The sequence below is a fragment of the Bacillus sp. IS1 genome, from assembly GCF_032461585.1.
Lineage (GTDB): Bacteria > Bacillota > Bacilli > Bacillales > Bacillaceae > Bacillus > Bacillus velezensis.
This window is the reverse complement of sequence record NZ_JAWCWR010000002.1, coordinates 517,537-575,207: the sequence shown is the minus strand read 5'-3', so window position 1 is coordinate 575,207 and position 57,671 is coordinate 517,537. Positions and strand designations below refer to the sequence as shown.

General features: G+C 43.9%; 52 protein-coding genes (2 of these 52 only partly in view). 9 read left to right on the top strand and 43 right to left on the bottom strand.

The window, feature by feature from the left end:
- The 21 genes from secA to degS all read right to left on the bottom strand — a co-directional run.
- Nucleotides 1-2,200: the 5' portion of a preprotein translocase subunit SecA gene (gene secA, locus RUW00_RS10985; protein WP_007407469.1), read on the bottom strand. The gene continues 326 nt to the left of window position 1, outside the view; only the first 2,200 of its 2,526 coding nucleotides appear in the window; it begins with the start codon at nt 2,198-2,200; its stop codon lies off the left edge, out of view.
- 166 nt (nt 2,201-2,366) lie between these two features.
- Nucleotides 2,367-2,933, bottom strand: coding sequence for a ribosome hibernation-promoting factor, HPF/YfiA family (hpf, locus tag RUW00_RS10980; protein ID WP_003151413.1), 567 nt, complete (start codon nt 2,931-2,933; stop codon nt 2,367-2,369).
- Between the two features lie 194 nt (nt 2,934-3,127).
- Entirely contained in the window at nt 3,128-3,505 is a 378-nt protein-coding gene (locus RUW00_RS10975) for a DUF8042 domain-containing protein (protein ID WP_280144667.1), read from the bottom strand.
- A 9-nt stretch (nt 3,506-3,514) separates the two neighbouring features.
- Complete coding sequence (fliT, locus tag RUW00_RS10970; RefSeq protein WP_014419003.1) at nt 3,515-3,859, bottom strand: flagella biosynthesis regulatory protein FliT; 345 nt, start codon at nt 3,857-3,859, stop codon at nt 3,515-3,517.
- Entirely contained in the window at nt 3,859-4,260 is a 402-nt protein-coding gene (gene fliS, locus RUW00_RS10965; protein WP_003151407.1) for a flagellar export chaperone FliS, read from the bottom strand. The genes fliT and fliS overlap by 1 nt, the downstream gene beginning before the upstream one ends.
- A 19-nt stretch (nt 4,261-4,279) precedes the next feature.
- On the bottom strand, nt 4,280-5,800 hold the full coding sequence (locus tag RUW00_RS10960; protein WP_022553863.1) for a flagellar hook-associated protein 2: 1,521 nt from the start codon (nt 5,798-5,800) through the stop codon (nt 4,280-4,282).
- Between the two features lie 249 nt (nt 5,801-6,049).
- Entirely contained in the window at nt 6,050-7,045 is a 996-nt protein-coding gene (locus tag RUW00_RS10955) for a flagellin N-terminal helical domain-containing protein (RefSeq protein WP_022553864.1), read from the bottom strand.
- 143 nt (nt 7,046-7,188) lie between these two features.
- Nucleotides 7,189-7,413 carry a carbon storage regulator CsrA gene (gene csrA / locus RUW00_RS10950; protein WP_003151402.1) on the bottom strand — a complete coding sequence of 75 codons (225 nt, stop codon included), beginning with the start codon at nt 7,411-7,413 and terminating at the stop codon, nt 7,189-7,191.
- The gene (gene fliW, locus RUW00_RS10945; protein ID WP_007407475.1) at nt 7,407-7,838 is read right to left on the bottom strand and encodes a flagellar assembly protein FliW; all 432 of its coding nucleotides are present in this window, start codon (nt 7,836-7,838) and stop codon (nt 7,407-7,409) included. The genes csrA and fliW overlap by 7 nt, the downstream gene beginning before the upstream one ends.
- A 29-nt stretch (nt 7,839-7,867) precedes the next feature.
- On the bottom strand, nt 7,868-8,437 hold the full coding sequence (locus tag RUW00_RS10940) for a DUF6470 family protein (RefSeq protein ID WP_017418818.1): 570 nt from the start codon (nt 8,435-8,437) through the stop codon (nt 7,868-7,870).
- Between the two features lie 90 nt (nt 8,438-8,527).
- The gene (gene flgL / locus RUW00_RS10935) at nt 8,528-9,445 is read right to left on the bottom strand and encodes a flagellar hook-associated protein FlgL (RefSeq protein ID WP_007407477.1); all 918 of its coding nucleotides are present in this window, start codon (nt 9,443-9,445) and stop codon (nt 8,528-8,530) included.
- Nucleotides 9,446-9,456: 11 nt separating this feature from the next.
- Nucleotides 9,457-10,974 carry a flagellar hook-associated protein FlgK gene (gene flgK / locus RUW00_RS10930; protein ID WP_014419008.1) on the bottom strand — a complete coding sequence of 506 codons (1,518 nt, stop codon included), beginning with the start codon at nt 10,972-10,974 and terminating at the stop codon, nt 9,457-9,459.
- A 15-nt stretch (nt 10,975-10,989) separates the two neighbouring features.
- Nucleotides 10,990-11,472 carry a flagellar protein FlgN gene (locus tag RUW00_RS10925; RefSeq protein WP_022553865.1) on the bottom strand — a complete coding sequence of 161 codons (483 nt, stop codon included), beginning with the start codon at nt 11,470-11,472 and terminating at the stop codon, nt 10,990-10,992.
- A gap of 14 nt (nt 11,473-11,486) precedes the next feature.
- Entirely contained in the window at nt 11,487-11,753 is a 267-nt protein-coding gene (flgM, locus tag RUW00_RS10920) for a flagellar biosynthesis anti-sigma factor FlgM (RefSeq protein ID WP_003151393.1), read from the bottom strand.
- 69 nt (nt 11,754-11,822) lie between these two features.
- Nucleotides 11,823-12,242 (bottom strand): TIGR03826 family flagellar region protein, encoded by a 420-nt coding sequence (locus RUW00_RS10915; protein WP_014419009.1) that lies wholly within the window; start codon nt 12,240-12,242, stop codon nt 11,823-11,825.
- A gap of 73 nt (nt 12,243-12,315) precedes the next feature.
- A complete protein-coding gene (locus tag RUW00_RS10910; protein WP_280145415.1) occupies nt 12,316-13,005 on the bottom strand; it encodes a phosphoribosyltransferase family protein in 690 nt (229 codons plus the stop codon).
- Nucleotides 13,002-13,295: a late competence protein ComFB gene (gene comFB, locus RUW00_RS10905; RefSeq protein ID WP_280144668.1), complete on the bottom strand. Its 294-nt coding sequence runs from the start codon at nt 13,293-13,295 to the stop codon at nt 13,002-13,004. The genes RUW00_RS10910 and comFB overlap by 4 nt, the downstream gene beginning before the upstream one ends.
- Before the next feature lie 57 nt (nt 13,296-13,352).
- Nucleotides 13,353-14,738: an ATP-dependent helicase ComFA gene (locus RUW00_RS10900; RefSeq protein WP_095060187.1), complete on the bottom strand. Its 1,386-nt coding sequence runs from the start codon at nt 14,736-14,738 to the stop codon at nt 13,353-13,355.
- A gap of 107 nt (nt 14,739-14,845) precedes the next feature.
- The gene (locus RUW00_RS10895; protein ID WP_003151387.1) at nt 14,846-15,694 is read right to left on the bottom strand and encodes a DegV family protein; all 849 of its coding nucleotides are present in this window, start codon (nt 15,692-15,694) and stop codon (nt 14,846-14,848) included.
- Between the two features lie 97 nt (nt 15,695-15,791).
- Nucleotides 15,792-16,481 (bottom strand): two-component system response regulator DegU, encoded by a 690-nt coding sequence (degU, locus tag RUW00_RS10890; protein WP_003219701.1) that lies wholly within the window; start codon nt 16,479-16,481, stop codon nt 15,792-15,794.
- A gap of 76 nt (nt 16,482-16,557) precedes the next feature.
- Complete coding sequence (degS, locus tag RUW00_RS10885; protein WP_315956616.1) at nt 16,558-17,721, bottom strand: two-component sensor histidine kinase DegS; 1,164 nt, start codon at nt 17,719-17,721, stop codon at nt 16,558-16,560.
- Nucleotides 17,722-17,943: 222 nt separating this feature from the next.
- On the opposite strand from degS, the gene RUW00_RS10880 reads away from it, so the two are divergent.
- Together RUW00_RS10880 and RUW00_RS10875 are read left to right on the top strand one after the other, a co-directional pair.
- The gene (locus tag RUW00_RS10880; protein WP_007614107.1) at nt 17,944-18,591 is read left to right on the top strand and encodes a YigZ family protein; all 648 of its coding nucleotides are present in this window, start codon (nt 17,944-17,946) and stop codon (nt 18,589-18,591) included.
- A 4-nt stretch (nt 18,592-18,595) separates the two neighbouring features.
- Nucleotides 18,596-19,789 (top strand): LCP family protein, encoded by a 1,194-nt coding sequence (locus RUW00_RS10875; protein WP_095270830.1) that lies wholly within the window; start codon nt 18,596-18,598, stop codon nt 19,787-19,789.
- 98 nt (nt 19,790-19,887) lie between these two features.
- On the opposite strand, the gene RUW00_RS10870 is transcribed toward RUW00_RS10875, so the two are convergent.
- From RUW00_RS10870 to RUW00_RS10815, 12 genes are all read right to left on the bottom strand, one after another.
- Nucleotides 19,888-20,964, bottom strand: a complete 1,077-nt coding sequence (locus RUW00_RS10870) for a glycosyltransferase family 4 protein (RefSeq protein WP_003151382.1) — start codon at nt 20,962-20,964, stop codon at nt 19,888-19,890.
- Between the two features lie 132 nt (nt 20,965-21,096).
- Entirely contained in the window at nt 21,097-22,293 is a 1,197-nt protein-coding gene (gene tuaH / locus RUW00_RS10865; RefSeq protein ID WP_280144669.1) for a teichuronic acid biosynthesis protein TuaH, read from the bottom strand.
- A gap of 19 nt (nt 22,294-22,312) precedes the next feature.
- Nucleotides 22,313-23,071 (bottom strand): teichuronic acid biosynthesis protein TuaG, encoded by a 759-nt coding sequence (gene tuaG, locus RUW00_RS10860; protein ID WP_280144670.1) that lies wholly within the window; start codon nt 23,069-23,071, stop codon nt 22,313-22,315.
- A gap of 23 nt (nt 23,072-23,094) precedes the next feature.
- Complete coding sequence (gene tuaF / locus RUW00_RS10855; RefSeq protein WP_017418812.1) at nt 23,095-23,775, bottom strand: teichuronic acid biosynthesis protein TuaF; 681 nt, start codon at nt 23,773-23,775, stop codon at nt 23,095-23,097.
- The gene (gene tuaE, locus RUW00_RS10850; RefSeq protein WP_280144671.1) at nt 23,772-25,259 is read right to left on the bottom strand and encodes a teichuronic acid biosynthesis protein TuaE; all 1,488 of its coding nucleotides are present in this window, start codon (nt 25,257-25,259) and stop codon (nt 23,772-23,774) included. Before tuaE ends, tuaF begins: the two co-directional genes overlap by 4 nt.
- Nucleotides 25,260-25,326: 67 nt before the next feature.
- A complete protein-coding gene (tuaD, locus tag RUW00_RS10845) occupies nt 25,327-26,667 on the bottom strand; it encodes a UDP-glucose 6-dehydrogenase TuaD (RefSeq protein ID WP_215797177.1) in 1,341 nt (446 codons plus the stop codon).
- Between the two features lie 4 nt (nt 26,668-26,671).
- Nucleotides 26,672-27,868, bottom strand: a complete 1,197-nt coding sequence (gene tuaC / locus RUW00_RS10840) for a teichuronic acid biosynthesis protein TuaC (RefSeq protein ID WP_061861594.1) — start codon at nt 27,866-27,868, stop codon at nt 26,672-26,674.
- On the bottom strand, nt 27,865-29,313 hold the full coding sequence (gene tuaB, locus RUW00_RS10835) for a teichuronic acid biosynthesis protein TuaB (RefSeq protein ID WP_017418808.1): 1,449 nt from the start codon (nt 29,311-29,313) through the stop codon (nt 27,865-27,867). The genes tuaC and tuaB overlap by 4 nt, the downstream gene beginning before the upstream one ends.
- A gap of 36 nt (nt 29,314-29,349) precedes the next feature.
- On the bottom strand, nt 29,350-30,009 hold the full coding sequence (locus RUW00_RS10830; protein WP_003151373.1) for an exopolysaccharide biosynthesis polyprenyl glycosylphosphotransferase: 660 nt from the start codon (nt 30,007-30,009) through the stop codon (nt 29,350-29,352).
- 253 nt (nt 30,010-30,262) lie between these two features.
- Complete coding sequence (locus tag RUW00_RS10825) at nt 30,263-31,753, bottom strand: N-acetylmuramoyl-L-alanine amidase (protein WP_095270848.1); 1,491 nt, start codon at nt 31,751-31,753, stop codon at nt 30,263-30,265.
- A gap of 25 nt (nt 31,754-31,778) precedes the next feature.
- The gene (locus RUW00_RS10820) at nt 31,779-33,896 is read right to left on the bottom strand and encodes a SpoIID/LytB domain-containing protein (protein ID WP_021494105.1); all 2,118 of its coding nucleotides are present in this window, start codon (nt 33,894-33,896) and stop codon (nt 31,779-31,781) included.
- 22 nt (nt 33,897-33,918) lie between these two features.
- Nucleotides 33,919-34,221 carry a membrane protein gene (locus RUW00_RS10815; RefSeq protein ID WP_017418804.1) on the bottom strand — a complete coding sequence of 101 codons (303 nt, stop codon included), beginning with the start codon at nt 34,219-34,221 and terminating at the stop codon, nt 33,919-33,921.
- A 178-nt stretch (nt 34,222-34,399) separates the two neighbouring features.
- Between RUW00_RS10815 and tagU the strand changes: the two genes are divergently transcribed.
- Nucleotides 34,400-35,320, top strand: coding sequence for a polyisoprenyl-teichoic acid--peptidoglycan teichoic acid transferase TagU (gene tagU, locus RUW00_RS10810; RefSeq protein WP_017418803.1), 921 nt, complete (start codon nt 34,400-34,402; stop codon nt 35,318-35,320).
- A gap of 51 nt (nt 35,321-35,371) precedes the next feature.
- Here the strand turns inward: tagU and wecB are convergent, their stop codons facing one another.
- Nucleotides 35,372-36,511, bottom strand: a complete 1,140-nt coding sequence (gene wecB / locus RUW00_RS10805) for a non-hydrolyzing UDP-N-acetylglucosamine 2-epimerase (protein WP_095270853.1) — start codon at nt 36,509-36,511, stop codon at nt 35,372-35,374.
- Between the two features lie 277 nt (nt 36,512-36,788).
- On the opposite strand from wecB, the gene galU reads away from it, so the two are divergent.
- Entirely contained in the window at nt 36,789-37,667 is an 879-nt protein-coding gene (galU, locus tag RUW00_RS10800; protein WP_015240700.1) for a UTP--glucose-1-phosphate uridylyltransferase GalU, read from the top strand.
- A 34-nt stretch (nt 37,668-37,701) separates the two neighbouring features.
- On the opposite strand, the gene tagH is transcribed toward galU, so the two are convergent.
- From tagH to tagD, 5 genes are all read right to left on the bottom strand, one after another.
- Complete coding sequence (gene tagH / locus RUW00_RS10795) at nt 37,702-39,255, bottom strand: teichoic acids export ABC transporter ATP-binding subunit TagH (protein ID WP_029972833.1); 1,554 nt, start codon at nt 39,253-39,255, stop codon at nt 37,702-37,704.
- 19 nt (nt 39,256-39,274) lie between these two features.
- A complete protein-coding gene (gene tagG, locus RUW00_RS10790) occupies nt 39,275-40,102 on the bottom strand; it encodes a teichoic acids export ABC transporter permease subunit TagG (RefSeq protein WP_017418800.1) in 828 nt (275 codons plus the stop codon).
- A gap of 154 nt (nt 40,103-40,256) precedes the next feature.
- A complete protein-coding gene (tagF, locus tag RUW00_RS10785) occupies nt 40,257-42,419 on the bottom strand; it encodes a teichoic acid poly(glycerol phosphate) polymerase (RefSeq protein WP_021494864.1) in 2,163 nt (720 codons plus the stop codon).
- 50 nt (nt 42,420-42,469) lie between these two features.
- Nucleotides 42,470-44,488 carry an alpha-glucosyltransferase N-terminal domain-containing protein gene (locus RUW00_RS10780; protein ID WP_267543515.1) on the bottom strand — a complete coding sequence of 673 codons (2,019 nt, stop codon included), beginning with the start codon at nt 44,486-44,488 and terminating at the stop codon, nt 42,470-42,472.
- 157 nt (nt 44,489-44,645) lie between these two features.
- On the bottom strand, nt 44,646-45,035 hold the full coding sequence (tagD, locus tag RUW00_RS10775; protein ID WP_003151361.1) for a glycerol-3-phosphate cytidylyltransferase: 390 nt from the start codon (nt 45,033-45,035) through the stop codon (nt 44,646-44,648).
- A gap of 355 nt (nt 45,036-45,390) precedes the next feature.
- Here tagD and RUW00_RS10770 point away from each other — a divergent pair, with 355 nt between their 5' ends.
- Entirely contained in the window at nt 45,391-46,161 is a 771-nt protein-coding gene (locus tag RUW00_RS10770; protein ID WP_061861597.1) for a WecB/TagA/CpsF family glycosyltransferase, read from the top strand.
- Between the two features lie 32 nt (nt 46,162-46,193).
- On the top strand, nt 46,194-47,363 hold the full coding sequence (locus RUW00_RS10765) for a CDP-glycerol glycerophosphotransferase family protein (RefSeq protein WP_160216609.1): 1,170 nt from the start codon (nt 46,194-46,196) through the stop codon (nt 47,361-47,363).
- A 125-nt stretch (nt 47,364-47,488) separates the two neighbouring features.
- Here RUW00_RS10765 and RUW00_RS10760 read toward each other — a convergent pair whose 3' ends face one another.
- Together RUW00_RS10760 and manA are read right to left on the bottom strand one after the other, a co-directional pair.
- Entirely contained in the window at nt 47,489-50,128 is a 2,640-nt protein-coding gene (locus RUW00_RS10760) for an N-acetylglucosaminidase (protein ID WP_095270864.1), read from the bottom strand.
- Nucleotides 50,129-50,249: 121 nt separating this feature from the next.
- Complete coding sequence (gene manA, locus RUW00_RS10755; protein WP_280144672.1) at nt 50,250-51,200, bottom strand: mannose-6-phosphate isomerase, class I; 951 nt, start codon at nt 51,198-51,200, stop codon at nt 50,250-50,252.
- 219 nt (nt 51,201-51,419) lie between these two features.
- On the opposite strand from manA, the gene gerBA reads away from it, so the two are divergent.
- The 3 genes from gerBA to RUW00_RS10740 are packed head-to-tail and all read left to right on the top strand — an operon-like array spanning nt 51,420 to nt 55,110.
- Nucleotides 51,420-52,871, top strand: coding sequence for a spore germination protein GerBA (gene gerBA, locus RUW00_RS10750; RefSeq protein ID WP_029972839.1), 1,452 nt, complete (start codon nt 51,420-51,422; stop codon nt 52,869-52,871).
- 5 nt (nt 52,872-52,876) lie between these two features.
- Nucleotides 52,877-53,983, top strand: a complete 1,107-nt coding sequence (locus RUW00_RS10745) for a GerAB/ArcD/ProY family transporter (RefSeq protein ID WP_014419033.1) — start codon at nt 52,877-52,879, stop codon at nt 53,981-53,983.
- On the top strand, nt 53,980-55,110 hold the full coding sequence (locus tag RUW00_RS10740) for a Ger(x)C family spore germination protein (RefSeq protein WP_014419034.1): 1,131 nt from the start codon (nt 53,980-53,982) through the stop codon (nt 55,108-55,110). Before RUW00_RS10745 ends, RUW00_RS10740 begins: the two co-directional genes overlap by 4 nt.
- Nucleotides 55,111-55,113: 3 nt before the next feature.
- On the opposite strand, the gene RUW00_RS10735 is transcribed toward RUW00_RS10740, so the two are convergent.
- Nucleotides 55,114-56,526, bottom strand: coding sequence for a bifunctional glycosyltransferase family 2 protein/class I SAM-dependent methyltransferase (locus RUW00_RS10735; protein ID WP_280144673.1), 1,413 nt, complete (start codon nt 56,524-56,526; stop codon nt 55,114-55,116).
- A gap of 92 nt (nt 56,527-56,618) precedes the next feature.
- A protein-coding gene (locus RUW00_RS10730) for a sugar porter family MFS transporter (RefSeq protein ID WP_007407509.1) crosses the window boundary here: on the bottom strand, nt 56,619-57,671 show its 3' portion. It continues 324 nt past the right edge of the window; the window shows 1,053 of its 1,377 coding nt (coding positions 325-1,377); the start codon falls outside the window, past its right edge — the gene reads right to left on this strand; the stop codon is at nt 56,619-56,621.

Sequence of the window (57,671 nt, the reverse complement as noted above, 5' to 3'; positions counted from 1 at the left end):
GCTGATCCATCGCATCAATATGATCCATCCATTTTGAATCAACGGCACGCAATACGATGACTTTTTCAAATTCACGCATCTGCTCTGTGCCGAAATTCTCTTCTTTTTCATTATATTTTGTCATGATGCGGTCCATGATCATCTCATGCATTTCATCCGGTTCTTTTCCGAAGATATCGCTCTTTTCAAGCGCGCCTTCATCAAGATACGTTGAATTCACCAGCTCCACGAGGCCGTCAAGATTCCATTCTTCCGGAAGCTCCTCTTTCGGCGTATAAGCGGCAATCGCACGCTCCAGAGAAGACTTGATCATGCCTTCCACAATGTCACGCAGGTTTTCAGAGTCAATGACTTCAAAACGCTGCTTGTAAATGACTTCGCGCTGCTGACGGAGTACGTCGTCATATTGAAGAAGCTGTTTACGTGAATCAAAGTTGTTTCCTTCGACACGTTTTTGAGATGATTCCACGGCGCGTGACACCATTTTGCTCTGAATCGGCGTGGAGTCATCCATACCGAACCGGTCAAGCATCGCCATCGTCCGTTCAGCTCCGAAACGGCGCATCAATTCATCTTCCATTGAAAGATAAAATTGTGTGATGCCCGGGTCCCCCTGACGTCCTGAACGTCCGCGAAGCTGATTGTCAATCCGGCGGGATTCGTGGCGTTCCGTACCGACGACTGCGAGGCCGCCAAGCTCTTTTACGCCTTCGCCGAGTTTAATGTCGGTTCCGCGTCCCGCCATGTTGGTCGCAATCGTGACAGCGCCTTTTTGTCCCGCTTCTTCAATAATCTGAGCTTCACGCTCATGGTTTTTGGCATTCAGCACCTGATGCGGAATCCCTTTGTTTTTCAGAAGTTTAGAAATCAATTCAGACGTTTCAACGGCAACCGTACCGACAAGAACCGGCTGTCCGGTCATGTAGCGTTGGGCGACATCCTCCGCCACCGCCTTGAATTTCCCTTCCATTGAGCGGTAGATCAAGTCCGGACGGTCGTCACGGATGACCGGCTGGTTGGTCGGGATGGATACAACCTGCATGTTATAAATATTACGGAATTCTTCCTCTTCCGTTTTTGCGGTACCGGTCATACCGGCCAGCTTTTCGTACATACGGAAATAGTTTTGGAACGTAATCGTCGCCAATGTCATGCTTTCATTTTGAATCTCCAGGCCTTCTTTCGCCTCAATCGCCTGGTGAAGACCTTCGCTGTAGCGGCGTCCTTTCATCAGACGGCCGGTGAAGGAATCAACGATGACGACCTGGCCGTCCTCAACAACATAATCCACGTCTTTCTGCATCGCCGCATGGGCTTTTAAAGCCTGGTTGATATGGTGGTTCAAGGCCACGTTTTTGACATCAAACAGGTTGTCGATGCCGAACGTTTTTTCGGCCTTCGTCATTCCTTCTTCCGTCAGCTGAACGCCCTTCGTTTTGACGTCATACGTATAATCCTGATCTTTCTTGAGTGTGCGGACAAACGCATTTGCCTGCACGTATAGTTTTGTGGACTTCTGAGCTTGTCCGGAAATAATCAATGGCGTTCTCGCTTCATCGACTAAAATTGAATCGACTTCATCAATAACGGCAAAATGAAGCGGGCGCTGCACCATTTGTTCTTTATAGAGCACCATGTTGTCACGCAAATAATCAAAGCCGAGTTCATTGTTCGTTGAATACGTGATATCGGCTGCGTAAGCTTCGCGTTTTTCGTCTTTTGACATCGAATTCAGGTTCAGGCCGACTGTAAGCCCGAGAAACGCAAAGATTTCTCCCATTTGCTGGGCATCACGACTCGCCAGATATTCGTTGACCGTTACGACGTGAACGCCTTTTCCCGTCAAGGCATTTAAATACACGGGAAGCGTGGACGTCAGCGTTTTCCCTTCCCCTGTTTTCATTTCGGAAATGTTCCCCTCATGAAGGGCGATGCCCCCCATCAGCTGCACTTTAAACGGAAACATGCCGGTTACGCGGCGGGAAGCTTCACGAACGACGGCAAACGCTTCGACAAGAAGATCATCCGTCGTTTCTCCTTTTTCAAGCCGCTCTTTAAATTCTGCCGTTTTATGTTTAAGCGCCTCGTCAGAGAGATTTTCATAATCTCCTCTTACGGCATCAATGTCATTTGCTATTTTTTCGTATTTGTTCAGCGCACGTTTGGTCGGATCAAACATTTTATTTAAAATCCCAAGCATCTATAACGCTCCTCTATGTTCACATGCAGATTTTGCATGGAATAAATGATAATTTTCTGTCCATGTATACCTCTCATTATCATAACATACCTTTTGCTATTTCCAAAGAATTTGCAGATAAAGATAGAGAAAAACCTTCCGCGCGTTCACGGAAGGCTGGTTGGGTTTATTCAGTCGGTTCAATTAATCCGTATTTGCCGTCATTTCTGCGGTAAACGACATTTGTGAGATTCGTCTCCGCGTTGGTGAATACGAAGAAATTATGTCCGAGCATATTCATTTGGAGAATCGCTTCTTCATTATCCATCGGTTTTAAATTAAAACGCTTTTGACGGACAATTTCCGGGCTGTCATCTTCAATTTCGTCCTGAACCGCTACGCCCGTATCAGCAGCGCTGCCGTTCTCGAAATAATGTTTCGGAAGACCCTGCTCGCGGAATTTTCGGTTGACTTTTGTTTTGTGCTTTCGGATTTGACGTTCCAGCTTGTTTGTTGCGAGATCAATTGCATTGTACATATCCTCGTTATGCACTTCAGAACGAAGCGCCAGATCAGTCATCGGAATGGTGACTTCAACTTTGGATTCCTTATCATTATAGAATTTTAAGTTGACGTTCACATCGGCATTGACGCTCTGCTCGAAATATCGCTCCAGCTTGCCGATTTTTCTCTCCACATGATCCTTTAACGCAGGTGTAACCTCAATGTTTTCTCCTCTGATATTGTAGTTCATCAAAGAACGCCTCCCTTTATCTAAGGATATGTAACTATTTCTCTTTTACCCCTTCTGATCCCTGCTGAAACGTTAAAATAATGTGTAAATTCGGTGAACGATGACGAATGGTGTCGGTTATATCCGGCAGCTTCCGGCAGGATTATAAGTATATGCGGAAGACGCAGGCAAAAGACCTGCCGCTTGCAGCAGGTCTAGTGAAGAACATACGGTTTGATGCAGTCGTGCGTCTGCTCCATCCACAGCTTATAATGCGGCAGAAAGATGGTTTTTAAAAACTCCTGAAAAGGGGCGGACGGGAAATCATAATCATTTAACATGCTGAAATCCTGAAAGATCTCGTCAAATGAGCGGATCGCCGTCTCCACGCATCGGCACTCAATGACAGACAGCAGAAGCGCATGAGAGGAATCGAGATGAAAAAAAGCCTGAATCAAATCGTTGTAAATCCGCTCGCCCTCCGTTTTAAAAAAATCATCCTGCGTGTCCAACAGGTAGCAAAGCCCCTCATCAATCGTAAAAAGAAGTTGGTAATAGGCTGACACCAAATGGTAATCGTTCAAACTTCTCAAAACACTCACCTATTTGCGTTTGTCGTAATAACGGCCGTCACTTGTCGTTTGATGATACGGATTGAAATACGTATTATGGTAGATTCGTTTTTTCTTAAGCGTTTTTATTTCATTTCGGATACCATCCTGAATCCGTTTCACTTCGCCGGTAATCAGGCGGTCCATCGCGGCCACCTGCTGAAGCAGCGTTTTTTCTTCTTCGGAAAAAGGCGGCTTTATGCCCGCAAGCATCTCCTCCCTTTTCTCCGTAAATGCCGTAACGCTGCTGATAAGACTGTCGCTTTCCGGGGCGTCCTTCAGCGCGGCGTACATGTTCTTCGTTTCGTTATACAAAGCAAAGACATTGCTGTTCATCAGGCAAGGCCGCCCGCGCCATGGCTGTTTTTCCGTTCACTCTGCATGGCCTGCTTCCACGTGTCGCGAAATTCAGTAACGAGTTTTTCCGCTTCATCTAAAAACTCTCCGTTATTCTGCACGTTCGCGTCGATCAGCCGGCGGCGGATGTAATCATAAATGGATGACATCTGTTCAGAAATCTCAATCTCCCGGTTTAACGTGATGCTGAGCTCTTGAATGATGTTTTGCGCCTTTACGATATTTTCATTTTTGGCTTCAAGGTTGTTTTGCTTCATCGCCTGCCTTGCCAGCTTAATGAATCGCAGGCAGCCGTTATAAAGCATAAGGGTCAGCTCTTCCGGAGCGGCTGTAAAGACGGATGTCTGCTGATAAGCAGCAAAAGGATTATTTATTGCCATTTTTATAAAACCTCCAAGGTTATGATGTTGAAGATCCTAACATTGACGTGAGATATGAAGATTGGCTGTTCAATTTCTCCAATGCCGTATCCAGTGCGCTGAACTTTTTATAATATCTCGTTTCGATGTCATCCAGCTTCGTTTTCATATTGGAAATATTTGTTTCTATTTCATTCAGGCTTTTTCCGATGGCAAAGCTGGTTGATACCGAGCTTTCCGTACCCGCCTGTTTTGAAATTTGGGTCTGCATTTTGTTTAATGTGTCTTTTAATCTCCGGGCAATCCCCTGTTCCTCCGGGTTTTTGGTTTTCGCTGTATCAGGGCTGTCTGCATTAAACAGTTTAGCCACGAGAGAAGGGTTCTCGGTAATTTTCTGTTTCAGTTTCGCTTCGTCTTTAATAACAAGTTTTCCTTGATCCGTATAACTATCAGACGTCTCAATTCCGAAATCGGCAAGCTGATATTTTTTCCCGTCAATCGTAACCGTTGAGTACAGATCAAGCCGCATCTCCGCCAAACCGTTCTGCAGCGTGCTGTCGCTCCGTAATAAACCGCTTTTGGCTTTTGCCTCCCACTGCTCAATCTGCTTATCGGTCATCGCTTCTCTTTGTTCATCGGTTAGCGGCTTATAATCGCGGTATTTTGATTCTGTCACCTTCGCGTTTGCGCTTTTAATTAACGTATTGTATTTATCAACGAAATCTTTAATGTTGTCAAAAATGCCGTCCGTATCAGTCGTGCTGTTAATCGTAACCGTTTTATTGCTGTCCGTCACGCTGTTCAGCGTGTATTTGATGCCGTTGATCGTAAAGTTATTGGACGTTTTTGTCATTTCAAGCCCGTTGAACGTAAACTTCGCATTTTTCCCTTCGGCATTGGCCGTCAGTTCATTTGTCGCATCATCAACGGCAAAACCGAGCTGATCTTTCAGAAAGCTTTTGGTTGCGTCATCACCTGCGGCAAGGGTAAATCCTTCCCCCGTTTTATTGGAAGTGAACGCGATCGTATCCACATAATCCGTGCCATTAGAGATTTTCTCTTTTAAAGCCGTCACCCCAAGGCCTGAGCTGTTCAGTTTAGAAATGACATCGTCAATCGTATCGGTTGCGGCGATCGTGACGTTTACCTCAGTCGGCTTCGTTTCACCCGGATTTGTGACATTGAATTTCAATGTTTGGCTCTGACCTGAAGTGAAATTGATGGCGCCCGATGATTTATATGTCGTCGGCGTGGCCAGCTGCTGTACAGACATACTCGTTGAAATATTTTGCTCAGCACTGACGGCCGCCGCGCTGACACTGGAATCCGAACTTGTTACTGTTTTTTTATTCCAGTTTGTGGACATCAGCATATTATTAAATGTAGTAGAATACATGTCGGCAATCTGGGTATTCATTTCCCGATAAGCATCGCGCTTCCATTCAAGCGTCTGTTTTTGCTGATTTAATTTATTAAGCGGCTGCTTTTCGGCATCCATTAGTTTTTTCACCAGAGAATCTACATCAAGACCGGAATTAAGGCCTGTGATTCTTGTGACCATATGTACCCTCTCCTTTTCGGCGTTTAGTCGTAGACGGCTCTATGACAACAGTGAGTTTCCGACTGTTTATCATATCACAGCTCCATAAATGTATGATCTTATTCTTATATCGGTCATATTAAAAGGTTTTCAATAATTTAACTGCAAAATATAATGTTTCATTTTGTCAATAGGGTTCTTTGGCTTGCTGAAGGGGGAGATAGCTGAAGAAATAAAAAAAGACCCTGGAGAACCAGGATCTTTCCGTCATTAACCTTTCAGCAATTGAAGAACTTGCTGAGGCTGTTGGTTAGCTTGCGCAAGCATAGCTTGAGAAGCCTGAGTAAGGATGTTGTTTTTCGTGTACTCCATCATCTCAGAAGCCATGTCTACGTCACGGATACGTGATTCAGCAGAAGTCAGGTTCTCAGAAGAAGTACCAAGGTTGTTGATTGTGTGCTCTAAACGGTTTTGAACCGCACCAAGTTTAGCGCGCTCGCTAGATACTGTGTCGATAGCTGTTTTGATTGTTGTAAGAGCTGAAGACGCAGCTTTAGCTGAAGAAGAGATGTCGATACCTTTAGATAACTTTTCGCCTTCTTCTAGTTTTTCACTTCCTACTAGAGCACCTTTATCATCATAATAACCAGCTTCTTTTGTAACTTTACCGTCTGTTACTTCTTCATCTGCCCAAGTAGCAGTGCTATTTCCATCACCTGATTTAAGTGTTCCATCAGCTTGAGCTGTATAAGTCGTACCAACTTTCAGGCTTTCAGAGTCCATTTTATTGATAGACAAAGTCATGGTTTGACCTTCGTTAGCTCCGATTTGGAACGTAAGATCTTTTGCAGTTCCGTCAAGAAGTTTCTTCGTGTTGAACTCAGTGTCAGTAGAGATTCTTGTTACTTCAGATGATAATTGGTCCATCTCTTTTTGAAGCTCAGAACGGTCAGAATCTGTGTTTGTATCGTTTGCCGCTTGTGTAGCAAGCTCGCTCATACGCTGAAGAATGCTGTGAGTTTCGTTCAATGCACCCTCAGATGTTTGGATAAGAGAGATTCCGTCTTGAGCGTTTTTAGACGCCATGTCTAAACCGCGAATTTGAGAACGCATTTTTTCAGAGATCGCAAGACCCGCAGCGTCATCACCAGCGCGGTTGATGCGAAGACCTGAAGATAATTTTTCCATGTTTTTTGCAGCAGAGTTTGAACCTGCATTCAGCTGACGGCTAGTGTTAAGAGCCGCGATATTGTGGTTGATTCTCATTTTGTATTTCCTCCCTGAATTGTTTTTCGCACGTCCTTGTGCATTTGCGCAGCGTCATTCTGAAGAAAATTTTTCCTCTCATTGGCTACACTATATATATCGGATGGCCGCTTCTATTGTTTATATTGAAAATAAAAAAATCCTCACTTTTTTTGTGAGGATAGGTTAAGTAATAAATCAGTATTAAAAGATACGGCTCTGTTGTTCTCTTCCAGGATCGACAAGTAGATTTCTTTCCGATGAATATCTACGTGCTGAGGCGCTTCAATTCCCAGCTTCACTTGCTCTCCTTCGATTGCGATCACCTTTATTTCAATATCCGGCCCGATCTGAATGGACTCATTCACTTTTCTTGAGAGAACTAGCATGATCCTCCTCCTATCAGATGTTTTGTTTCATAGGAAGCATCATGTAAAATGATTTGTTTCGCCTTCATTTCCTTTTTATTGACGATAATCGGCGCTTTTAAATTGGCGGTCGTGTTTTCAAAAGGCTCTTCCAGCGTTAAAATCGCCATCACTTCGACGTCCTCTATATCTTCAATATGCAAAAGCTCAAGCGTCGCATGGTCAATGTCAAATTCGTACCCTTTAAAGAAAATAAACGGACTGGCGACAATAAAGGCGATGTGCTCCTGTTTGACAGACTGCAGCGCCAAAAACGGTGAATCTTCCGACAAAGGAAGAACAACAAATTGAGTCTCGTCATTAAATCCCGGCAGGCCGTTTTCAAATGAGATAATCTGCCCTTCGTCTATTCTGATTTCTCCGTGATATTTTGTTTTAATTATCATGCTTCACAATCCTTTACCACTTTCATCTTTTATTCTGCGTTGCCATCGTCAACCGAAATCGTCACCTTAGGGTCTTGCATCATATCAATCTGAACTTTCCCCGGCGTATAATTCCATACAGGTTTATTGACGGCTGCTTCAATTGAAGGTTTGCGGGCTTCAATATCAATCGTAAGCTTTGAAGGAATGCAGTCAATGTCGACGAGAAACTGCGCAGGCAGAAAGTCGCTGAATTCGCCGAATGGATCGGGCGGACTGACATCTGCTGCCTGCCGGGCCATCACATTGCCTGTTTTCTTTTCGATAGCCGCCATTTCCTTCCCTTCCCTGACTGTTTTGGCAATAAACTCGCTGCAGGCTTCCGCACCTTTTTGGGCGGCTTCAGCGTTTAGCTTTTCAAATGATTTGAGATTCAAGTTCTCCCACGCCCTCGTCTGGTCAATCGTCAGTTTGGCCGGCGTGCTTTCAATGTTCAGCTCTGCCGGCGGCTGCTCGATTTCCAAGTCAGCGGGCGGCTGTTCCATCTCGATTTCTTCCTTTTGAAAGGTTATACCGATTTTAGCAGGCACACTGTCAATAATCAATCTCGGTATCTGCACAGAGATCCCCCCTGTTTATAGTATTTTAGTAAAAAAAGCGATCTCCCTGGTGTGAGTCGCTTTTTTATATATTGAAGACGGTCAGTTATATTATTTCAGAAAGTCAATCAGTGACGGCTGAATGATATTCGCATTCACTGACAGCGCTGCTCTATGAACCGTCTGTTGAGATAAATAATCAACAATTACATCTTCCATTTCTACATCTTCATTATCGGACAATACTTTTTCAGCGGTTGCCGCTTGTGATTCCAATCTTGTCTGAATGAGTTCCAATCGGTTTGTGCGTGCGCCGATATTGGATTTTTCAGCATTCATTTTATCAGTAAAACCGTCAATATCTGACAGAATTTGATCTGAATCCGCTTCGGACAGCGTGCCTTTGCTTAAAGAAGCTTCTAAGGAGTTGAGAAATTCAAATACATTATCTCCATTTTGTGCGACGCCTCCGAAAGCTGAGTTTGGATCAGAATTCACTTTAAGCACTGCTCCGTTTGAGATGTTGATGTTAACATCCGAAGCACCGGTATAATTCTCATAGTTGTACGTATATGTGCCGTCGGCATTTTCAGTGATCGGCGGGACGTCAGAATTTGTTCCGTTAAACAGATAACGTCCGTTTACCTGAGTATTCGCGACAGAAACGAGCTGCTTTTTCAGCTGGCCGATTTCTGTACCGATTGCTTTCAATTCTGTTTCACCGTTCGAATCACTTTTCGCCTGAACCATCAAGTCCCGGATTTTCCCCATAATATCCGTTTCCGAGTTTACGCTTGATTCCGAGTTTTCCAGCCATGTAAAACCTTGCGAAACATTCCGCTGATACTGGTTTACCTGCGCAAGCTGAGTACGGTACTGCATTCCCTTCATTGCAACGACCGGATCATCAGAAGCTTTCGTGATTTTTTTCCCCGTAGATACTTGCTGCTGAAGCCGATCGAGCTTGTCATAACTTGAGCCGATAAATCGAAGAGAATTTTTTGCGATCATCCCTTGAGTTACTCTCATTTACTTATCTCCTATCTTCCTCCGGTGCCCATACCGTTAATAATTTTATCGAATATTTCATCCTGCATCGTTATGATCCGCGCAGCCGCATTATAAGCGTGCTGAAACTGAATCATATTTGTCATTTCTTCATCTAAAGAAACTGCACTGACTGATTGTCTCCGTTCATCGGCTGAAAGGGTGTTGCTTTCAGAGTTGTTCATAAGATTGGCCGCTTTTTGTGAATTAACGCCCAGCTTTCCGATAAGGGATTCATAAAAGTCATTAATTGTAGTGGTTTCACCGTTAATAGTCAGCTTGCTGTTCTGTACGGCTGCAAGATTTGTCGCGTTGGTGCCGTCACTTTTTTCTCCGTTTAACGACGCTGCGATATTATCAGTAGACGCAAGAATTTTGTCACTGACTTTTATTTTCGCTGCCGCACCTTTTGCCGGCACCGCTTCATCACCGCTGAAATCAAAAAATGCTGCACCCTGTTCGCCTGTATAGGTCTTCCCTTTTTCATGAACTGCATTAAACGCGTCAGCAAAGGATAGTGCCATATTGTCAAGAGCCGTCAGCATTTCAGGATAAAGACCTTTTTCTTCTCCATTTGACATATAGCCGTATGATTCAATAAGACCTAAAAGTGAGCCTTTACCGGTAAATGCATCCGCATTGACCGTACTGCTGCCGACTGACACACTCGACACGAGGCCGCTGTCCTTGTCGTAGTTGATTTTCATTTCTGAAACTGTTTTTGTGTTACCGTCGAGCAGTGTACCGAGAGAATTGTTGTTCCCGTTCAGCAATTCGACGTTAACCGTGCCCTCAGCAGTCGCCAAGGCATGTCCGCCCGACTTATTATATGAAACTTTTATATTTGCCATAGAAGATAATTGATCAATTAATCTGTCTCTTTGGTCATACAAATCATTAGGGAGCATACCGCTCGGCTCAACTGCCGCTATTTGATTGTTAAGGTCATTCAGCTGATTGAGAATGGAATTGACCTGATCCGCTGTGTTATCCAGGTTCTTTTTAATATCACCCTGAATGTTAGTCAAAGAGGTAGATATATAGTTAAAACTTTCGGCAAGAGATTTCCCCTGCTCCTGCAAAACTGAGCGCGCTCCCGTATTTTCCGGATTCGTCGCCAGATCCTGAAGGGCATTCCAAAACGAACTGAGCGATCCGTTTAATCCGTTATCGTCAAGCTCTTTCATGACGCCTTCCATTTGCGACAATGAATTGGAACGGGCAGTATAGTACCCTAATTTTGTATTTTCAGTTCTGTACTGATAGTCTAAAAAACTGTCTCTGACGCGCTCAACTGAACCGGCTTTTACTCCTGTTCCGATTTGGCCGGCCGTCAGATCACTGTTTTTTGATACTGCGGGATAAGGGCTCGTCGATTGTAATGTGACGCGCTGCCTCGTATATCCTTCTGTATTTGCATTTGCAACGTTATTTGAAACTGTGCTTAATGCAGTCTGCTGCGCACTCAATGCACGCCTTGCTGTTTCGAGCCCCATAAAAGTCGATGGCATTGAAAATCCTCCGTTCTAAGCTTTTGAATCGAATAATGTCAAACGGCTGACAGGCTTGCGCGCCGCTTGCGGCTCTTTATAATTCATATTCTCTTTTTCACCCGGCATGATCATATCGAATGCCCCGGAGATGAATTGTAAAGCCTGAATCGTGAGCTGTTTGTTCATCTCATTCACTTCTTTCAGACGGTCAAGAAGCGCAGACAAAGAGTGAAATAACCCTTCAAGCTCCTGTTTTTCACTGCCTGAAGTTCTGGAGATGCATGCAGCAATTGTATTGTCCTCACCGCGGCTGAGAAACTGAGAAGTTAACCTGATTCGTTCTTCCTCAGTCTGTCCGATTGCCTGAATATACTTTTGCTCTTTGGTCAATATGTTGGAGAGCTCTTTTGTTTTACCTGCTTTCAGCGCTTCCGTTTTCTCCTCAGACAGCGTGAGCAGATGTTCATGCAGTGCGCAAAGTCGCCTCAGTTGATCAATAATTGGCTTTGCTGACATTGGCTTTCTCCTTTTTATTGCTTTTTATAGAAATTCACTATATTTTCAGCGATGCTGTTTGAATCTATTTTATATGTTCCGCTCTCTATATCCGCTTTAAGCTGAGCGATTTTTTCCTGACGTGTTTTAGTGACCGCATCTGACGCATTTTGAAGCTCTTTTGCATGAGAAGAAATTTCCACTTTGTCCTTCGGCTTTGCAGCCTCTTTTTGTACGGCTTGCTTTTCGTAATTTTTTTGGTATGGATTAACGGATTGTGTTCCGTACTGATTGATTTTCATAGGATTCCTCTCGCTTTCTGTTCGCAGTCTAATTCTTTTATCGACTGCGTTATCAGTTAGTTTAGGGAATCAGGTGTTTTTGGTATTATAGGCATAGTATGTGTCTTTTGTACTGTTTTTTTCATCGAATTCAGCGGCTGTTTTTTGGTTCATATGGTCTAATTGCGACTCAATATCTGTCTGACAGGACTTGCAAAATTTCCCCGTCCTGATTGGATTTCCGCACCTTTCGCAAGGATATGCCAAATTTGGAAGCTGGCTGATCTGAATCCTTTTTTGTTTGATAAACTTGAGGATCAGCTCTTCATCCACACCTGTTTCCTCAGTGATCTGCTGCATCGTCGACTGTCTGTTGATCTGCTTTCTCAAAAATTTATAGACGGTTTCAAATGCTTTTTCTTCTTCTTTAATACATGCCTGGCACACGGTCTGCAGGTTCGTTTTAAAAAATAAAGCATTGCATTTTGGACAATTCGCCAATTCACCCATCGTATTAACTCCTATTCCTTCTTTAATCTGCCTTATATTTCTATCAATTATATCGGCAGAAAAAAAGAATGATTTAGCTCCTGATTAAAGTAAAAGAGGAGACCGATGACGCTTTACCCGCTGTCAGCAGGACTTCGGCGGCTTGGTGAAGTGTGGCGCCCGTCGTATAAATATCGTCTATTAAGATGACGTTCATACCTTCGGCGGAGTTTTCGGCTGCTGAAAACTTTTTTTCTGCGGACAGCCTTTCTGTTTTGCTCTTTTTGGATTGTTTTTCATTGTTCAGTCGGATGAGGGGGGAAATGACGGGCATTCCGAGCAGAGAGGCCACCAGCTCGGATTGATTGAATCCGCGTTCCGCCAGCCGTTCGCCGCTCAGCGGAATAGGGATGAGAGTATGTGTATTTGATGGATATGCCGCTTTAAAGCCGGCAGCAAAGTCACGTTCAAATGCTTGAATGATTTTCGCATCACCCCTGAATTTAAACCGGGCCAATGAGTCCTTCATCGCATCATTATACAAATATACCGAACGGTTTTGCCGCAGCAAAAAGCGCTTTTCCGTTTTTGATTCCCGGGCCGCACAATCAGCGCATTTTTCATTTGACTCCTGAGGCCTCCCGCATATACTGCATACGGGGCCTTCAATTTTTTCGAATTGGCTGCTGCATATGCTGCATACCTCTTGCTCGGGCGCCAGAGAAAGCAGAGATCTCCAAGTCAATGAACTTGAAATTGGTGAGTCACACAATAAACAATTCAGAGATAGTACGCTCCTTCCCGAGTTTCACAGAACTCGCTTGGATTAACCGAAACAATCGCCGCTGATTCAGCCAGAATGACAAGCAGCGCCGTATTTTTCTGTTTATCAACTATCTCTGCTTTTGCATAAGCAACTTTCTTTTTATCTGTAACATATGCCGGTTCAGCCCGGTTTAGTGAAAGTGCCAGTACATCATTTTTGCATACCCGGCATGTGCATTTCATATGAAGCTTAGGCATATGGCGGTCGAGAAGTTCCTTTAATATGATTTCTTTAGAATTGACAAGCATGCTGACAGCTCCTCATAGGAAAGTATGAGTATACTGTATCACGTTTTCTGAAATTAACTAGTCCAACAATTTACTTTTTTGTGCCAATTTGTTCATATGTTCTATATGTTTTTTTGCTTTTTTCATTCCGTTTGTAATTCCGAAATGAAACATGACGACATCACCGCTGAAATGTTTATAATGCCTTCCCGTTCTGCCCGCGATCTGTACGAGCGCGCTCTCAGTAAAGATAGGTGCTTCTGCGCCGAGGACACATGTCTGAACTTTGGGCACGGTAACCCCTCTTTCTAAAATCGTAGTCGTTACCAGCAGGTCAAGCCGGCCGTCTCTGAACCGTTTCACTTTATCCTTTCTGAATGTGTCTTCCGCATGTACGCCTTCTGCCCGTATGTTTAATTTCCGAAAATAATCCGTTGTCTTTTTCAATACGTGTACAGACGGGACGAATAAGAAAACCGGCAGCTGTAATTGAAGTTTTTGGCGGACCCAATCCGTTACAGAGCGCGGCAGTTTTCCTTTCTGAAGCTTCTTCTTCCAATTGCCGCACCACAAAAAACGCGGCTCCGGGAGGGGTTTCCGATGATATCTGGCCGGTATGCGGACGCTTTTCAGCAAACCGGCTTCAGCCTTCTTTTTTAATGTGTCTGAAGGAGTCGCCGTTACATAAACAAGGGCGCTGTTTTTCTTCCTCGCTTTATCAACAGCGAATCTTAATGTCTCATCGGCTGAAAAAGGAAACGCATCTACTTCATCTATTATCATGACATCAAAAATGTCTCGGTAGCGCATCAGCTGGTGAGCGGTTGAAATCATCAGCGGAGTCAAGCAGCCTTTTTCTTCGCTGCCGCCATACAAAGCAGAAACTTCGACTTTCTCAAATGCTTTTTTCAGTCTCGGCAGCAGTTCAAGTACGACATCTGTACGCGGAGTCGCGACACAGACGCGCAAACCGTGATTCAGCGCAAACTCGATACCCGGAAACAGCATCTCTGTTTTCCCTGATCCGCAAACCGCCCATACTAACAGCTCTTGTCTCTCTTTTATCGCATCTGTAAGCGCGGCGGCCGCCCGCTTCTGTCCGTCTGTCAGTGTTCCTTCCCAAGAAAGCTTTACAGGCTCCCAGCTGTTTTCAGGGGTTTGATTCCAAGAATATAATGATGTCAGTTCATCAGCCCTTCCCATCATGACACAGGCACGGCAATAGGTAATCTGCCTTTTGGCAGAGGGCGCCCAAAATGCCGCAAAGCTGGCTTGATCAGACTGACCGCATCGTTGGCAGACGTAACGGTTTTTCCGGCGGATGATTGACGGCTCGGCCGTTATATATTCTTTTTCTGTAAAACGCTTGATGCGATGATCTGAAAACGGTATCTCAGATCTCAATAAATGCCGGCCGTAAAAGAAATCCCGCACCTCTGAAAATTCTGAAGCACCTTCGGACATCTCCCTGCCTCCTTTCTGCTCAAAGTATGCCTGCCGGGAATTTTTTTGTCGAATCACGAAAACTTAATAATAAAAAAATCTCCGCCCTTGAAAACGGAGATTTTCACTTAGTTTTTAAAGCACCAGCCGATTCCGATGGCGCCTTCGCCCAAATGGGTTCCGATCACGGCACCGAAATAGCTGTTATAGAATTCGACATGAGGATATTTACCGCTTAACTCCTGTATAATATCCGCCGCTTCTTCTTCCCTGTTTGCATGGATGACAGCTGCCCGCATTGGGATTCCTTTACTTGCATCCTCCCCAAACAGCTCAAAAATTCTCGAAATCGCTTTTTTGCGTGTCCGAATCTTCTCAAAAGGAACAATTACCTTATTGTCAAAATGAAGAATAGGCTTTACCTTTAACAGACCGCCGATAAAAGCCTGAGCACTGCTTAGACGCCCGCCCCGCTGGAGGTGTGATAAATCGTCCACCATAAAATACGCACGGACTGTTTTTTTCATTTCTTCCAGCTCTTTTATAATCTCTTCCGGTGAGTCAACACCGTCTTTAATGAGCTGTGCTGCCTTTAATGCATAAAAACCTTGTGCCAAACAGCTGATCTCTGAATCAAAGGGATAAACTTTAATATGATCAACCATAGTGTTTGCCGAGGCGGCGCTGTTATAAGTTCCGCTGATTCCGCTGGACAAATGTATGCTTATGACTGCGTCATATGTTTTGCCCAGTTCTTCGTACAATGCGATTAATTCACCGAAAGAAGGCTGGGACGTAGTCGGCAGCTCATCATGATTTTTTACTTCTTTATAAAAACTTCTCCAGTCGAGTTCTGTTTCTTCGCGGAATGTTTTTTCACCGAAAACCACTTGGAGAGGGATCATATGAATATGATGTTCTTCTCTCATCTCTTTCGGAATATATGCTGTACTGTCTGTTACAACTGCAATCTTCATCACTTTACCTGCCTTATTAAGTACTTAATAAGTATTTTAATAGATATGCAGCTGTAAAAAAAGACTTGCCATAACAGGCAAGTCTTCTCACACATGACTAACGCATCTCTACCCAGCCGTTTTTAATGGCTACGACAACGGCTTGTGTCCGGTCATTAACGTTCATTTTCTGCAAAATATTACTCACGTGATTTTTCACTGTTTTCTCACTGATAAACAATGATTCACCGATTCCGCGGTTGCTTTTTCCGTCTGCAAGCATTTGCAGCACTTCACATTCCCGTCTCGTTAATATATGTAATGGTCTCCGGATTTCCGGGTAAACCTCATGCTGAGGATGAGCAGAAACTCCGCTTGTCGCAAGACGGCGGAATTCGTTGACAAGATTGTGGGTTACTTTCGGGTGAAGGTAAGAACCTCCCTCGGCTACCACTTTCACTGCTTCGATTAAAGTATCTGCGTCCATCTCTTTCAGGAGATAGCCTCTTGCACCTGTTTTTAAAGCATGAGTCACATAGTTTTCATCATCATGGATGGAGAGGATAATCACCTTAGATTCAGGGTACAGCTCAACAAGCTGTTTAGTAGCCTCTACTCCATTTACATTCGGCATATTGATGTCCATTATGACAACATCGGGATGATAATGCTCGACGATTCGAGCCGCCTCATCTCCATCGTCACCTTCTGCTACCACTTCAAAGGTAGGTTCAAAATCCAATATTCTTTTTACACCCTCACGGAATAGTTGATGGTCGTCGATAATAACAATATTTACTTTAGTCACACGCTACGCCTCCTTATCCTATTGTTCTATATACGCCGCTGTTCGGTCAATATGTCTTTTGGCTCTATTTAACAAATTATAGGCCGAGAGATAACGGAACCTTAATCATGATAAATGTCCCAAGACCTATTTTAGAGTCTATCGTTATCGTTCCTTCAAGCAGATCTACTCTTTCTTTCATTCCCAGCAAGCCGAATGACTTGTTTTTCTTTTGTTTAGCATCCTTAATATCAAAGCCTTTTCCATTGTCCTTAATGATGAGAACGACAAAATCAGCGGTTACTTCCACTTTTACTGTAATTTCCTCTGATTCTGAATGCTTGAGTGCATTTGTGACGGCTTCCTGAGCGAGACGGAAAAGCGCCACTTCAAATTGCGGGGCAAGCCTTTGGTTCTCCGTGTCTCCGATGCACTGAAAATGTATTTTCACCTTTCCGTTGTATTCTTCAGTTGTATAAAGATATTTTCTCAGTGTCGGAATCAGCCCGAGATCGTCCAATGCCATCGGTCTTAAATCATATATAATCCTTCTGACTTCGTAAAGGGCATTCCGCACATTCTGCCGCAGATTTCTGATTTCCTGAAATCCGTCCTCCGTGCCGCGGTCGCGGAAGATCCGTTCAATTAATTCCGATCTCATCATGACATTTGCCAGCATTTGCGCGGGACCGTCATGAATTTCTCTGGAAACTCTTTTTCTTTCTTCCTCTTGGGCTTCAATGATTCTTAAACCGAAATCTTGTTTAGCCTGCGCATCGGCAAGAAGAAGCCCTACTTGGCGAAGGTCTTGATTCAGGTAATTCAGAACGACGGTTATTTGGCTGACCAACGATTCTGACCGTTCAATGATTTCCTGAAGCCCTAAAAGCCGGCGTTCTAAATCATCTCTGCGCTCCAGCAGCTGCTTTTCACGCTGTTGGATCATCGTCAGTTCCACTTGAAGTTTGTGCGCCTTTTCATAGGCGTTGCGAATTTCTTCTTCGCTGAACTTATGGAAATTTCTGCTTACTTCAGACAAGCGGTTTCGTGCGTGCCGCGTATGAACTTCAAGTTTGTCGCCCAGCTCAATGACTTCGTAGACCTGCTGTTTGATCTGTTTGAGTTCTTCAACCAGCTGCTCATATTGCTGGCGCGACTGCTCTCCGATTTGAAAAACCTCGTCCTTACTCCCGTCCACGGTTTTCAGCATTTTCATAAGTATAGAATCCAAAACTTTGGAGTCCATCTTCGATTTATTCATCTGTCTCCCTCCGTAACGGTGTTGTTATGTATTTTTATTATAAATGTAATTGAACTGCAATTTATGTCGAATTATAATGAAAGAATGCGTATATTCTAGAAAAAAACATTTTTATATAGTATCTTACTCTTTCATGATACCAAAATATGCGCAAAAATTCTAAAGTCTGTTCGAATTTGTAGAAACAAGTCTTTTAATGCTTGTCAGGAGGGTCCAGCAATCATGCTGCACAGCTATTTAACAGTTAAAGAAACGGGTGAACATGAGATTGTGATTGAAAAATCGCGTTTTATCTGTCACCTGAGCCGTGCTGCTTCTGAAGAGGAAGCGCAGGAATTTATACAAAAGATAAAAAAACAGCACTGGAATGCGACTCATAACTGCTCAGCTTATCTGATCGGCGAAACCGACCATATACAAAAGGCGAATGATGACGGAGAACCAAGCGGCACAGCCGGCGTCCCCATGCTGGAAGTGCTGAAAAAACGCGGTCTGAAAGATACCTGCGCGGTGGTTACCCGGTATTTCGGCGGAATAAAGCTCGGTGCAGGCGGATTGATTCGTGCATATGGGAAGTCAGTGTCTGAAGGCTTAAATCATATAGGAGTTACGGAGCGGAAGCTGATGCGGATTATGCATACATCAGCGGATTATACGTGGCTCGGCAAGATAGAGAACGAACTGAGAGAATCAGTTTTTTTACTGAAAGATATCCATTATGCGGATCATGTCGAATTTGAAACGTACGTTGAAGAAAAAGACAAAGACGAGTTTATTAAATGGATGACAGAGCTGACGAACGGCAAGAGTAAGAATACAGAGGGAGAACTGACGTATTTAGAAACAGACGTCAGCCCTAAAGGAGACTAATGTAATGGCTGAACGTGTAAGAGTGCGTGTTCGAAAGAAAAAGAAAAGCAAACGAAAGATCATATTCAAACGGATTTTGCTGCTGCTTACCCTCGTTTTGTTAGTCGCTGCCGGGTTTGGCGGATACAAAGTATACAAAACGATCAATGCGGCAGATAATGCATATGATGCCCTTTCCCGCGGAGACAAATCAAAACTTCGGGATAAAGTCATCGATATGAAGAAAAAACCGTTCTCCATTTTGTTTATGGGGATCGAAAATTATGCCACAAGCGGAAAAGGCGGACGATCAGACTCTCTTATTGTCGTTACCCTTGATCCGAGAAATAAAACAATGAAAATGCTGAGTATTCCGCGTGATACGCGGGTGACGCTTGCCGGCGATACAACCGGTAAAAAATCAAAAATCAATGCGGCTTTTGCTAAAGGCGGGGCGGATGAAACCGTCTCAACCGTCGAGGACTTATTAGGCATACCGATTGATAAGTATGTCACTGTCGATTTTAACGGCTTTAAGGATGTTATTGATGAAGTCGGCGGAGTCAATGTAAAAGTACCTTTTGACTTCGACGAGATGAGTGACGTCAGTAAAAAGAAACGGATCTACTTCAAGAAAGGAAACATGCATTTGAACGGTGAGCAGGCTCTGGCTTACGCACGCATGAGAAAGCAGGATAAACGCGGAGACTTCGGCCGTAATGACCGCCAAAAGCAAATCCTAAATGCACTGATCGACCAAATGTCTAAGGCTGGAAATATTGCTAAAATCGATAAAATCGCTGAAACAGCAAGCAATAATGTACAAACGAATATCCGAATCACTGAAGGACTCGCCCTTCAGCAGATTTACAGCGGCTTTACCAGCAAAAAGATTGATACACTGACTATAACAGGATCAGATTTATATTTAGGCGGCGGCGGAACCGCGTCTACAGGCGGAACATATTATTTCCAGCCCGATCCGACCAATCTCGAAAAAGTACGGCAGGAATTGCAGAAACATCTCGATTACCCATCCGGAAGCAGCACGGGAACAGACAGCACGACTGATTCGACTTCTGACAGCACAGGAACAGGCGGGACGACTGATTCGACTTCCGACAGCACAGGAACAAGCGGCACAACCGATTCAACCAACGGCACTGCTGGTGCAAACGGTACGGACAGCACACAGTCCGGCGGCACAACAGGCTATTAAGAGTAAACCCGATCCTTTGAGAAGGATCGGGTTTTTTTATATAATAAGAGAATAGCAGAATCCACAAAAAAGCAGACCATTCGCATGATCTGCTCTTTTTAATTTTTCTTTACCAATCTCTTGTAAAACTTGGTAAATGGTTTAAATTGTTCATTTACTAACCCTGTGACCTCTGCTATGATTTGCATAAATACAATCAATACAAAAATAATAAACAGCGAAAGCCAAATGGTCGCGCTTTTCAGCAGGATGGCACTGACGCTGAAAATAAAACCGATTAAATAAATGATAATGACAGCCGTGCGGTGTGACAGCCCGAAGGCCATCAGCCGGTGGTGTATATGTGACTTATCAGGCGCTGAGATCGGCTGTTTGTTTAAAATCCGCCTGATGACGGCGAATGTCGTATCAAAAATCGGCACGCCCAAAATGATGATCGGAATGATGATACTGAATAAAGTAACACTTTTATAAAGACCTAATAATGAGAGTACTGAGATGACGTATCCGAGAAAGAGCGATCCGGTATCTCCCATAAATATCTTTGCCGGGTGAAAATTATAAAATAAAAATCCGAGTGTGCTTCCTATCACGACAAGTGAAAGTGACAGAATAAGGATTTTCCCTCCGGACAACGCCATAACGGCGATAGTGGAGAGTCCGATGACCGACAGGCCGGCAGCGAGTCCGTCCAAACCGTCAATCAGGTTCATCGCGTTCGTAATACCGACGATCCATAACACAGTCAGCGGGTAAGCGACCCATCCCAATTCTAAACGTTCCGTTAAAAACGGTACGGAGAAAAAGTCCATTTTCAGTCCCGTGCTCACAATCATAATGGCCACGGCCAGCTGGACGAAAAACTTTACCTTTGCGCTTAATTGGTATTTATCATCAAGGATTCCTAAAATAACAATAATAAACGCACCCACCGTGATGGCGGTCATTTTCGTTTCATTATATATGCCGGCCGCGAGCACACCCGCCGCTACGCCGATAAAGATGGCCAAGCCGCCCATACGGGGCATTATTTTATCATGTACTTTTCGGTTGCTGGGCTGGTCAACTGCACCTATTTTGATCGCAATTTTTTTTACGATAGGAGTTAGGATTAAAACCGTTAGCAGAGAGACAAAAAACGCAACAACTATGCGAAACATGCGTTCGTCAAGCATAAAGAAGTCTCCTTTGGAATTATATGAAGTCTTTTCTGATATTGAACCGTTCCTTCCATTATAATTCTTACTAGTTATTATAACAAGCATCATCAAAAAGAAACACGCAAATCAAAAAATGCGCTTTCCCTTTTAATGGGATTGCGCATTTTTCAATATACCCGTGCATTCGAGCATTCGGCCGAATAAAACATTCCAATCCCGTCTCCGGGCCAATTCACGGCGCAAAGCCTCATATGATCCGCTGCGGTCCGCTGCCAGAAGCGCGTCGCAGGCCGCGATGAAATCTGCGGGGTCACTCCCTTCAACGTATTCATAGACGAAAGGCCTTTTGATTTTTGACGTAGAAGAAAGGTTGCAGCCGACAACCGGTTTCCCGGCGGCTAAAAATTCAAAAAGCTTAAGCGGAAATACCGCATCATTATAAGGTGAATGTTTATACGGCATGATGCCGATGTCGACAAGCTGCATATAGGACGGCACTTCATTCGGGGCGGCAGGTCCCGTCCAGATGACATTCGGACGCTCCAAAAGCGACTCGAAATCCGGATCGTCCTGAGCCGTGTTCGGGCCTACCAATAAAATCGTCCAGTCAGGCCTCACATCTGCCGTTTCCGCCATAAGCGCAAAATCGAGCTTCGGTTTGATTCCGCCGATAAAACCGAGAACCGTTCCGTTCCGTCCCCGTAAAATGTCTTCATCCGGCTGTTTATTTTCCCGTGAAAACAGGTCATATTCCACTCCGTTTTCAATGGTGAACACTTTTTGGTGCGGATTCTCCAGCTTTTTTCCGACCTCCCGGTGCAGACAGTCAGATGTACATGTTATGGAATCGGCACGCTGAATGATTCTCATTTCCGCCTGTTTAATGATGTTCCTTCTAACATTTGACAGCACCCCGGACCGGCCGCTGATCGGAGCGGCCCACAGATCACTGCAATCGTAAATCACTTCATCCCAAGGAAACAGATCTGCCAGCAGCGGAAAACCGGGGAAGGTGTACCATAAGCAGCAGCGGGCCCCTTCTCCTTCTTCCTTCAGCACGTTCACCAATGGTGAAAGCTTATGCCTGTAGCACATGTCTGTATACCTGCCGAAGCGGAAAGCTTTTTGCTGCATGAGATCCTTTACAGTGAACTGCCGGATTCCCTCGGCGATCCCGGCCATCTGACCATCATTGGCTCGCGGAGACGGGCATACCCAAATGACGCTTTTCGTTTCTTTTTGCCGGGCGAGAAATTCAGCCAGCCGGTGCCGTCTGTATCTCAGCCGGTCATGCCCCCATTCCGCCGCTCCGACGATTACGTGAATAATCGGTTCCACCTTCATCACCCAGCTCCTCTGACGCCTACAGTCTTTTCATGACCGCGTTTTTCGCATATTGCATAAAACACCACGAAGCCTTGATAAAATGCAGGCGCTCAATTTCTCTATAAACAAACCACGTTTTTTTTGCGGCTTTCCACTTGTTGCTTGAAATCGAATTCTGCACAAGCCTGTATTCTGAAAGGCACTCATTCAGGCCGTAAGCCGTAAATCCCCTTTTCAGCAAGGAAAGCCATGTCGCTAAATCCTGCCGCGTTCTGATATCAGGCATTTGAATCTGCCCCGTCTGCTCTCTGTCAATCATGACCGTTAAACAGCCGATAATCGTGTTTTTTAAAGCTTCATCATATGACAGGCTTTCAGGGGCTTGAATCGTTTTGTCCGTCGGCGTTCCATCCTGCTCCATGACGCTGTAGCCCGTAAATGAAAAAGCGCAGGACCGCTCTGCCATAAACGCAAGCTGTTTTTGAAGCTTTTCCTTTTTCCATCTGTCATCGCTGTCCAGAAATGCGACATAACGGCCCTTGGCATGTTTAAGGGCTGTATTTCTGGCAGCCGCGGCTCCCCCGTTTTTCTCTAAATAAACGACGCGGATCCGCTCATCCTTTTGTTCATAGTGCTGTAAAATATCTCTCGTTCCGTCCGTTGAACAATCATCCGCAATAATCATTTCCCAATGCGGGTGGCTTTGATGTAAAACGGACTGAATCGTGTCTTCGATATATTCACTTGCGTTATAAGACGGTGTAATGACAGATACGAAAGGTTTCCAGTTTGTCATGGTCACATCTCCATCGCAGATTTTTACAAGGACTCTCTAAAAAACTCAGGAATGACAATGAACATAAATGCAACTGCAATGCCGATTAAAACGCCCAGAACCGCTTTCTTTTTCGGCGGCATGCCTTGTCCCGCCGTTTCATTCATCGGCTCTGAATTGATGACGCCGGCCGCTTTCAGGTTCAGCTGCGTATTTTTCAATTCGTATAAAAATCGTTCCTTATCCACTTTGGCGTCCGCGCTGACGGTTTCTCCTTCAAGCGCAGCAATACTCTGCCGCACTACTTTTGCCCGTTTTTCAAACAGGTCCTGGTCATTCTTCAGAAAAGTTTTTATGACGGCTTGAAACACCGATTCGGTCTCCTGTTTGTTTTGGCCGCTGTAGCTGACCGTGATCAATGAATCTGATTGTGTTTCGACAGTCAGTTTACTTTTCACGGCCGCTCTTTCTTCGTCTGTTTTATCAGGCAAAGCCTGCTTTAAAAAGGCATCGCTCGTCAAAAGGAGCGGGATTTCTTTCGTATTGTTATAAAGCGGATGATCATAATTTCCCGCGGCGATCGCGGCTTCTGATGTAAAACTGCTGTTTCCGCTGATTTTTGACGGCAATACATATCCTGCCGCCCCTAACACAACGGGCAGCGCAATGATCCAAATGATATTCTTTTTGATACGCCGGGTTATTCTTGTCAACATATCCTTCATCTCGCATCTCCCTGTTTTTCATAGTACGCCGTGACGGCAGGCTCCTTTTGTAAACGCCTCAATATATTGACCGCCGCGATCACGAGCGAGAGAAATACCCAGTGGAAAAATAAATTTGATACGGAGCTTGGGCTGATGCTGCTTACCAAAAAACCGGCCATCGCCGTAATAAGTCCTTCTGTGATCAGTCTTGACTGATTTTCCGATTTTCTTTCATGACATTTATAAAGTGTCCAAAAAAGGAACAAATAGACTGTCAGATAACCGAGCATCGTAAGCACGCCGAAGTTCGCCATAATCTCGACGAGCCAGTTGTGCACCTCAACTACGCCGCCCGTATCATAAACGGGCTCCGCTTTTAAATAATACGAGACGTTTCCGGCACCCACTCCGAACCCCCAAGAATCAATCACATAGTGAAAGGCATTCTTTAAAAGGTTCGCCCTCGCGAGGTTGGAAGGAAGCGGTTGCTGTCCCGGCATCGCCTGCGGAGCTGAAAACAGATTCAAGACGGCATTGGTGATACGGCCCGCAAATAAAACCGCAAACAGCGCCGCACCCGCCCCCGCGGCGTACAGCGCGAGTTTTTTCAACAGGGAAGGCAGCAGGATGAAGACGTATACAGCCGCCCCCGCGCATATGCCCAGCAGACTCGCGCGCGAACCGGTCAAAATGATTAAATACAAAGCGCTGATCGCAAAGAGCAGGCTGACGGCCTTCACATAGCCGTTTTTCATATTTTTCACCGCCGCCGCATACAGAAAGAAACTGATGCACAAAAACGTCGCGAAATCATTTTGATTAAAGAAAACGGACGTCGGATAATGCTGTTTGTACTGCGGGCCGTTATAAAGCGTGGAGCTCGGCAGATGGTGGTGTGTAAAATGATTGTAAAAGCCGATCGCCATCACAAAAATGGTCATCACAAGCCATATGCCGTAAAAAACCATCAGCTGATCAAAGCGCTGAATGAACATGACGATAAGATAAATCAAAAACATGCCCATTCCCATTAAAGCTAAATATTTAATCCCGTACGTCACGGATTTTGCCCACAATAACGATAGGAGACCGTATGTAAACCATAAGGCGAAAAACATCAGAATCCCTTTTACATTCACCCGATTCCATCTGTCAATATGATGACGGTTTGTCAGGATGCCGGCGATGTGAAGGGCGCCCGCTCCGATTAATAACAGCCGGTATATAAATAAGCTGAAAAATCCGAGATGGACCGCAAAGAAGGCCTGGTTTAAAAATGTACACGCGATCAGTACATAAATGAGCCCCATAAACATCTGACCGTTTGTTGTAAAGGCGGATAGCAAAGCAAGTCCGGCAATGCCGATCATGGCGGCAAGCAGCAGCACGGTGATTTTTCCGAAGCCGGCATCCGCCCTGACCGCCTCCAGCATGATGAATCCTCCTGTAATGAGAGCGGCAAGCAGCACAAGAACATGTGCCGCTGAACGATTGATACTCACATGGCAAACCCCTTTCCAAAACCGGCAGCCGAGCCGGGCTGCCGAGAGCCTGAAGACAAATCTTTTTCTATCTTGCCAGTTCTTTTATTTGCCGATCGGCATGAACCGCCGGACGTCCGACGGAATGATAAGTGAATCCTGAAACCCTCATATACTCCAGCGGAAACATATTTCTGCCATCAATGATGACCGGCTGTTTGAGCAGCTGCTTCACTCTCTGAAGATCCATCTCCTTGACTTCCGGCCAATCTGTTGTAATCAGGCATGCGTCCGCGTTTTTGATAGCACTGTACAGCTCTGTGTGATACTCAATGCCGCCGTCTCCTAATATCGCTGACGCTTCGGGAATCGCGATCGGATCATACGCTTTCACGTGAGCGCCCTGCTCTTTAAGACTTGTGATGATATCAAGAGCCGGGGCGGAGCGGACGTCATTTGTGTGCGGTTTAAAGGCCAGCCCCAGTACGGCCACGGTTTTCCCTTTTAAGGGACCGATGGCGCGGTTCAATTTTTCCGTAATACGGACCCGCTGCTTCTGATTGGTTTCAATGACGGCTTCCATCATTTGAAACGGATAGCCGGCGGCGTTTGCGATATGCAATAAAGCCGTTGTATCCTTCGGAAAGCAGGATCCGCCGAATCCGATGCCCGCCTGCAGAAATTTATTCCCGATCCGGCTGTCAAGACCGACGCCTTCTGACACGTGGGAAATGTCCGCCCCGACACGTTCGCAAATATTGGCGATATCATTAATAAAAGATATTTTGGCGGCTAAAAAAGCATTTGCGGCATACTTAATCATTTCCGCGCTTTCAAGATTGGTCTTTACGACCTTCGTACGGAACGGCTTATGAAGCTCTTCAATGACCGAAGCGGCATGTTCGCTTGTGGCGCCGATGACCGCCCGCTCCATCTGCATCGTATCCCGCACCGCCGAACCTTCGCGGAGGAATTCAGGATTTGACGCGACATCAAACGGATATTTTCCCTTTGACGCTTCGCTGACGATTTGGTAAACGAGCTTTCCCGTCCCGACCGGAACAGTGCTTTTGGTGACAATGATTTTGTATCCGTTCAGCTGTTCTCCGATTGTTTGCGCCGCTGCCTTAATGTAGGTCAGATCGGCTTCACCCGTCTTTGACATCGGCGTACCGACGGCGATATAGATAATATCAGCGGCTTTCACAGCCGGCTCAATATCGGCCGTAAAGGATAACCGCCCGGCACTGACATTTTTTTCGGCTAATTCCTCAAGCCCCGGTTCATATATCGGGATGACTCCATTTTGCAAGCTTCTGATTTTCGCTTCATTGATGTCACAGCAAGTCACATGATGGCCGATTTCCGCAAAACAAGTTCCAGATACAAGACCTACATACCCTGTTCCTAATACAGCGATTTTTTTCACAGCTTCATCCCTCTTTCGAAAGGTTCTCCTCTTGCCCGGCCCGGTTCATTACGGATCGGTATTTCTCTTTCAGCGCTTTCGCGTTTTGGGTTGCGTCAAAATACGTGCGGACGGTTTGATAAAGCTCCTCGGCTGTTTGCGGCGTCCAAGCCTCTCCTCCGTCATATTGCAGAATCGATTCTGCCAGCGTCTCAGGTGAACCCGGCTTGATCAGCAACCCCCGGTGTTTCCCGAATAAAGAAGCCAATCCTCCGACATCGGTGCAGATTACCGGCACCTTCAGAGCGAGCGCCTCAATGACCACAGTCGGCATGCCTTCGCTGTAGGACGGCAGCGCCATTACATCCGAGGCCAGCAGATAGTCCTGTACCTTGTCGTTCGGCACTTGCCCCGTGACGATATGAGCGGCTTCCCGCAATGAAGATGCGGCGGGACCGTCACCGACAAAGACAGCTTCATAATTTTCATCCAATGACTGAACGGCTTTTGATAAGTCGAAAACACCTTTCTCTTTGACAAGCCTGCCGATGAACACGATCAGTTTTTTATCCGGAGGAAGGCCGAGCCGTTTTCTGACGGCTTCTTTCGTCTCGTTCCTTTCTCGGAAGGCGTCAAGCGTGATGCCGATCGGAAGCACGCTGCACTCCGCTTCGATGAGCTTTTTCATTTGTTCCCGCAGACTGCCGCTCACAGCGTAAATATCGGCTGCTTCCCGCACCGCAAATGTAAATGCGCGATGAGCGCTTTTGCTGTAATGCGGATAGACATTGACATCACTGCCATGCAAGGTCAGCACATACGGAATGCCTAGAGCCTTCGACACAATGGCGGCCGCTCCGCCTGACGGCATGGCGAAATGCGCGTGAATCAGATCGGGCTTCAGGCCATGATTTCTAATCGCGGAAAGAACCGATGCCGCCATTCTTTTATGCGGCTGCGCCCATTTCAGCTGCCCGGGAACCGCCTGATAAAACGGCCGGTGGACGGACACGCCTTTCCGCCATTCATGCGCCGGCCTTATATCCTTTTGCCGATACGTCTTTTTCAGCACCCGGAATGGCGCGGCAAGTTTCGGCCGCGGACAAATGACGGTCATCTCCGCGCCAAGCTTTCTCAGTTCTTGCGCCTGTGTTTCATGAAAAACGCCTTCCCCCGGCTTTTCACTGCTCGGATAGACACTTGTCATCCACAATACCTTCATAGCAAACGTCCTTTTCTTAATTTACTTTTCATATGCGGATAAGCTTTTCCTAACAGGAATAAATAACACAACGCGCCGCAGACTACGGAGATTGCCAGACGCAGCTTGACATCAAGGCTGATCCGCTCCGTGCCGAAGCTGGCTGTAAAGGCGATGACACCCATTGCCGCCGTAAGCAGAAACGGTTTGGCCACGGCTTTGAAGTAAGCCGACAGACGCAGCTTAATGACATATGCCAACAGCCAGCGCCCGATCAGGAAATTCAGGATGCTGATGAAAGCGTACGTCCAGGCTACCGTCAAGAGATTTCCGGACAGCACGGCGGCGTACAAAGATGCACCATACAGCAGCATCACCCCGGCGTCCCAATAAAACGCCAGATCGGCCCGCCCTTTTGCGAGCAGCACAGATCCGTTCGGATTCATCAGAACCCTTAAAATCCCGACGATGGCGAGAACGTTTAAGACCGGGACGGCCGCCAGCCATTTTTCTCCGAATACCGAAGCCACGAATGCATCCGACACTGAAACCAAACCGAGCAAAAGCGGAAAGGATATCAGCGCGAGTATTTTGGTCATATTGAGAAATCCTTCTCTGATAACGCTGTTTTCATGCTTGTTTTTCGCAAAGACGGGAAACGCGACTCTCGTAATGATCGGATTAATTTTTAATACCGGAAGCGTGACAATCTGGTAGGCCAGATTGTAAATGCCGAGCGCCTCGGCGCCGATAAAACTGCCGATCAGAATCATATCAATATTCGCCCCGAGCCGGTTCACAAGCCGGGAAGACAGCTGAAAGGCCCCGAAAGAAAAGAAGCCTTTCATTCCTTTCAGATCAAAAACCAACGCCGGTCTCCATGTTTTTCTGCAGGACATCCAGTACAGAATGCCTTTTGACGATTGCAGCAGCACCTGAGAAATCACATAGGCGAGAATCGGGTCCGTATAAAAAACCGCGGCCGCCAAATACACGAAGGACAGCACATTTGAAAAGATTTCAATCTTGCTTAACGTGTTAAATGCCAGCGCTTTTTGCAGCATATACTGGTATTGCTGACCGATCGGCGCGATTAAAAACATGACGGCCAGCACGCGGATTAAATAGACAAGCTCCTCCCGCCGATAAAAATCGGCGATGAGCGGACTGCTGAAAAACAGCAGCGCAAACAGCGCAAGCCCCGTTATGATATTCAGCCAGTACAAGGCAGACATCTGTTTATCAGTCACATGATCTTTTTGAATGAGCGCGGCGCCAAAACCCATATCAAGCGCAATTTGGGCAAACACCACTACCGTTGTGATCATGCCGACAAGACCGAATTCAGCCAGTGACATGACCCGCCCGAGCAGGGCGAATTGGATGATTTGAATGACCGTAATACACGCTGTCGAAATACTTGTCCATTTGGCGCCGCTCAAGATTTGATTTGTAATACTAGGCATCGTTTTCCCTACTTTTTTGTCTGCTGACCAGAATTTTTATCGCGCCCCGTCACCGGTCCAGATCACTTTGCACGTTTTGAGCATAATCTTCAGTTCCAATGAAAAGGTCAGGTTGCGGATATAGTATAAGTCAAACATCAGTTTTTCCCTCGGTGTCATGTCATATCCCCCGTTGACCTGCGCCCAGCCGCTTAATCCCGGCTTAACGGCCAGCCGCTCCGTAAACCCCGGAATCTCAGCCTGAAACTGTTCCGTAAACACGGGACGCTCGGGACGCGGGCCGATCAGGCTCATTTCTCCCCGAAGCACATTTACCAGCTGCGGCAGCTCATCAATACGGGTCCTTCTGATAAAAGCGCCGACCTTTGTCACGCGGGGATCCTTTTTCAGCGCCCAGACCGCCCCCGATTTTTCAGCATCTATTTTCATAGAGCGGAGCTTATACAAATAAAACGGCTTCCCGTCTTTGCCTACCCGCTCCTGCTTATAAAAAGCCGGGCCGGGCGACTCCAAACGAATCAGTATGGAGAACAGGCCCATCACCGGGAGCGCCGCCAAAAGCCCTGCAAGCGCAAACACAATGTCCATGAATCGCTTAAAAGCCAAATAACGGGCCGTTCTTTCCGTAACGGCAGCGGAAGTCCCCTGCCGCACTGCATAGTTATTATTTACATTCATGCTTTTCTCTGCTCCCACTGACACACACCTCACGATTTGTTGGGATGTTTGATGACCTATGCCGTGAGTTTAGCAGATGGATGTTAATTGGAAGTAAAGGAAGCGTTAATGTTTATTAGAATGTTTCGATTATTGTTTTTTTATTGTAAATCTATTCATATCCATAAACGGCCGCTACTATAATTGAAAAGGATCATTATGAGCGGAAAACAACGAAAAAGCCTGCCGATCAATTTTGACCAGCAGGCTCGTACACAAATATATAAAAGTTTTACTTATAATAAGACACGATTCCATCATTGATGGCTGCAGCTGCCTTTTCCTTATAGGATGCTTGCTTTAATTTACTTGCATCAGACGGATTCGTAATAAAAGCCGTCTCTACTAATACACTAGGCATTTTGGAATACTTAATGACATAGAATGGCGCTGTTTTAACCGCTCTGTCTCTTGTTTTTAATGCATTAACAACCTTAGGCTGAATTTGTCCTGCCAGGCGTTTGCTTGCAGCGGCTTGATATGTCTCATCATAGTAGGTCTCAGTTCCGTTTGCAGAAGTTGCATCATTTGCATTGCCGTGAACGCTGATGAATAAATCCGCTCCTGCGGTTGCACCTTTATTTACCCTTTCCTGCAAGGAATAAAATGTATCATTAGACCTCGTCATGACCGGCAGAGCACCTGAAGCATTTAATTTTGTATTCAGCCTTTTAGCGATATCAAGATTAACGTCTTTTTCTAAAAGGCCGTTACCTATAGAACCGGAATCTTTCCCTCCATGACCCGGATCAATTAAAATTGTTTTTCCCGCTGCCGGATTTTTCAGCTGGTTTGCAACATTTGAGCTGACAGCCGGGGTATTCCCAATAATGGTAAAGCTGCTTAATTTTTTTCTCCCGATAAAGACTCTTGTTTCTTTTGAAAGATTGCTGCCGTTTGTCAGAATGATAGATTGTTTTTTCTTTGCAGCAAGAGCAGCACCCGCTATGGAGTCTGCATACCCGAAACCATTGCTGACGAATACATTGCCTGTCGGAAGATTTAATTGCTGAACTAGATTGGCCGCAAGTTCGTATCGATTGCTTCCGCTGATTCTTTTTGGAGAAGGGAGTTTCTTAAAGACAGAGGCATTTATGCTCCCGGTTCCCCCTGCTACAATAGAGCTTTTGATCCCCTTGCTTTTTATAGCTCCTGCTGTGGCACTGTTGATAGCTGTTTTATTCGTAAACAAAATTGGATATCCGTTCTTTGCGGCATATGGAATTGCAGCTATTGCGTCAGCATATAAAAATCCGTTTGCAATAACGGCTTTTGAGGCGGCAGGCATTTCCTTTGCTACTTTAGCTGCCGTATCATATCGGTTGCTTCCTGAAATTCTCTTAACACTGATGCCGAGCGCTTTGATTTGATTTGCTGTATTTGCTGACACAGCAGGCGTTCCGCCGACGATAATGACCGTTTTTGTTTTTAATTCTTTCAGACGGGTTTTCGTCTCTGATGACAAATTATCTTTGTTTGTGTAAAGCAGCGGCGCATTTTTCTGATATGCCATCGGGGCAGCGGATATAGCATCTGCATACGAACCTCCGCCGACGACAACAGCTGTACTCGCTGTTGAATACACCTGCTTGGAAAGCGCAGCAGCCGTACCGTACCTGTTGCTTCCCCCTACTCTTTTAACCGCGTTGTCAGCTAAGGCTGACGGGATAAATAAGATGAGTCCCAGCATAGAAATGATCAGGACTTTAAGATAAGAACGCAATTGCCTTCCTCCTGCTCTTGTTTATTTAATAGTCAGTCAATGTAGTGCCCGGATAATAAAATTTTAAAATTGAACTATATGAATCTCCTGAATCCGCTCTTGCCTTAGCGCCGTATTGGCTCATGCCGATGCCGTGTCCATATCCCTTTCCGCTGATTGTAAAAGCAGAACTGTTTTGACTGACGGTCACATAAGTGCTTTTAAACACGGAGGCTCCGATCATCGTTCTCAATTCAGTCACCGGCACAGTCATTGCAGATGTTTTATTTGCCTCGTAATTTCCATTGTTTTGTTTGACAGCGTAATTCACTTTCAAAGTTGCTGTTTTAGCCCGCTGTCCTTTAGTTGTTCCGCTGAATGTAAGATCTTCTATTTTTAAAATTTTAATGGCGGAAGCGCCTGTTTCCTTATTTTTCAGAATCCAATTTTTAATACCGCTCAGTTGAGCTGCATTTGTCTCATTCTTTGAAGCAAACCAAGAGGCCGGCTTATTTACATCAATTGAATCCGGATTGATTTGCTGCTTAGAAAGCGTCAGACTCCAGGCAGTTTGAGGATCTTTTGTGTCTTTTTTCGCAGTTAAATAAGGAACGCTTGAACCCCATACTTCGTCGCTTGATTCTGTATAACCGCCATTACTCGATGAATAAGCCGCCGTAATTAAATTCCCTTTGTAAGTCAGCACCTTATTTTTTGTCTGCTGCACCGCTTTCGTTGTATTGGCATTCCAGCTGTACCCGCCATATACTTGAAAAGCAGTAGTATCAGCAACAGTGCTCCCGGTCTTCGTAATTGAGTATGTTCTTGCCGCAACCGTTTGCGCCTTCAGCGCTTCAAGAGACCAGCTTGCAGGCATTTCATTCGGTACGACACCTTTTAAATAATCTTCAAAAGGAATGTTTTCATTTACAGGTCTGATATATTTGCCTGACTCTATTGAAAAATTAACCGTCCCCAAGTATTCTTTTCCATTCAAACTGATCCGGTTGGATTCATTGTACGTTTCCGGTTTTATTCTCAATGAATTCCCATATGTTTTAATATGATTAAGATTTAACTTTCCATTATTGATTTGTAAGTTGTATGTGCTTCCGCCGGCTAAGTAAAAATGGTTTGAAAGCTCATTTTCAACACCGGCGGAAATGGAGCTTGTACTTCCGATAAAGTCGTATGCATACGACGCCTTCTCTTTTGTCACTGATTTAGCTGCTGAAGGAACATCATCTTGTTTGATATATAATATTTGGCTGTTTTTTTTGGCGGCTAAAGAAGCGCCAACCAGGACATCAGCATATTTCGTTCCATTAGTCATGACGGCTTTATCAGCCTTCAACTTTAGCTGATTAATGATATTAGCAGTCAATTCATACCGTGTTGATCCGGGTATTCGCTGCACAGTTGAAGTTTTTTTAATTTGATTTTCTACAGCATCACTCACGCTGAACGAACTCCCGATAATTAAGACTTGCTTCGGAAGATCATAATCCGGCAATTTATCCTTTTCAGTCAGTAGAATGGGATAGCCGTTTGCAGCGGCATACGGAGCAATGGCTAAAGCGTCTTGAAAAACATTACCTGTTACAACAATTGCTTTATCGTAATTTCCCATTTGTTTTGCAATGTTTTCAGACAGAACATAACGGTTTTTCCCGCTGATTCTTTTCACAGCTCCATAAGACTTAAGCTTATTTTCAACGTCCTTTGAAATACTTTTAGCCCCGCCGATGACCAGAATATTATCGGGATTGAACTTAGCAATCTGTTTTTCTGTTGTTTTTGTCAAAGTGTCCGGCTGTGTAAATAACACCGGCGCATCCAATTTTTTTGCCAGAGGAATTACTGGTAATGCATCGATAAAAACATCACGATTGACGAGAATAACGGTTTTAGGATTCGTCCATTGGGAGTCAGATGCAAGAGCCGCCGTCTCATATCGGGATGCCCCCGAAAAGCGGTTGGTTACAGACACATGATCACCGGTAACCTGATAAAAACCGGTTGGAGATAAAGAAATGCTTGATTGATTTCCTATGTAATTTGTCAGCTTAACAGATATATTTGAATCTGCCGCAAAGGAAACCGCCGGTATAAGCAATATAACAACAGCTAGAGTCAGTCCTATTAAATGTTTGCAAGTTTTCAAGATTACAGCGTCCCCCTGTTCATTAATTTGCCGGTTCGATATCCTTCAGCATAAGCTGTCCCTTGCTATTTTTTTGATATTTTACTGTCACTTTGTCGCCATTATCCAAATTCTTAACATCGTCGGCTGATTCTTCAGTGATATCAAAACTTACCGGTTCATGATCCACAGTGACTTCTATTGTATGAGTATCCGCCAGTCCTACATAAGTGCCCTCTTTCGTTACCAGCTTTTCACCCGCATCCTCGCCCTGAGATTTTTCATTATTAACTCCGCACCCGGCGAGAAGCAGTATAAAGAACAAACATCCGAAAATTTTTTTCATTTTTTTCACCTCATTATGGATTATCGACAATATATTATCTATTTTAAAGAAAAATTAAGAAACATTGAAACTTTTTTCGATAACATTCGACTATATTAGGATTTATTGTATTCTATTATAAAATATTTCATTTACTGGAAGTTAGATTTCCAATTTAAAACAGATGGGGTGTATTGAGATGAGAAGTAAACGAAGAAAAAAGAAAAAGACTTTGTTACTGGTCTTTCTGACAATCATCGGCATTTTTATTTTAGTTTCCGGCGGCTTTACATACTATCTATGGCATAAAGCGGCATCAACCGTCGCCAGTATTCACGAAGACATTAACAAATCGAATAAACGCAGCACTGAGGTGAAAATAAATAAACAAGAACCGTTCTCTGTCTTGATCATGGGAGTGGACGAACGTAAAAATGATAAAGGAAGAGCCGACTCGCTCATTTACCTTACTGTCAATCCAAAGACAAAAACAACGGAAATGGTCAGTATTCCGCGTGACACTTATACAAAAATTATCGGCAAAGGCACGATGGATAAAATCAATCATTCATATGCATTTGGCGGTACGCAAATGGCAGTAGATACTGTGGAGAATTTCTTGAACCTTCCTGTAGATTATTTCATTAAAGTAAATATGGAAAGCTTTAAAGATGTCGTTGACACTTTAGGAGGCATCACTGTCAACAGTACATTCGCTTTCAACTATGACGGTTATTCCTTCAGCAAAGGCAATATTTCATTAAACGGTGATGAAGCCCTCGCTTACTCACGAATGAGAAAAGAAGATCCTAAAGGGGATTTCGGGCGCCAAGACAGACAGCGGCAGATTATAGAGGGTATTATCAATAAAGGGGCAAGTATCTCTTCTGTCACGAAATTCGGAGATATGTTTAAAGTAGTAGAGAACAATGTAAAAACGAATTTAACCTTTGATGATATGTGGGATATTCAATCCGGCTATAAAGATGCCCGCAAGAAAGTGATTCAGCATGAGTTGAAGGGTGACGGCACTAAAATCAACGGAATTTACTATTATAAAGCAGATGAAAACGGTCTTGCTTCCATTACTAAAGAATTGAGAAGTAGCCTCAACCTTTAAACTAATGCAGAAAAAGCAGCTTCGCATACATTATGCGGAGCTGCTTTTTTGTTACACCTTGAAAGAATCAGGACGCTCTGAACGCAGTCCGAATTGATAGAGCAGCCCCTCAGCAATCCTTCTTGACGCCATGCCATCTCCATAGGGATTAGATGCCCGCGACATTTTTTCATATTCCTGCTTGTCTGTCAGCAGCTGTTTTGCCATCTGATAAATCGTTTCTTCATCAGTACCGGCTAATTTCAGAGTGCCCGCCTCCACTCCTTCGGGCCGTTCAGTCGTATCGCGCAATACGAGAACCGGCTTTCCTAAGGAAGGAGCTTCCTCCTGAACGCCTCCTGAATCAGTTAAAATAAAATACGACCTTGACGCAAAATTGTGGAAATCAATCACTTCAAGAGGTTCAATTAAATGGACGCGCTCCGAATCACCAAAGTGCTTATCAGCAGCTTCACGTACAGCGGGATTCAGGTGTACCGGATAAACGACTTGCACATCGCTGAATTCATCTGCGATCCGGCGGATGGCTTTAAACATAAGTTCCATCGGCTGACCTAAATTTTCCCGGCGATGCGCCGTCAGTAAAATCATTCTGTCATTGCCGATTTTTTCAATAATGTTATGGGAGTATTCAGAGTGAACCGTTGTATGCAAAGCATCAATCGCTGTATTTCCGGTAACAAAAATGGAGCTTTCTTTTTTATTCTCATTCAACAAATTTTGCTTCGCTTGCTGAGTCGGAGCAAAGTGGATATCAGCAAGCGAGCCGGTCATTTGGCGATTCAATTCTTCCGGAAAAGGTGAATATTTGTTGCCCGTGCGCAATCCGGCCTCCACATGTCCGACTGCAATCTGGTGATAGAAAGCTGCAAGGCTTCCGGCAAAGGTTGTTGTCGTGTCACCATGAACAAGAACAATATCAGGTTTGATTTCCTTAAACAGGCCGTCCAGTTTTACCAGGGCGTTTGAAGTAATTTCAGCCAGCGTCTGCCGTTCTTTCATAATATTCAAATCAAAGTCAGGCTTAATTTGAAATGCGTGAAGAACTTGATCCAGCATTTGTCTATGCTGGGCAGTCACAGTGACATATGATTCTATTTCAGGGCGTTTTTTTAATTCGAGCACAAGGGGCGCCATTTTTATCGCTTCAGGCCTTGTACCGAATACCGTCATGACTTTAAGTTTTTTCATGTCTCTTTCTCCTGTATCAAGTTTGTGATCATTTTTCATTATCAACCCATTTTACACGATATGATCCGCCAGTTAAATATCTTGTATTATTTTTCCCATAAATGAAAAAGGATATATCATTAAGGCTTTACGGATAAAACTTGTTTAATAATGGTTTATCTTATATCATTAAAAGTGTTAAAAATGAAATATCGGGTATACAGAAAATATCAGCAAGCCTGAGTCTGTATAGATATCTTAACTTATATTTAAGTGACGCTAAGGAAGGTGCTTTAAAGTGAAAAAAGTACGCAAAGCCATAATTCCCGCTGCAGGTTTAGGGACACGCTTTCTGCCGGCAACAAAAGCCATGCCGAAAGAGATGCTTCCGATTGTAGACAAACCAACGATTCAATACATAATTGAAGAAGCGGTTGAAGCGGGTATTGAAGACATTATTATTGTTACGGGAAAAAGCAAGAGAGCCATTGAAGACCATTTTGATTACTCACCAGAGCTGGAAAGAAACCTAGAAGAAAAAGGGAAAGTCGAACTCTTAGAAAAAGTCCGAAAAGCCTCTAATCTTGCTGACATTCATTATATCCGGCAAAAGGAGCCAAAAGGTCTTGGACATGCCGTTTGGTGCGCACGTAATTTTATCGGTGACGAGCCATTCGCCGTCCTTCTCGGAGATGATATCGTTCAAGCTGAAAAACCAGGGCTTCGCCAGCTGATGGATGAATATGAAAAAACACTTTCTTCTATTATAGGGGTTCAGCAAGTGCCTGAAGAAGAAACCCATCGTTACGGAATTATTGATCCGCTGACAAGTGAAGGCCGCAGATATCAGGTGAAGAACTTTGTTGAGAAGCCGGCTCAAGGGACTGCTCCGTCCAATCTGGCAATACTGGGACGTTATGTCTTCACTCCTGAAATCTTCATGTACCTTGAAGAACAGCAAATTGGTGCCGGAGGAGAAATTCAGCTTACAGACGCTATTCAAAAGCTGAATGAAATCCAGCGGGTTTTTGCTTACGATTTTGAGGGCAAAAGGTATGATGTTGGTGAAAAACTGGGTTTTATTACCACTACATTAGAATTTGCGATGCAGGATCGTGAACTGCGTGATCACCTTATCCCTTTCATGGAAGACCTGTTAAGAAAAGATGAATTATAAGAAAAAAAGCTGTTGGATTTATTCCAACAGCTTTTTATTTTATAATGCAGGTTAAAGTTTGATTATCGTTATTGATAATAAAAGCGTATTTATCATTTGCCGCAATAAATTGCCGATCACTGCTGCCCTTTATAACATCTTTATTATTCAGGGATAGATCTGCCGGAGTAATAGCTGATATTCCTCTGAAAACAAGCTGCTCGGCCTTGCCATTATTCACTACATAACTGACCTCGCCATTTTTAAGATATAGCATCTCCCGGCCGTTCACCACTTCTTTCTGCAGCTCTTTCATTTCTTGCTGAATATCATTAACGCGCTCACCGAGATGTGACACAAGTTGATCAGTATCACCCTGCTTTACATACGGAGAAAAAGCGGATGCTTTCACATTTGAACTTTTTTCGTTATAGACCGCTGCATTTTCCGGGATATAGTACGTTTTATTATTGACCTCAATCTTTGCTGATTGCCTGTCTTCAGATACCACTTTCACCTGAGCACCGAACGGAATAAGGAAGTCCGCCTTTTTTTTCAGCTCTGTATCTTTATAGGCCTGCGTCTGGTCTTTTAATACGAAACCTTTTTTGTTCACCAATATCTGGTCTTTCCCCTTGTTAACATCATCTTGATATCCGATCTTACCGAAGGAAGCGATAGTACGAAGCGGGGCGCTGAAAAACATGGTTCCTGCCATAAACACAAGCAGTATTGATAAAATAGCAATTTGAATAGCATTGACTGCTGATCCGGATTTACTATTTTTCTTTTGTTCCTTCACAATTGCCTGCTGCTCAGGCGATTCTTTTTTACGTTCAGCAACCTGATCTTTCTTATATTTCTCTTTGTCTTTTTTGGAGAGTTTATTAAACCAATCGATAAATGCTTTGTACTCTTTGACGACGGTTTCAGTGTCGTCGAACATTCTTAATTCACCATAGTGCATCCAAGCCACACGGTCACACATTTTTTCAATCTGACCAATGGAATGACTCACAAAGAAAATGGTTTTTCCTTGTTCTTTAAATTCCTGGATCCGGTCAACACACTTCTGATAAAATGTCTGGTCTCCTACGGAGAGGGCTTCATCAATGATTAAAATATCCGGATCTATATGCACGGAAATAGCAAAACCAAGGCGGGACTTCATACCGCTTGAATAGTTTTTCACCGGCTGATTAATAAAATCACCGATCTCAGCAAACTCAACTATGCTTTCATACATCTCATCGATTTCTTTATTTGTCAGCCCCATCATTAAACATTTAAGCCTTATGTTATCCCGGCCCGTCAAAGCATTATTTAAACCGGCTGCAATCGCAATCAGCGACGGCTGGCCGTTCATTTCAATTTCACCGCTTGTCGGCGGTATCACTTTTGCAAGCAGATTGGACATCGTCGATTTACCCGATCCGTTAATTCCCACAAAGCCGATTGTCTCCCCTTCATATACATCAAAGGAGACATTTCGCACAGCGAAAAAACCGTTATCTTTAGCAGGGAAAAACAAACCTTTTATTTTATCCGACTGTTTTTCATAAAGATGATACTGCTTTGAAACATTTCGAAACGAAACCTTTAGTTTCATCGTACAATCTCCTTACGTATTAAAGAAAGTCAATAAACTTATCTCTGAATTTCATGTGTAAAACAGAACCGACTGTTAACAAAAATAAGGTGAACAGCCAGAAATACAGTGTATATTTCACATCTTGAAAGAACCACTGACCATCTAATAAGCTGTTCCTGAAACCGTCAATTATATAAAAAAGCGGATTCAGCTTCAAGACAGGAACCAATTCCGGGTGAGCTGCCCCCAGCTTTGAGTTAATATCCCAAAAAACCGGCAGGAGGAAAAACAAAAGTCTTGTCACTGCCTGCAGAAGAAACTGATAGTCTCGGATCAGCACGCTGATTGTCGAATTAAACAAGCTGAACGAAAATAAGAAAGCCATCAGACAAACAAAATAATAAATATATTGAAGCCAATGAAGGCTCGGATAGATTCCGCTGGCGAGCAATGCAATGATATAGATCACCATCATAATTGCATAACTGAACAAATTAGAAGCGATGGCGACAGACGGCAAAGAACTGATTGGAAAATTCATTTTAGCCACCATTTTAATTCTTTTAAATACACTATTTGATCCGTCTAATATTGTCGGACTTATAAAAAACCACGGTATCAGACCTGCAAGCATCCACAAAATAAAAGGCACTTCTCCGGCACCTGTAGCCATCGGCCCCCCTTTTCTGATCCCCAATCCAAAAACAAACCAATAAGCAAGCATTTGAATAAGAGGATTTAAAAACTGCCATAAAACGCCTAAATAATTCATTTGATATTTAGACTTTGTTTCGTAGGCTGCTAAACGCATGATTAAAGGAAATGATGTTACTTGCTCTTTTAGTATTTTCACTACAGCATTCATTTTAATCTTCCTTAGGTTGATTTGATTTTATAAAGCATCGCTGATAATTGTACCAGAAATCAAATTTTTTTTCACTTTCAAGCCGCATGCAAATGCTGCTAAAAGGTTTGTAAAGCATAATAGAAAAACCCCTTGATACAAAGGGGTTTTTCTATTATTCAGATTCAAACACAATTTTCACGACTTTCTCAGAAGAATGTCCTGACTCAAGATAACAGAATTTGTCATAAAAAGGTTTGAATGAAACCGGGTGCTGATAATCCGGTGATGAAATATGTTTGATTGCCTCGATCGTTTCCTCTGTCGTTTTCACTAACGGACCAGGAGCATCTTTCTCAAAATCGAAATAAAACCCTCTGAGTTTATCCCGGTATGTTTCAATATCGGGAACAAAAAACAGCATCGGGCGTTTCAGATTTGCAAAATCGAAAAATACAGAAGAGTAATCGGTAATTAACAGATCTGAAATCATATACAATTCCCGAATATCTTCGTGTGCAGAAAAGTCGTAAGCAAACCCTTCAAACGGACCGAGGTCAAAATTTTCGGCCACAAGATAATGCATTCTCAGAATAACGAGATATTCATCTCCGAGCTCTTCCCTTAATTTATGCAGGTCTAAATCAAGGTCAAATTTATAACGGCCTTTAGCATAAAACTGGTCATCTCTCCATGTCGGCGCATAAAGAATGATTTTCTTATCCTCAGGCAGGTTTAACCTTCTTTTTATCGCTGTGATTGTCTCATTATTATTATCATTATGAAGAAAATCATTTCTCGGATAACCTGATTCAATCATAGTTTTATCGAATTGGAAGGCGCGCGCAAATATCTCAGACGAGTAGGCATTAGGAGAAATTAAATAATCCCAATTGGATGCCTCTTTAATAAAATTCTTTTTATATTTTTTCGTATTAGTACCCGGCATATGAACTTCTTCCATATCCATTGCAAGTCTTTTTAAAGGCGTGCCGTGCCATGTTTGAAGATAGGTTGTATGTTCCGGCTTTGGAATCCATAAAGGCAGACGGCTGTTGACGACCCAATATTCTGCCCGCGCCATAGCAAACAGCCACTTGATAGAAAGCCTGTTAATGTATTGAATGCCCTTCTCTTTAAAAGGCGCTGCATACTGTTTATTTACGCTCCAATACATTTTATATTCAGGATGATTGATTTGCATGTATTCATAAATGGCTCTCGGATTACAGCTGTATTGTTTGCCGTTAAAGCTTTCAAAAATAATGGTCTTGCTTTTAACAGGCATTTTGCTCGCCATTCTGAAAACAACTTTATAACCTTTCGTAATAAGGGAATTTCTGCGTTTTTTCAGTTTTTTCATTTTGGAAATGAAACGTTTTTTCTTCCCTTTTATGAAGTATCTCATCCTTGTTTTCAGGCTGTAGTCGTTCACACGGATACAGACAGTCTGCTTTTTCTTCTTTTTATATACCTCATACCTGACCGGTCCGCTGTCTTTATTCACAACGCTTATGAGGCCTTTCAGTTTATTTTTTCTGTCTCCGAGCACAAGCGGAGTGCTGCTGAGAACAATAGGTTCAGCTTCGTCGTTTTCACAATGAAACTCCATAAACATACGGTAGACAAATCGTTTTTCCAGAGAATAAGGAATATCTTTTAATGGAATTTTTATTTGGAAATCAAAAATTTCAGGGGTGAATGCATCTTCCCGAAGCTGTTCAATATTCTCCGTTTTTTTCGTCATTTTAATAGGGAAATGTTTCTCTACGGGATCTTCTCCCCCTTTTTTAATGACAAATTGCAGGTTTTTAACTGAAAGCTGATTCTCCGAACTTAGATATCCTGCATACCCTGAAATCATAATCTCTTCTGCCTTCAGCTGAATCTCATCAAACTTCACAATTTTCGCTTCTCTTTTTACCTTTAAAGAGAAATTGCCCTTATCGGTTGTATAAGGTAAAATTAACAGCTCAGTCGTATGATCAAGGTGGTAGGCACGCTCAATCGCTTCAGCTTCCACGGTTAAACGCACCTGCTTCGGCTGTTCTTCTTCCGCTGCCGGTTCCCCCAGTACCACATAAAAATCATAAGTCTGTCCCATTTCTAAAGGTTCAGGAAACGAGTGAATATTAATTGATGCACTGTATTGAGCCGGGCTCTCTTTCTCTAAAATAACAACATCCTCGGCTCCGGAACGCCGTTCTTTTAATTTTAAATAACATTTCACTTCCTCAGCTAACGGTTCTTCGCTTTCAAGTGAAATAGAGAGTGCCAGGTCTCCCACATTATTTTTTAAGCTTTTCAAAATACATTTGCTCACGGTATTTTCATCCATACTTATTTTCTGCTCCTCTGAATTAAAGCTCTTCACTTAACCGATTTCACTTAATCGATGTGATCCTTTTTGTTTAATTTAATAGAGAAATTCCCTTTCACAGTCGTATAAGGTTCGAAAGTATATCCGTTATTCATAAACCGATCTTTTTCGCCGAAATTGACTTCACGGCTGGATACCCTTCTTAGAATACGGATATGGTTAGCTGTTATATATTGAATGTAAAAGTCAAGAACCGAAGTATGATTTGCGTCAATTTTTTCTTTTTGGATGTCCTTTTCAAAATCTATATAAAATGGCTGAGCCGGTTGATCAGCGGATACGGATATGATTTCAGATTTGTTTTTCCGATCAATCCCAACCATTCGGACTTTTTCAAATGCATCATTCTGGTCAGACACTGAAACGCTGATCGCTAATCCGTTGGCATTTTTTTCAAAAGATGTGATCGGGTGTTCTTTAGAACCGACTTTTTCAGCAAGCCGTTCCTTTTCTTTTCTCACTTCAACCATTTTGAAAAGAGCATATGACCAATTTTTAATATAGTTTGGTTTAGAGTATTTCTCCGCCATTTTAAAGGCTAGACGTGAAAATTGTTTGTGAGTGCTGTCATCTCTCATTAAAGAGATAATGGCCTCAGCCAGCTTTTCTATATTATATTGTTCAATTACATAGCCGTTTACTCCATCTTCTACCAAGCTTCTGGCACCGTAATCGTAATCGTAAGTTACGACCGGGCATCCATTGCTCAATGCTTCCATATTGGACAGACCGAAGCCTTCAAAGTGAGAAGTTGAAATTGTCAGCCACGCTTTTTGAAACTCGTAATCAGGGTTGTTCGTGTAGCCTTTCAGCAATACATTATTCTTGAGGTTTTGAGCTTTTATTTCCTTTTTGATTTTCTCTGTTTCTCCTCCAGAACCGAATATTTCCAGTTTCGCATCCGGGATTTCATTTACAACAAGTTTGAACGCTTTAACGGCATGCGTCAGGTTTTTCATTGGTACAATCCGAGAGATAATAACCGCTTTATTTCGTTCGCTCGGAACTTTCAAAACCTCTTCATCGAGCGGTTTATTAATCGTATGCGGTGTAAAAAAGAATGTCTCTTTTTCCCCTGAAATCAAACTGAAATCTGCAATCTGCTCCTCAGTGATAAAAAATACGGCATCAAGGTTATTTATTTGGCCGAAAAGTTCTTTATAGCGTCCTTTGATCTGGAACTTATTATCACCATAATGTTTATTGTGAATAATCGCCGCATAATAAGATGACGGCGCTTTTTTCACTCTGAAGACATGTTTATCCTGTAGTCTGCTGTCGACCAGAAATAGTTTAGGCCGATCGTTCTCTTTTTGGAGAATATCAATCCAATAACTGCGCAACTCAAATTCATCTTTAAAGGTTAAAGGGTCTTCTTCTGAGTACCAAGTAAAATGTGTGAATTTGACTGCTTCATTTTGGTCATCCCACATGAAGTGCTTTTCCAGATAAACGACATTTTCGCTGTTGATAAACTCCTGAAGGAAGATTTGATTCGTCTTTGTATCAAAATGAGAGACAATGACGGGGTTTCCTTCTTTAGTGTATTCTTCCCTTTTGATTACTTGTTTTTCATCATTCAGGTAATCTACGTAACGCACGTCATCACTGCCTGAATAATAGGAAAGATTATAATCGTTTGATGATTTTCCGAACATTTTTGAGATAGTTTTGCTTACTTTCCCCTTGCTGACATGTTTTTTTATTTGATTCAGCTCAATTTTCTCCGAATAAATCCGCTTGCCTTTTGTTCTTTTACTTAAAAAGTCATCATACATGTTGATAACTTGTGTATATTGAGGGTCGGTTTTCTTTCTTTCAAAGAGTTCGTTTTTTTTTCTCCGAAATTCCAAATCAAATTTAAAAGTAAGAAAGGCGGTATTCTTTTGACTCTCTTCTCCGAATAGTTTAGAACGCAATAATAGTGATTTGGTCAGACCTCCGTAATCATCCGGGAGGCCTCCTGAGATAAAATAATACATCATATCGGGAAGCTCATTATTATCGTTAATAGGCTGATTGGACAAATTTTTTCTCCCTTTCACCATATGGAATTTAGTAAAACACTGCAAAATAATACTATTCCCTCAGATTATTATAACAAACCTATTTAAGCATCAAAAAGTACTCCTTATCAGCAAATAAGAAGTACTTTGAACAGTTCATGCATTCAATAATTCCGTATTACACCCCGGCAATTTCTTTTTTTATCTGTGTGGTGGAAATGCCTTCGGTTCTAGGGAGGTAGATGACTTCGCATTGATCTTTAAGGAAATCGAATTTGCCTTCCCAATCGTCTCCCATTACGAACACGTCGATGTTGTGATCCGCTACGTCACGTACTTTTTGATCCCAGCTGTTTTCCGGAATGACTTCGTCGACATAACGGATCGTTTCCAGAATCAGCTTTCTGTGTTCATAGCTGTGGTAGGCCTTTTTTTGTTTTTGCAGGTTGAACTCGTCTGTTGAGATGGCAACAACAAGGTAATCTCCAAGCTGCTTTGCGCGCTCAAGCAGTTTAATATGACCCCAATGCAGTAAATCAAACGTTCCGTAAGTAATGACCTTCTTCATGAAACAAAAGCTCCTTTCTATCATCATACGTATAACAAGCAACTGCTCTGAAATGCTGCGCAGCTGTATCCTTAATCACTAAAGTGCCAATTTCGTACTCATGGAACCTCATTATATCACATAGCCCTGAAAAGGTTAAGCCAATGTAAAACGAAGTTAAATTCCACTTATTAACAAATGTTATTACAATAGGAGTTTAGCAGGTTTTTTGCGCGTATGATTAAAGAAATTGTTATCTTATTTATATTTTTGTAAAACTATTGTTAAGTTTATCTGAAGGTATTATGTTAAAATAAAGCTTAGCCTAAGTCACGAAAAAGTGAAAGAAAATCCCGTACAAAAAGGAGGACGGCAGATGCAGACTGAAATGGTGCACAACCTTTCTTATGTTAATGGAAATTTACAGGAGTTTATTTCATATTTAGACACTTATTATATCGCACAGAAGCAAGGAGCCGTCATTGCGACGGTCAATCCTGAGATCGGATACGCTGCGGCGAAAGACAAAGGTTATCATCAAGTCATTTCTTCCGCGGATTTCGTCCTGCCGGATGGTATCGGCGTCGTGTTAATGTCACGTTTGACGCAGCACCCGCTGAAATCAAGAATTGCGGGATTCGATGTGTTTCTTGCGCTGCTCGGCCTCGCAAACCGGCAGTCTAAAAAAATATTTTTATACGGAGCTAAACAAGACGTGCTTGACGCCGTTTTGAACCGGATCAGCAAAGAGTATCCGAATATTGAGGTTGTCGGAGCCAGCAACGGTTATGAAGCGGATAAACGCTTCGTCGCCAAACAGATTTCCCGGGCGAAACCCGATCTCGTGTTTGTCGCCTTAGGATATCCCCATCAGGAACAATTTATTTATGAACACAAACATCTTTTCCCTCAGGCTGTATCGATCGGTTTGGGAGGAAGCTTTGATGTGTTCAGCGGAACGGTGAAACGCGCCCCTGAATGGATGATCAAAACGAATCTGGAATGGCTGTACAGACTGGTGACGAATCCGTGGAGATGGAAAAGGATGCTGAACATTCCGAAGTATGCTTTTACCGTTTTGAGAAATAATAAATCAAATAAAAGCCTGTATTCCAAGCAGGCAGAAGATCAAACGAAACAGCTTTAAACAAATAAAACAGCAAAAGAGATTGGTAATCTATGAACTTGCGATCTTTATTCGCCGCTTTTTATTCTATATATCTGTCTGTTCTCGGCGTTTTGTTCAAGCCTGTAAAGCCCAAGAACCATCTGACCCTGCTGGTATCTTTTGAAGAGAATGCGCAGGCTCTCATCCGTTCTTACAAAGCGCACGCTGAATCGCTTTCTTATGAAATGACGGTTTTGTATACGAGACACGCCGTCAGTCTGAAAAAAGAGCTGGAAGGTGTCGGCTCTTTTTATCTGAACGAAAAACATCCGCTGCATCTTTTGAAGGCTGTTTTGATCCTTTTTAAAAGCAAAGTGGTGATAACGGATAACTATTTCCTCATGACAAGCGTCTTAAACCGCCGGCCGCAAACGACATGCATTCAGGTGTGGCATGCGAACGGCTCTTTGAAAAAGTTCGGCCTTGAGGATGTGACGAATCAAAACCGTCCGGCATCAGATATCAGCCGTTTTAAAAAAGTGTACCGCTCGTTTGACTTTGTCACCGTCGGTTCGGACGCGATGGCTGACGTTTTTAAAAAGTCGTTCGGCTTACGGGACGGCCAGCTGTTAAAAACGGGTATCCCCCTGACTGACGTCTATTATGAAGAACACAAGCCGGAACTGAAGCACAAATGGCCGAAAAAAATCATCCTGTACGCACCGACATTCAGGGATTATGATATGCAGTCCTTTCGGCTGCCATTCACCGAAGAACAGCTCACAAACGCGTTAAACGGAGAGTATATGCTGCTTGTAAAGCTTCATCCTGCCGTTTTGCATCAGATTTCGGCTTCGTTTGAAAGCGAACTGATCAAGAACGTGTCTGACATGCGTCTTCATGATCTCTTGAAAGCGGCTGATATTTTAATTACGGATTACTCTTCCGTGCCTTTTGAATTCGCGCTCTTAAATAAACCGATTTTCTTTTTCACGTATGATCTGGAGGAATATGATCAAAAACGCGGTTTAATCGACAATTATACGTCCGTCATTCCCGGAAAGGCTTGTCATGACAGCGAAGCCCTTCTGGAGGAAATGACGAAAAAGCCATTTCGTGCAGAAGAAATGAAGCGGTTCTCGGACAAATGGAATATGTATTCAGATGGGAATTCGAGCAGCAAACTGCTCCAATTTGCAGAAGAACAAATAACATACAAAAACACCTGTTCACACAATTGAACAGGTGTTTTATATATTTATATTGCCTCCATAGTGCTTAAAAATAATCGTACAAACAAAAAGACATCTGTCCAATTTAATATTGAAAAAAGCTCGGAAGTATGACTCCGAGCTCTTTAACACGTTTATTTATAGACAGGAATATCATAGTAAAGCTGATAGTTATCTAACAGACTATAGAGACTGTACATTCTATTTACCTGCTTATACGCCCAACCAATATCAGATGCATATTGGTGGCTTACAGAAGGCTCCCATCTCATTTTATACAAGGTATCTTGGTTGTATACGGCATTGTGTATATAACTCTGTCCGATAAATTTGGCCCCTCCAGTAATCGCTGCTTCAGGACTGAACCATCCTTGGTTATATGCATATTGGGCACCCTTGTTCACAGCGTCTCCGTCATATGCACCTATGCCATACATGTTATATACCTTTTTCCCATTATAGGTCACACCGTTTGCCAGCTCTGAGGTACCGTTTCCGGTCTCTAATAAAGCGTGAGAAATCAGGTAGAGCTCATTAATACTGTTAGATTCAGCTGCCTTAATAAAAGCTTCACCTTTTCCTTCAAGAATTCCTTTCCCTTTTAAAATCTTTGTATTGACTTCTGATGCTGTCAGTCCTGCATATTTCGATAACTTCAAAAACTGAAAATAACTTTTATCTGACACAGAAAAGTTTGCGGGGTTTACATAGTAGGAAACTTCTTCCTCGCTTGCTTTCCGCCAACCCATTTTAATTTTTGCCCAGTTATTCTCTACACTAATGATATTAACCTTATAACCTTTTGTCACTGTTCCTATAATATTATTGCTCTTTACCTCTGGAGTAGACCTGACATTAAGAAAATCTGCGGTTACGGTAGAATTTGCACTATTAATATAAGATAGAGATACGTAGGCACTTGAATCCGTCTGCGGGTTCGCTTTTAACTGCTTCGCGACCATTTCACTCATCGTAATATTATAATTTGTTTCCATTATTTGAGGACCGCTTTTCACCTCAACACTTGAAACTGCCCACCCATAAAGCTGCTTCACTTTGCTTGCAGCCTTATCAGCATTGCTTTTTCCTGTAAATTGTTCAGTAATCACTATACTGTATATTGGATTGTTTTTAGTAGTGTAGCTTGCTGATAAGTTCTTTGCCTTAAAGAAACTCAGTCCTTTGTTTAAAGCCGACGATGTGCTGATTTGATCTGTAACTAATTTATATTGCGTGTATGTGCTTTTGCCATTTTGTTTGGCATTGCCTTTCGCATTATTTGTTTTAAAAAAAGTTAACACACGATCTATATCTTTTTGATTTAATAAGTCACTAACAGTGACTTGATATTGCGTATAAGCGGATTTACCGGTTTTTTCATTTACTGCCGTTAATTTTTTTGTCTTGAAGAAAGATTTGACTTGATTAATCTTAGCTGTGTCCAGCAAGGCTTCTGTCTTAATTTTATAAGTTATTCCTTTTGGTTGTTTTATAGATTTGGCAGTTGCATTAATACCGATTTTCTTTAAAGAGTTTAAACCTTTTGTTACTTTTGTTTTGTCAGCAGTCTGTTGTGATAACAGTTGATATTGATTAGCAGCTGTTTTTCCTGAATTTGATTTTGATGATTTTAATTTTTTTCTGCTAAGAAAATTTACTGCTTTATCCGCCTGTGCGTTTGTTACAGCATTTGTTATCACTTGATAAGTTGTTTGGGTTGAAGTTTTCTTTACAGCTGTATAAGTCATATGCCATCTTTTCTTCTTAAAAAAAGCTTGAAGACTTTTTAGTTTTTCCGGGCTGACATCCTTCATTTTCACAACATAATTACTTGTAGCACCAACTTTTTGGTAGGACCCTTTAACTCCTGTGTTATTTTTTATTTGGCTGATCGAATTTTTAACCATGCTCAGCCCGTTAAAATAACCCGTTTCTATATTATACGATGTGATAGTTTTTTTATTATTGATGGTTTTGTAACTGCTTTTGACGCCTGTGCTTTGTTCAAGCTGTTTGATAAGACTTTTCGCCTCATCTGCTTTATTGATCAAAGAATTCGTTGTAACAATGTAGTAAGACTGGCCTTTATCAGTCATGTTTAACGTGGCATTCAGCCCAGAATCTTTTTGAAAACTGCTTTTCACTTGGGATGCTGTTTTCTCTCCTTGAATTTTTCCGGATTGAATTTGAATGATCTCCGGTTCCTGTTCAAGTTTTTGATAATTAGCATTGACTCCAGTCTGCTTCTTTAACTCTTGAATAGCAGACTTTGCACCGGCCTCACTTGTCAGCTCAGATGTAACAATACTTATATAAGGCTGCTTCACACCATTCGGTTTAACAGTACCGGTTAATCCTGTTTCCTTTTTCATTTTATCAAGCAAGTTATTAGCCTGCTGTTCACCTGAAATAGTTCCGGAAACTGCAGTATAATAGGGCTGCTTACTGCCCGTCGGACTTGATGTTCCTTTAATGCCTGTCTGCTTCGTAAAATCGCTTAGTACGCTTTTAGCATTCGTTTCGCTTGTCAGACCTGAAGCAGATATTTGATAGTTCTTAGACGTTCCGCTCTTTTGATAGTCTGCTTTCCATCCGGTATCTTTTTTCAATTTTGTAACTGCCTGAGAAGCCTCACTTTCAGAGGCAAACTTTTGTGTTGTTTCTAACTGATAAATGGAATTGTCAATATAAGCTGCCTTTACTGAGTCTGTTATCGTGAAAAATTCAAGAGTAACCGCTGACAATAACATTGCGGCAGCCAAACTTTTTTTCATTACTTCTCCTCCTTCTCTATATTTATCTATCACACTACTACTTTTATCGGAAAGTGCTTTAATTTTTAAAGTGAAATATATATAAAAAAACTTAATCCCAGAGCTGGGATTAAGTTTGGTTTTATATATGAGAAACGATGATCGTGCAATCTCCGTTTATCGTAAAGTCAGGCATCTGATCCGGCAGTATGAAATGCGCGCCTTTTTCAAGCTTGGCGGACTTGCCTTCACAGATGATGGAGCCGCTTCCTTCTGTGACGCTGCACAGCATAAACGGAGCGTCCTGGGTCATTTCCGCCGTCCCGCTGATATCCCATTTGTATACAGAAAAATATTCTCCCTGCACAAAGGTTTTGATGGTGACGCCTTTTCTCGTTTCAGTTGATTCATCTAAAAATCCGTCCACATGAGGAACGGTCGCGGCGTTGACGGCATCGCGGATATGCAGATCACGCGTCCCGCCGTTCTGATCTGTACGCCCGTAATCATAGATCCGGTAGGCGGCCTCTGAATTCTGCTGTGTTTCAAGCACGAGCGCCCCCGCGCAAATGGCATGGATGGTTCCGCTCGGCACATAATAAAAATCGCCGGGTTTGATCTTCACGCGGCGCAGCAGGCCTTCCCAGTCACCGCTGTTAATCATGGTGACAAGTTCCGCTTTCGAACGGGCCGTGTGACCGTATATGATTTCCGCATTTTCTTTACAGTCGATAATGTACCAGCACTCAGACTTCCCCGTTTCACCCTGTCCATGCTCCTCGGCGTCATAATCGTCAGGATGGACTTTAACAGACTGATGATGTTTGACGTCCAGTATTTTCGTCAGCAGCGGAAACCGGTCCCCTTCCGTTCCGCCGAATAATTCTCTATGCTGATCCCACAGTTCCATCAAGGTTTTCCCTTGATACGGACCGCTTTTGACCGTGCTCATTCCGTGCGGATGGGCTGATATCGCCCAGCATTCGCCGGTTGTTTCTGAAGGTATGTCGTATCCGAATCGTTCGCGTAATAACGTGCCGCCCCATAGTTTTTCTTTACATACAGGCTGTAAAAAAATCGGCTCTTGCGTCATGTTCGTTCCCCTCCCCTTAAAAAGCGGCTCATATCCCATTCCCCCTGTGTCTTTTTTAAAACACGGAGGGAGCCGCGGTTAAAAACAATATGTATAAAATGGCTGACCTGCTCATTATACCATTCGGATGGGGCGGAATGCTCAGTCATTTCCTATTCCAGAATAAAATGCCTTGTTTGTCGCAAATTAAAATAACTGATGGAAAAAGGGGGGAACATTGTGACGATACATGCGGAGCTCGGCAAAAACCTTGAAGCGCTGAAAAAACGGTTCGGCCAAAGCGATGACATGATGTTTTATTCGTTTACGTACGGAAACGGCAAATGTGACGCCTGTCTTATATATATAGACGGACTGACCGACAATCAATTGCTTGCGGAATATATTATTTCGCCCGTGCAGGAGGCCGCCCGGCATCAAGAGGAACCGGCTGAAACAACGCCGTCATCCATCTCTTTCGGCTATCGTCACACCCGGCTTTCTTCACTTAAGGACGCGGAGGCAGACATTTTCTCCGGCAAATCGGTTTTGCTGGCGGAGGGATGGGAGGAAGCCCTTTCGTTTGAGACGGAAACATTTAAAATGCGTGATATTGAAGAACCGGCTTCAGAAGTACTTGAACGGGGGCCGAGGATAGGATTTGTCGAAAAGCTCCGAACGAACACGGCGCTTTTGCGAGAGCAGTCCGGTGATCCCAACCTCCAGATCAAAGAGATCACACTCGGCGAACGGACAAAAAAGCGGATCGCCGTTGCCTACATTCGGGATATCGCCCCTGATGATGTTGTAAAAGAAGTGATGAAAAGGCTGGATTCGATCACCATTGATGACATTCCGGAATCAGGAGCAATCGAACAGCTTATTGAAGATAACACGTATTCCATTTTCCCGACCGTCTTGACGACCGAACGGCCAGACCGGGTTATGGGCGCTCTTTTGGAAGGAAGGGTTTCCATTCTTGTAGACGGAACGCCTTTTACCCTTTTGGTGCCGGCTACCATTGATGAATTTATCCACTCACCTGACGATTATAATCAGCGGTGGGTTCCGGTTACCTTTCTCAGGCTGCTTCGGTATACATGCATTTTAATCACGATTTATTTACCCGGCCTTTACATATCGCTCGTTACGTTTCACACGGGGCTTTTGCCGACGAGAATGGCGGTTACGATTGCCGGGAGCAGATTGAATGTCCCGTTCCCTCCTTTTGTTGAAGCGTTCATCATGATTTTTACGATTGAGATGATCAGAGAAGCCGGACTCAGGCTGCCGAAGCCGATCGGACAGACGATCGGCCTGATCGGGGGCGTGGTGATCGGGCAGGCCGCTGTTCAGGCGAATATTGTCAGCGCGATGATGGTCATTGTCGTATCCGTTACGGCATTGGCTTCTTTTACGGCGCCCTCCTATGCGTTCAATTTTCCGCTGAGGCTCATCCGTATTTTTTCGATGATTTTGTCGGCGATATTAGGTTTATACGGACTGATCATGTGCTATCTGCTTGTCGTCGGCCATCTGATGCGTCTGAAAAGCTTCGGTCAGGACTATCTTATTCCGATCATGGCGCAGCCTGGCCAAGACTTAAAAGATACGATCGTCAGACTGCCGACGCCTCTTTTGAAAAAACGGCCGACCAGAAAAGAGACGAAAGATAAAATCAAGCAAAGGTGATCCCCATGAAAAAACCGGAAGACAAGCTGTCGTTTATGCAGACACTTCTCATGGTAAGCGGAACAATGATCGGAGCGGGCGTGTTAACACTGCCGCGCTCCGCCGCAACAGCGGACAGTCCGAGCGGATGGATCATTATTCTTGTGCAGGGTGTCGTGTTTATCGGCATCGTCCTGCTCTTTATGCCGTTTTTGCAGAAAAACAGCGGGGAAACCATATATGAGCTGAATCAAAGCATCATGGGACGCGCCATCGGTTCTCTTCTGAATTTATTCATCAGCTGTTATTTTGTCGTCACCGTCTGTTTTCAGGCCCGTTTTCTCGGTGAAGTCATCAATTACTTTTTACTGAAAAATACGCCGATGGGTGTCGTCATATTCATCTTTCTGGCGGTCGGCATCTACCATGTGACCGGCGGGGTCTATCCCATTTCAAAGCTTTATGCCTATCTGTTCCCGGTTACGATCGTCATTCTGATTATGCTGCTTATATTCAGCCTGAGACTGTTTAAGCTGGATTTCGTCCGCCCGGTCATGGAAGGAGGCTACAAAAGCTTTTTTGAGATGTTTCCGCGGACCCTTTTGTATTTTTCAGGACTTGAGGTGATTCTGTATCTGGTGCCGTTTATGAAAAATCCGAAGCAGGCGAAAAAGGCTGCTGTCTTCGGCATCGCCAGCGCAGGCTTATTTTACAGCGTTACGCTGCTTGTCGTTATCGGCTGTATGTCTGTCGCTGAGGCCAAAACGGTGACGTATCCGACCATTTCCCTGATTCACGCCTTAGAAATCCGGGGTATTTTCATTGAGCGGTTTGATATCTTTCTTTTAATCACGTGGACATGCCAGCAGTTTACCTGTATGCTCGGCTCTTTTAAAGGGGCGCATATCGGATTAAACACCATTTTCAGACTGAAAAATAAAAACAATGCCTGGCTGATGGGGAGCTTATTGGCAGTGACATTCGGCCTTTCGATGTACCCCGATGATATCAACAGCGTGTTTGCATTCGCGAATATTCTCGGGTATACGTTTTTTGCCGTCATTATGATTCCTTTTCTCATCTGGTTTGTCAGCTGGATGAAAAAAATAGCCGGGAGGAAACAGACGTCATGACACTTTTCATAAAATGGGCGGCGGCGCTTTTCATACTGATGACGCTTTCAGGATGCTGGGACGCGAAGGAAGTCGAAAAGCTATCTTTCGCCCGGGGACTGGCGATAGACGAGACGAGTGACCGCCGATATAAATTAACCTATCAAAACCTGCTGCCCCAAAGTGAAAACAGCCAGGCTTCCGGCCGGCCCGTGTTTGTCAATGTGACGACGCGGGGGGATACCATTCTTGAAGCCGTCAGTGAAGTCGCTTTAAAAGATCCGCCTGTTTACAGCGATCACTTAAAAGTGCTGATATTCAGCGACAAATTGCTGGCCGACCAAAATATACTGCAGATGATGAATCATTTTATCCGCGATGATGAATTAAGGCGGAGCAGCTATCTCTTCGCGGTAAGAGGAAAAGCGTCCGATATTCTGACGGAGCCGACGCCGAATCAGCAGCAGCCCATGCCCGCGGAAAAGCTGATCGACCTTACGAACAATGGAAACTACAACGGGAAGATTTTACAACCGCTCCGAATCGGGAGAGCTTCAATTTACTGCCATAATAAACGCAGTTTTCTCATTCAGGCCGTCAGCAATCAAAAAGGAAAAACGGTGTATGACGGAGCGGCCATTATCAAAAACGCAAAACAAAACAGATTGGCGGGCTTTCTGTCACCATACGAAATACAGAGCCTGAATTGGCTCATGGGGACGATACGGGGCGGCGTGCTGCCCGCTTTGGATAAAGGGGGGCACCCGATTACCTTCGAGATCAAAAAATCAACATCCGCCATCACTCCCAGGCTGAAAAACGGGAAGCTGTCATTTCATGTAGCGGTAAAAACAAAAGGACTTTTGTCAGAGGATCAATATGCCGGAGAAGATTCATTCGATCAGCACTATTTAAACGGGCTGGAAAAGATTTTCGAAAAAAAACTGAAAAGCGATGTGAAAGAAGTCATCGATAAGCTGCAGAATCAATATGAAACGGACCCTGTCTTCTTTTCTGACAGAGTCCGCATTCAATATCCCGACTATTGGAAGAAAGTAAAGCATCATTGGGATGAGACCTTCTCCGAAGCGGCCTTTGACTATGATGTTTCCATTCAGATTACCAACTTCGGAACGATGGGACGGTAGCCTTCAGCGTGTTTTTTCGACACGGAGGAGAATTTGATAAATCCGGCTTTGTTCGGGCAGCTGTGTCACCGGAAATTGCATCGATTGCGCCATTCGTGTGATTTCCTGTAAAAACAGCTGCACCCGCTCATCCACGTGAACATACGTATAGGACTGCTTTTTCACAGCAAATGTCTCTTCCGGAAAGAGTGTGCGCACCGTCTGCGGCGTAAAAAACCGCAAGTGGGTGCGGTCGAGAATGCCGGCGTCTCTGTATGTCCAGTCACCGAGCAGAAGCGGGAACAGCGCTTCGGCGTGGGAAATATTCGGAATGCTGCAAACGATTGATCCGGCAGGCGACAAATAGGATGAGTACGTTTCAATGACGCGCCACGGGTCTTTTAAGTGCTCAAGGATGTCGGCGAAAATGATGCAATCAAAAAAGCCTTCCGGATAAGGCAGCTTCACTTCTTCGACGTCTTCCTGCAGCACCGCTTCATAATGTCCTTTTGCCGCTTGCGCCGCCAGCGGGTGCAGTTCTATTCCGTACAGTTCGCAAGGCTGTCTGTTTTGAAGTTCCAGCCCCGTAGCCCCCGCGCCGCAGCCGACATCAAGTATCCGTTTCGCCTCCCGGGGAACGAGCTCCGCAATTTCCGGTCTCGGATGAGTAAAGTACGTAAAATCAGTGCCCCATTTTTCCGTAAAACGCTGGCGGTTCTCCGAATATAACTGATTGATATTGATATCCTGATTAGCCGTAAACGTCGCGTGCCCGTGGTGATGCACAAAGGCATCGAGGGCGATGTGCAGGCTGTAGCCTTTTTGCAGGGCTCGCAGACATAGGTCATCATCTTCAAAAGAACCGTATCCGAATTGCTCATCGAACGGGCCGATGTCTTCAATGACGCTTCTTTTCACCAGAAGACAGAAGCCGACAAGGCGCAGCACCCGCTTTGTATGATGCTTTTCCCGTGCGCAATACGCCTCCGCGAATGACTCCAGCTCATCAAGCGATTGATACGCGTCATGGATCATTTGCGCGCCGCTGACATAGTTGCTGACGGGCCCGACCATACCGGTTTTTTCAGAATGATACAGCACCCTCAGCATGGAGATGAGCCAATTTTTCGTGACCATCGTATCGTTGTTCAGAAACAGCAGATTTTCTCCCCCTGCCGCTTCGATTCCCTGGTTGCACCCTTTGGCGAACCCGAGGTTTTTTTCATTTAGGATGACTTTGACGTCAGGCAGATTTGATATGTATTCTCTCGTTCCGTCTGAGGAACCGTTGTCAACTATAATCAGTTCAATCTTATCTTTGTCGGTGTATCGTTCAATGCTGGCCAGACATTTTTTCGTCAGCTCAAGTTCATTATATGTAAGGATAATAATACTCGTTTTCACCGGCATCCCCGCCTTTATCGTGACTTTATACAACGTATGACATATCCCCGTCATTTATGTGACCGGGCGCCTGCCCGCATCCGTTTTGAGGGGCCGGTGAATAACCGCCCCCCTAAAACTGAATATTACGGATGAACTGTCCGCCGATTTGATTCTGATCCCGAGCCTCCGTTACGGCTTTTCAGATCCTGCTCAATTTCTTCAAGGCTTTTCCCCTTCGTCTCGGTCACTTTAAACCGGACGAACAGGAATGCCAGTATCCCGATCGCGGCATAAATGAGAAATAAATAGCTGATGCCGACTGCTTCCATTAACATCGGATAGGTTAATGAGACAATCAATGTTCCGGCATGCAGCATCAAAGTGGAGACACCCGTCCCGATACCCCGGACATGCAGCGGGAATAATTCAGGAAGCATGACCCACACGGCAGGCCCCCAGCTGACCGCAAACACAATGATAAACAGGCCTAAACAAATCACCGTTGTCCATGATGCGGCTGCTGAATGTTCAAAGAAGAGATTGACCGCGGCCAATACGAGCAGACTGATGACCATGCCCGCATTTCCGGCCAGCAGCAGCGGCTTCCGGCCGATCTTATCAATGACTTTAATAGCCGCAAGCGTCATGATGACATTGACGGCACCGATTCCGACCGTTCCCAATATAGACGCGGAATTGCCGAACCCGACACTGGTAAATGTTTTCGGGGCGTAATAAATAATTGTATTTGTCCCGATGAATTGCTGCAAAAAGGCAAGTCCGAGGCCGGCAATCAGCGCGGGTCTCACCCACGGCTCAAACAATTCTTTCAAGCCGCCTTCGTTTTCCTTTTCCGCTTCTTTCATCTGATCAATCTCATCATCAATATTCTTCGTTCCCCGCAATGATGAAAGGATTTCTCTTGCTTTCTCTTCTTTGCCGATCGTAAACAGCCAGCGCGGGCTTTCCGGCATAAATAAGATTCCGATCAGCAGAATGACTGACGGCACAACCGCAAGTCCAAGCATCCAGCGCCAAGCGCCTGCATCGGCAAATATATAGTTCACGATATAAGAAACGAGGATTCCGACCGTAATCATCAGCTGATTCAGCGAAGAAAGCGCCCCCCGTTTATGCTTCGGAGCCAGCTCCGATAAATAGAGCGGAACGATCGTTGTAGATGTTCCGACAGCCAG

Bases quoted from the DNA above. Each gene is read 5' to 3' on its own strand.
- hpf (WP_003151413.1), bottom strand. From the start codon at position 2,933: ATGAACTACAATATCAGAGGAGAAAACATTGAGGTTACACCTGCGTTA.
- fliT (WP_014419003.1), bottom strand. From the start codon at position 3,859: ATGAACAGCAATGTCTTTGCTTTGTATAACGAAACGAAGAACATGTAC.
- fliS (WP_003151407.1), bottom strand. From the start codon at position 4,260: ATGGCAATAAATAATCCTTTTGCTGCTTATCAGCAGACATCCGTCTTT.
- RUW00_RS10960 (WP_022553863.1), bottom strand. From the start codon at position 5,800: ATGGTCACAAGAATCACAGGCCTTAATTCCGGTCTTGATGTAGATTCT.
- RUW00_RS10955 (WP_022553864.1), bottom strand. From the start codon at position 7,045: ATGAGAATCAACCACAATATCGCGGCTCTTAACACTAGCCGTCAGCTG.
- csrA (WP_003151402.1), bottom strand. From the start codon at position 7,413: ATGCTAGTTCTCTCAAGAAAAGTGAATGAGTCCATTCAGATCGGGCCG.
- fliW (WP_007407475.1), bottom strand. From the start codon at position 7,838: ATGATAATTAAAACAAAATATCACGGAGAAATCAGAATAGACGAAGGG.
- flgL (WP_007407477.1), bottom strand. From the start codon at position 9,445: ATGAGAGTAACTCAAGGGATGATCGCAAAAAATTCTCTTCGATTTATC.
- flgK (WP_014419008.1), bottom strand. From the start codon at position 10,974: ATGCCATCGACTTTTATGGGGCTCGAAACAGCAAGGCGTGCATTGAGT.
- RUW00_RS10925 (WP_022553865.1), bottom strand. From the start codon at position 11,472: ATGTCAGCAAAGCCAATTATTGATCAACTGAGGCGACTTTGCGCACTG.
- flgM (WP_003151393.1), bottom strand. From the start codon at position 11,753: ATGAAAATCAATCAGTACGGAACACAATCCGTTAATCCATACCAAAAA.
- RUW00_RS10915 (WP_014419009.1), bottom strand. From the start codon at position 12,242: ATGGGTGAATTGGCGAATTGTCCAAAATGCAATGCTTTATTTTTTAAA.
- comFB (WP_280144668.1), bottom strand. From the start codon at position 13,295: ATGCTTGTCAATTCTAAAGAAATCATATTAAAGGAACTTCTCGACCGC.
- RUW00_RS10900 (WP_095060187.1), bottom strand. From the start codon at position 14,738: ATGTCCGAAGGTGCTTCAGAATTTTCAGAGGTGCGGGATTTCTTTTAC.
- RUW00_RS10895 (WP_003151387.1), bottom strand. From the start codon at position 15,694: ATGAAGATTGCAGTTGTAACAGACAGTACAGCATATATTCCGAAAGAG.
- degS (WP_315956616.1), bottom strand. From the start codon at position 17,721: ATGAATAAATCGAAGATGGACTCCAAAGTTTTGGATTCTATACTTATG.
- RUW00_RS10880 (WP_007614107.1), top strand. From the start codon at position 17,944: ATGCTGCACAGCTATTTAACAGTTAAAGAAACGGGTGAACATGAGATT.
- RUW00_RS10875 (WP_095270830.1), top strand. From the start codon at position 18,596: ATGGCTGAACGTGTAAGAGTGCGTGTTCGAAAGAAAAAGAAAAGCAAA.
- RUW00_RS10870 (WP_003151382.1), bottom strand. From the start codon at position 20,964: ATGCTTGACGAACGCATGTTTCGCATAGTTGTTGCGTTTTTTGTCTCT.
- tuaH (WP_280144669.1), bottom strand. From the start codon at position 22,293: ATGAAGGTGGAACCGATTATTCACGTAATCGTCGGAGCGGCGGAATGG.
- tuaG (WP_280144670.1), bottom strand. From the start codon at position 23,071: ATGACAAACTGGAAACCTTTCGTATCTGTCATTACACCGTCTTATAAC.
- tuaF (WP_017418812.1), bottom strand. From the start codon at position 23,775: ATGAAGGATATGTTGACAAGAATAACCCGGCGTATCAAAAAGAATATC.
- tuaC (WP_061861594.1), bottom strand. From the start codon at position 27,868: ATGAAGGTATTGTGGATGACAAGTGTCTATCCGAGCAGTGAAAAGCCG.
- tuaB (WP_017418808.1), bottom strand. From the start codon at position 29,313: ATGCCTAGTATTACAAATCAAATCTTGAGCGGCGCCAAATGGACAAGT.
- RUW00_RS10815 (WP_017418804.1), bottom strand. From the start codon at position 34,221: ATGAAAAAAATTTTCGGATGTTTGTTCTTTATACTGCTTCTCGCCGGG.
- tagU (WP_017418803.1), top strand. From the start codon at position 34,400: ATGAGAAGTAAACGAAGAAAAAAGAAAAAGACTTTGTTACTGGTCTTT.
- wecB (WP_095270853.1), bottom strand. From the start codon at position 36,511: ATGAAAAAACTTAAAGTCATGACGGTATTCGGTACAAGGCCTGAAGCG.
- tagH (WP_029972833.1), bottom strand. From the start codon at position 39,255: ATGAAACTAAAGGTTTCGTTTCGAAATGTTTCAAAGCAGTATCATCTT.
- tagG (WP_017418800.1), bottom strand. From the start codon at position 40,102: ATGAATGCTGTAGTGAAAATACTAAAAGAGCAAGTAACATCATTTCCT.
- tagF (WP_021494864.1), bottom strand. From the start codon at position 42,419: ATGGATGAAAATACCGTGAGCAAATGTATTTTGAAAAGCTTAAAAAAT.
- tagD (WP_003151361.1), bottom strand. From the start codon at position 45,035: ATGAAGAAGGTCATTACTTACGGAACGTTTGATTTACTGCATTGGGGT.
- RUW00_RS10770 (WP_061861597.1), top strand. From the start codon at position 45,391: ATGCAGACTGAAATGGTGCACAACCTTTCTTATGTTAATGGAAATTTA.
- RUW00_RS10765 (WP_160216609.1), top strand. From the start codon at position 46,194: ATGAACTTGCGATCTTTATTCGCCGCTTTTTATTCTATATATCTGTCT.
- RUW00_RS10760 (WP_095270864.1), bottom strand. From the start codon at position 50,128: ATGAAAAAAAGTTTGGCTGCCGCAATGTTATTGTCAGCGGTTACTCTT.
- manA (WP_280144672.1), bottom strand. From the start codon at position 51,200: ATGACGCAAGAGCCGATTTTTTTACAGCCTGTATGTAAAGAAAAACTA.
- RUW00_RS10745 (WP_014419033.1), top strand. From the start codon at position 52,877: ATGAAAAAACCGGAAGACAAGCTGTCGTTTATGCAGACACTTCTCATG.
- RUW00_RS10740 (WP_014419034.1), top strand. From the start codon at position 53,980: ATGACACTTTTCATAAAATGGGCGGCGGCGCTTTTCATACTGATGACG.